This window comes from Endobacterium cereale (assembly GCF_009617585.1).
GTDB lineage: Bacteria > Pseudomonadota > Alphaproteobacteria > Rhizobiales > Rhizobiaceae > Neorhizobium > Neorhizobium cereale.
The window spans coordinates 345,828-403,498 of sequence record NZ_WIXI01000050.1; the positions used below are offsets into that span (position 1 = coordinate 345,828).

Consider the following 57,671-nt stretch of genomic DNA (forward strand, 5'->3'; position numbering starts at 1 on the left):
GCGGCCCGGTGCGGTCTGGTGAAGGGGTTTGCCGTCGGCCGCACGATTTTTGGAGATGCGGCGCGGCGGTGGTTCGCCGGTGAGATGACGGATGCCGATGCGGTTGAAGAGATGGCGAAACGTTACCAGCGCCTTTGCCACACCTGGGACGCAGCGCGCGAAAAAGCACAGGAGAAGGCGGCATGAACACGCTAAGACTGACGGCAGCGCAGGCCATGGTGAAATGGCTCGCCGCGCAGATGACAGAGGATGGCGAGCGTTTCGTCGATGGCGTCTGGGCGATCTTCGGCCACGGTAATGTCGCCGGTCTCGGCGAAGCCTTGCAGAAGGCCGGCAACAGCCTGCCGACATGGCGCGGCCAGAACGAACAGACCATGGCGCATGCCGCCATCGCCTATGCGAAGGCGAAAAAGCGTCGGCGCGTGCAGGCCGTCACTTCCTCCATCGGGCCGGGTGCCACCAACATGGTAACGGCCGCGGCATTGGCGCATGTCAATCGTCTGCCGGTTTTGCTGATCCCCGGCGATGTGTTTGCCAATCGTCGTCCTGACCCGGTGCTGCAACAGGTGGAGGATTTCGATGACGGCACCATTTCGGCGAATGACTGCTTTCGCCCGGTCAGTCGTTATTTCGACCGCATCACCCGCCCGGAACAGCTTCTCACCGCCCTGCCGCGTGCATTGCGGGTGATGACCGATCCCGCCAGTTGTGGGCCGGCGACGCTGTCCTTCTGCCAGGATGTGCAGGCAGAAGCCTATGACTGGCCGGAAGCGTTTTTCGAACCAAAAGTCTGGCGCATTCGCCGACTGGCGCCGGATGCCCGTGATCTCGAAGAGGTGGCGGCGCTGATCCGCACGGCGAAAAATCCGGTCATCGTCGCCGGCGGCGGTGTGATCTACAGCGAGGCGGAGCGGGATCTTGCCGATTTCGCCACCCGTCACGCCATTCCGGTCATCGAGACGCAGGCCGGCAAGTCGGCGCTCGCCCAGAACCACCCAATGAATTTTGGCGCCGCCGGCGTCGATGGTTCTGCCGCCGCCAATGCGCTTGCCCGCAAGGCCGATCTGGTGATCGGCATCGGCACGCGCTTTCAGGATTTCACCACCGGCTCGTGGTCACTGTTCGACGCAAAGGGGCGAAAACTCGTTTCGATCAATGTGCAGCCCTATGATGCCGACAAGCACGGTGCCATCGGCCTTGTCGCCGATGCGAAAGTCGCACTGGCAGCGCTGGGTGCCAAGCTCGGCAGCTATCGCGCACCAGAACCCGATGCTGCCGCGCGTACCGAATGGCTCGCGGCCATCGACCATCATTGCGCGGCACCGACTGAGGACGGTCTTCCGACCGATGCACAGGTGATCGGCGCGGTACAGCGTGCGACGGCTGAAAACGCCATCGCGATGTGTGCCGCCGGCACCATGCCGGGTGCGCTGAAACTTCTCTGGCAGCCGAGCCAGGGCGGTTATCACATGGAATACGGTTATTCCTGCATGGGGTATGAAATCGCCGGTGCGATGGGTCTGAAACTGGCGCGGCCGGAACGCGAGGTGATCTGCTTCGTCGGTGATGGATCCTACATGATGGCCAATTCGGAACTGGCGACCGCCGTCATGCGCAAGGTACCGTTCACCGTCGTTTTGACCGACAATCGTGGTTACGGCTGCATCAACCGGCTGCAGCGTGGCACCGGCGGCGAGGCGTTCAACAACCTCTACAAGGACTGCAATATCGAACAGCAGCCGGCGATCGATTTTGTCGCACATGCCAGCTCGCTGGGCGCTTTCGCGGTGAAAGCCGAAAATATCGCCGATCTCGAAACGCAGATCGCCAATGCCCGCAGTCGCGATATCCCGACGGTCATCGTCATCGATACCGACCCGACCGATGGTCCCGGCTTCGGGGATGCAGGCAACTGGTGGGATGTCGCCGTGCCGGAAGTCGGCACGACCGACAAGCTGAAACAGGCCTACGCGGCGTACCTGCAAAATGCCGCAAAGCAAAACACAGTCAATTGAGGACGGAACCATGATCCGCTTCGGCACCAACCCCATCGCCTGGGCCAATGACGACGACCAGAGCCTTGGCGCCAACATCCCGACCGAACAGATTTTGCGCGAAGCCGGCCAGATCGGTTTTGACGGTATCGAGAATGGTCATCGCTGGCCAAACGAACCGGAAGCCCTGAAACAGTTGCTCGGTTCCTACGGTCTCGCCTTCATCTCCGGCTGGTATTCGCTGAACCTGCTGACCCAATCGGTCGAGGAGGAAAAGAAGGCCATTCAGCCGCATCTCGACAAGCTCAAGCACAATGGCTGCACAGTCTGCATCGCCTGCGAAACCTCCACCAGCGTGCAAGGTTTGGCTGTGCCGCTTTCGCAAAGCCCGGTTCTGTCCGAGGCCGAGATGAAGGCGTTTGGTGCCAGGGTCGAGGAGTTGGCCGCCTTCACGGCCGCCCAAGGCATCGCACTCGTCTACCATCACCACATGGGAACCGTGGTCGAGACCCCGGAAGAGATTGATGCCTTCATAGCGGCGACAGGCCCCGCCACGCGTCTGCTGTTCGACGCTGGCCATTGCTTCTTTGGCGGCAACGGTCGCGATACGGCGCCGGTACTGACCCGTTATGTCGACCGCGTCAGCCATTTTCACGCCAAGAACGTGCGCCCCGCCATCATGCAGCAGGTGCGCGAACAGGGATTATCGTTCATGGATGGCGTGCGCGCCGGGGTGTTTACCGTGCCGGGTGACGAAGAGGGAGGCGTGGATTTCGAACCGTTGCTGCAGATCCTCAAAAATTCCGGTTACGACGGCTGGGTCGTCATCGAGGCCGAGCAGGACCCGGATGCGCGCAATCCCTTCCAGTATCAGTCGCTTGGTCTGAAGACCTTGAAGGCCGCCGCCGCGAAGACTGGTCTCGTCTGACTAAACAGCAGGAGTTCATCATGCCCAATCTTCTCCATCGCCCCTTCGGCAGTCACGGCAAGGTCCACGAGATCACCCCGGCCTCTGCCGGCTGGCGTTATGTCGGCTTTTCGCTCTATCTGCTGCGGGCCGGAGAAACCGCGGCGGAGGTGACAGGTGATCGCGAGGTCATTCTGGTTATGGTGGAAGGCAAGGCCAATGTGGAAGGCGCAGGTCAGGATTGGGGTGTTTTCGGCGAACGCATGAGCGTGTTCGAAAAATCGCCGCCGCATTGCCTCTACCTGCCGAACGATAGCGCCTGGAAAGCCGTGGCCGAGACGGATTGCGTCATCGCGGTTTGCACGGCGTCGGGCAAGGGCGGACACAAGGCTCGCCGCATCGGCCCGGATGGTATCACGCTGACCCAGCGCGGCGAGGGAACGAACACCCGCTATATCAACAACATTGCCATGGAAAACGAGGATTATTGCGACAGTCTTCTGGTGACGGAAGTGTTCACGCCGGCGGGCCACTGGTCGAGTTATCCGAGCCACCGCCACGACGAAGACGATTTTCCGCGCATCACCTATCTGGAAGAGACCTATTACCACCGGATCAACCCGGCCGACGGATTTGGCATCCAGCGGGTCTATACCGATGACCTGCAACTCAACGAAACCGTGGCCGTGCATGACGGCGATGTGGTCTGTGTTCCACGCGGGCATCACCCCTGCGGCGCGCCGCACGGTTTCGAAATGTATTATCTGAACGTCATGGCCGGTCCCTTGCGCAAATGGCGTTTTGTCGCCGCGCCGCCGGTCGAGCACCTGATGCGCTGACCTCTCAACCACGGACAATCACCATGGACCAACCGTTTACGCTGGCCGCCTGCGCGGAAATGCTCTGGCGCGACAAGCCGATCGAATGGCGCTGCGCGCAGCTCAAGGAACTGGGTTTCGAAGTCGGGCTGTGGAACTGGGCGGAGCACGATCTCGATGCATTGGTCCGTTCTGGCGCTACCTTCTCCATCATGAACGGCTATCTGACAGGTCGTCTCGCCGATGATGAAGGTGCCGACGAACTGTTGCGTTCGGCCCGGGAAACGGCACAGGTCGGCAAGCGGCTTGGCGTCGCGCGGCTTAATCTGCATGGCACGGGGCTGGGCGAAGGCGGTCTGCCTGTTCGCCCCAGCGAAGTCACGACCGGGCGCATGTGGCTGAAGGCACGCGACACGCTGGCGCGCATCGCCGATATGGCGGAAGAGGAGGGCCTCGTTTACACGCTTGAAAACCTCAATCTGCCGGTCGATCATCCCGGCACACCTTTCGGGCGCGCGGAAGACACGCTTGCATTGGTCAAAAGCGTCAATCATCCGTGCCTGCGTCTCAACCTTGATCTTTATCACGTGCAGATCGGCGAGGGGAACCTGATCGAAACCTGCCGTGCCTGCCTGCCGTTCATCGGCGAAGTCCAGGTGGCTGACGTGCCGGGACGTTGCGAGCCCGGTACCGGTGAGATCAATTACCGAGTTGTTGCCAAGGCACTTTACGACATGGGTTATCGTGGCGCTGTAGGCATGGAGGCTTTTGCATCCACTGACCCCGTCACGGCGCTGGCGGCATTTAGGGCGGCTTTCAGCGCGGGGTCCGTATCGACGGCGGCAAGCACATGAGGTTGATAAAAAAATACGGTTGTCGGGGCTCTCGAACATATCGAACAACCTGATTTCGGAGCGCTGCATTTTTTGGTAGGCTTGGCATTCAAGAGCTTTTCCGGCGTCGCTTCGCAATGGCGTCTTCAAATGCAGCAACGAGCAGGGAACTGCTTGATTGCCAATCAAATCGTTGGGCATTCTCAAGCGATGCCTGAGCAACTGATTGATAAGCTGCTTCATCAAAAATCATAGATCGCAGCCCTTCCCCAATAGCATTTACGTCCAGCGGATCTACCAGCAGCCCCGCCGAACCGGCAACCTCGATCATCGATGAGGTCGATGAGGTCAGGACAGGTTTCCCATAGCGGTTGGCTTCTACGATCGGAAATCCGAACCCTTCATAAAGCGAGGGAAAGACAACAAATTGGCAACCGGCATAGAGTTCTGTCAGTGTCTTTTCCGGGACGGGAGATGTGCTGCCCGAGCGGGGTCGCGCGCCTGACGCGCGTTACCAGGATAAGGGCGCAGATTGGAGAGCGCCTTTGGCAATCGTATGTATGGTTCGTTCGACACCGCCGAACGAATCTGGATAATAAGTCTTGAATACATGCAAAACGTGCATCGTAGACTTTCCAGTATATGAGTACGGGCCGCCAATGGTTCAGAATTCGGCGGCCCGTACTTGCGTGTATTATCCCCGCCCAAACTCGTCCGATACGCGAACGATATCATCTTCTCCCAGATAGGAGCCTGTCTGCACTTCGATCATTTCCAACATGATCTTCCCAGGATTGTAGAGCCTGTGAAGATCGCCCTGAGGAATATAAACGGATTGGTTTTCGCGCACGAAGGTCACCGTGTCGCCGATTGTCACCTCGGCCGTGCCCTTGACGCATATCCAGTGTTCCGAACGGTGAAAGTGTTTCTGCAGGGACAGCTTTTTGCCCGGCAGAACGAAAAGTCTCTTAACCTGGAAACGGTGACCGTTGAGGATGGATGTATAGCCTCCCCAAGGGCGATAGCAGGTTGGATGGGTTTCCGTCAGAGCTGCGGTTGCCTCGTTTGCGGCCAGATGTTTGACAAGCTTGCCAACGTCCTGCGCGTCATCCATGCGCCCGACATAGATCGCATCCTCGCTGGCAATAACGGCAACGTTCTTCAATCCGTGTACTGCCACATGCGATGCCCGGGACAGGACCAGCGAGTGTTCCGTGTTCATGACGGTCGCATGGCCAATAACCACATTTCCGTTTTCATCCTTGTTCCCAAGTTTCCAGACCGCGTCCCAGCTTCCAAGGTCTGACCAGGCAAATGATGATGCGACCACGGCGGCATTGTCGGTTTTTTCCATCACCGCATAATCGATGGAGATATCCGGGCTTGCGGCAAAACTGACTTCGTCAAGCCGCACGAAATCGAGATCCACGGACGCCTTCCTGACGGCTGCGGCGGCTGCCTCGTGGACGGCGGGCGCAAAGTTTTCAACCTCGCTCAAAAGCAGGTCGGCTCGACACATGAATATGCCGGAATTCCAGAAGAAACCACCAGCCGCAAGCATCTGCTCTGCCGCCGCCAGTTCCGGTTTTTCGACAAAACGCTTGACCTTGTGCGCGCCGGTGGGAAGGGGCGCGCCCTGTTCGATATACCCATAACCCGTCGCCGGTTCTGTCGGTGCGATGCCGAAGGTGACGATCATTCCGGTTGATGCTGTACGATGGGCCGTGGCGATCGCTTCCTGCCAATCCGTGCCGGAATCGATCTCGTGATCAGAAGCCAAAATCTGCAGCGTGACGTTTTCACCAAATATCTGACGGATATGGAAGGCGGCGGCGGCAATCGCCGCTGCCGTATTGCGCGCCACCGGCTCCAGGATAATTGCGGAGAGATCGATCCCTAATTCACGCGCTTGCTCGGCAACTGTAAATCGAAAATCCTGGTTGGTAATGACGACAGGCGCCTCGTATAGCTCCTTATCCGCCACGCGCTCCAACGTCGCTTGGAACAGCGTTTTTTCGTCCACCACCTGAATAAATTGTTTGGGTGCGCTCGAGCGTGACAAGGGCCACAGACGTGTTCCCTTGCCGCCAGCCATGATGACGGGAATAATCTTCTCTGTCATTTATATCTCCGATGGTCGGACGGTTTACTTGTAGAGATGCAACTTTAAATACACAATAGGCTTAACGATTTTTGGCCCAGTTGCGCACCAGCGACAGCCCGTGGTCGAGCAGCGAGTTCGCATCCATCTCGTTAATTGCTTCGACATAACAACGCATTTCCGGCGCATTGCCCGACGGCCGAAGGTGAATAATGGAACGATTATCGAGCGTTACGCGCAGGCCGTCGATATCGCTCACTGCCTCTACATTCCCGACCGGAGCAAAAAAGGCATCCAGGTTTTCTGCGGATGCGCGCAAATGCACCATCAAAGCTGCACTGTCTTCGATCGGGAAATTTTCGAGACGCCCTGCGGTGGCAAAGGGCAAACGATAGGCGGAAGCGAGAGCAGAAAGTCGCGTGTTCTGCTGCTTGGCCAAAAACAGGGTTGCGAGGATCGGAAGAAAACTGTCGCGTGTCGGCAGGGCTTTTAGCTGTCCGCCAGCAACGCCAAAGTCCGAATGGGTCAATACCCCGCCATTGGCCTCGAATCCCATGATTGCTTTGCCGCCACCAGCACTTGCACTGTTCATACCCTCGATCACGTAAGGTGAACCGACACGCGTTCGCAAGACATCATATACGCCGGCAGCATCGATACCGGAATTTGATGTTACGGGTGTAACCACGATTTCTGCCTCGAGAAAACGCGCCACAATCATGCCGAGTAGATCGCCACGAAGTGGAGCGCCTGTCTCGTCTGCCATAAGAGGACGGTCGCCGTCGCCATCGGCGGAGACGATACCGTCAAGTTGGTACTCGTTTGCCCAGAGCCGGAGAGATTCAATTGTCTGCGGCGACACCGCCTCGGTATCAACGGGAATGAACAAATCCGATCGCCCAAGTGTCACAACCTCGGCGCCATAACCGGCGATCACCTCAACGAGATAATCCCGGGCAACGGTGCTGTGCTGGTAAACACCGATCCTCATACCGGAAAGGGAAAGGCCAGGAAGCACGACAGAGTTACGCGCGAGAAAAAGTGCAATCGCTTCTTTTCCCTCGTTCTCCGCTACTGCCGGGCTGGCATCGATGGCGGTGTCGCCGATCTCTGCTGCTATGCGGCTGATTTCCTGTTCGTCAGTCTTGTCGATTTCTCCGTCCGGTCGATAGAACTTTATGCCATTGCGATCTGCCGGAATATGCGAACCGGTCACCATGAGAGAACCGGCCCCTTTCATCATGGCATAGAAGGCCAATGCCGGAGTGGGGATTGCACCGCAATCGACGGGTCGCAAGCCAGCGCGAGCCAAAGCGCCGATGCAGGTGGCGGCGATGTCGGGACTTGAGGGGCGATAGTCCCCGCCGACAAAAATTCGATCGCCCGGCTTGGAAAAACCTTTTTCCAGCAAATGCTTGGCAAAGGCGGTGGCGTAGAGGGCTGAAGAACGTCCTTGAAGATCAGTCACAAGGCCGCGAAGTCCACTGGTTCCGAATTTCATGCGATGTTCCGCTATTGGTCTGGCTGGTTTTCTACTTGTGTGAGTTGCTGCGCTCAAGAGCCAATGCCGGATGACGTCAGAAGCCGGCGGAAATGTCTCTGTCGAGAACGCTACTATAGGCACCATAATCCGGCAGTTTTCGAATGCGAAATATGCTGTGAAGGATCTTACATAGATCGTGGACAAAGCGTGACCAGATTTGGACGCCATTTCGTTGAATGGTTTCCGCTTTTACCATTCCCTGGCCATTGCGCCGTCAGGCAGAGCATGATGCGCCTGGGTCACCTTCGTCCAAAGGTCTATTTTGCGTGTGAGGATGTCGAGCCGATTTGGCCAGGCTGGCTGTGCTTCGGCTGGCCCGTGGATGTGTGATTTCTTCAGCTCGTCTCAAATCCTGGGAACCGGGGTCGAGCATCCCATGTCTGTGCTACTGCACCGGGGTCCGGATCGCATCGAATGTGAACACAAAATGCCAATCGAAAAACACCGGTCGTCTCGAGTGAACAACCGGCATTTGAGCTGGTCTGAATACGCGCTTGGGCAGTATTGATTTATCGAACAGCCTCTGCGGCGTTGTGAAGCCGTCTGGACAGGGCGGCGGTCTGACCGCTGTTCACGTTTATACGTAGTGCAGAATCAAGCTTTGCTGCCAGCATTTGAGCTTGCTCGCGCAATTCGGTCAGGGAACTCGATTCCCATGCAACGCCGCGTAATGGGTGACCTATGGCAAAAAGATCGCCATGCTCCGTCCCGGCTTGATCTCGCACGCCCCCGTCGGTGGTGGCGTCTATACCGAAACCGGTGTCGTGGCGCCGGACAAGACCATTCTCAAGCAGATGACGGACCAGCGGTGCCTTTATCCGGCTCCAGTCATGTTCCTGATGGCCACGGGCATCGATGATCCCATCGACTTTAATCGTGACTGTTTCCCTTTGGCCGCGCGGTCGCAGTGAGACCTCGATCTGCTCGCCAGATAGCTCGGCCGAGACTAGTCTTGCCGCTTGTGCCGTGAAACGGCCTGCGCGCATGGCGCGTTCGACCGCGGCATAGGATGGTGGTGCGGCACGATGCAGGGTGACATCCCAAAGGGAGCGTAGATGGCGGGTGAAGCGAAGCTGCTCGATGGTTGTCGAGCCTTGCCACAGGCGCAGGATGAAGGGTCTGAGACTGAGTGGGATAACCTGCCAGTCACGCCCTTCTGCGAGCAGTTTTCGGCGTGCACTGATCACCAGTGCCAGCAGTTCGCGGGCAGTACAAGGCAGCGCATTCTGATCAACGATGTCCAACGCCTCACCTGCGGTCCGCACGGGTTCGATGAGGTGGCCGCGGCGAGAGATGATTTGATAGCGGCCGGTAAAGCCGCGGGCCTCAAGGCTTGCTACGGTATCCACCATGCTAAGGCTCGCGCCGACGATCAGGACCTCATTTGCTTTGCTGAGACGATCCAGTTTCACCTCATTCCACGGCGTGGCAAGGCGCGGGTCGTTGGCAAGAGACGAAAGGCCAACATCGGTGGCGAGCGGAAACACACCGGTTGCCAAAACCACAAGGTCTGCATGCAGACTGCGGCCGTCCGCGAACCCGGCCACCATCCGGCCTCCGGCGGATGGTCGGTCGAGGCGAATAACCTGCGTTTGCCAGTGTTCGAGGGTAACGCCATCGTCCATTGCGCGGATTGCATGTTGCAATTCCTCCTGAACATAGTGACCGAACAGACTGCGTGGTATGAAAAGGCCGCTAGCACCATCAGGCGGCAGAACGATATCGTGTCGATCGGAGTTCCGCTCCACCCAGTCGGCGAGGTGTGTCAGGTTGTCCCGGTGGATGGAGAAGTTGCCGGCCGGTCCGTTCATCAATTGCGCTTTGTCGGCGGTGCTGTAGGCCTGCCCACCGCCGAGCACGCTCCTCGGCTCTGCGATAACAATCCGCATATTGTTTCGTCGCTGCTCGAGCAGACGGATCGCCAAGGCGGCGCCGGAATAACCGCCGCCGATGATGAGCACCACCGGGTGAGGGTGATTCTCTTTCCCATATGCTGGCGGCACGCCAGGATTATGGTCCGCGATGATCTTCTGAAGTCCCGCGACCGTCATGCCGCCTCGCGCAGCAATGGCAGCAACTGATCGCCCTGCCGAGAAATTTCGCGCAGATAGGGTGTGTCGGATAATACGAAATGCGCGATACCGAGATCGCGGTAGCACTTCAACGAACGCGCGACATCGGCAGCAGACCCGACCAGCCACGTGGTACCGGCGCCGCCGCCACCATACCTGCCGGGCGCAGTATAAAGGTTTTCGTCCAGCACATCGCCTTTGGTCTGCAGATCGTAAAGCCGTTGCTGGCCGACCGCCTGAGGGCGGCGTTCGTCGACCCAGTCGCTTTTACCGGCTTTTGCCATCTCGGCGACTTTGGCTTCCGCCTCCGCCCACGCCTGTTCGGTCGTGTCGCGTACGAAGGTCGTAATGCGCAAACCGAATTCGAGTGGCGGCAAGTTGCGGTCCTGGTTCTTGCTCAGCTGTTTGAGCCGATCGATGCGCGCAGCAATGCCTTCCAAAGGCTCGCCCCAGAAAAGCTGAACATCGGCTTCGCTGGCCGAAACGCGCTCAGCGGCTGCGGAAGCGCCCCCGAAATAGAGTTTGGGGGTAGGGCGGTCCGGCCTCGTGGCAATCCGCGGCGTCACTGTCGAATTATCGAGCCAGTAGTGCTGGCCTTTGAACGTGACGTTATCCTCGCTCCAAAGCCGGCGTATCAGCCGCATGAATTCCTGCGTCCTGCCATAACGCTCCGCCTGGTCGCCTTCCTGATCGCCATAGGCGGCAATGCTGTCCTGACCGGATACGATGTTGATGCGGACGCGGCCCCCGCTCAGATGATCGAGCGTTGCAATGGAGGAGGCAAGGTTTGCCGGTTTCCAGTAGCCCGGACGGATGGCGATCAACGGTTCAAATGTTGTGGTGCGGGCCGCCAGTGCCGTTGCTACCGTAAAAGTGTCTGGACGGCCCCAGCCGGCACCGAGCAATGCGCCCTTCCATCCGTGTTCTTCCAAAGCCTTGGCGTGGCTTGTCAGGGTGTGCAGGCTGTTATGGTCGTCGCGAACCGGTTCACCGCGATGACCTCCCACGATCTGATTGGGGATATACCAAAGAAATTCTGACTGTTGGGTCATAGTCCATCTAATCTTTTGAATGAAAAGGAGTTCGGACGGAGCGTCCGCTCAAATGACGTGGGCGGCCTGCAATGCCGTCAGCACATCGCTCTTTAGTTCAGCCAGTCGCGCGGCGCGGCGATCACGAGGACGCGGGACATCGACGGACAGATCATGCTGGATGCCGCCATCGCCTGCGCCCATCACGTAGATGCGATCGCCGAGATAAAGCGCTTCATCAATGTCATGCGTGACCAGCAGAAACGAAATGCCCCGCTGTTCGACAAGCTTGAGAACGAGATCCTGCAGCTTCATGCGGGTAAAGGCATCGACGGCGCTGAAGGGCTCGTCGAGCAGCAGGATACGCGGTTCGGTGTAGAGCGCGCGGGCAATCGCCACACGCTGCGCCATGCCGCCTGAAAGCGCTTTCGGCAGTGTGGCGGCGTGACCGGTCAGGCCCACATCGGCAATCAGCCCGTTCACCCGGCCGGTGTCATATTTGGCACCGTCTGCGAAACCGATATTCTGCGAGACCGTCAGCCATGGCATCAGCCGTGGTTCCTGGAACACGAAGGCCACGGGCGGCGACTTCGTGTTTCCATCCTGCCCGGTTTTGACCGACACGCTGCCCGAAAACTGCTTGTCCAGGCCGGCGGCAATACGCAGAAGCGTGCTCTTGCCGCAACCGCTCGGGCCCAGCAGAACGGCTGCCTGGCTATCGTCCAGACTGAGCTTGATGTCGTGCAGGACAATCGTTTTGCCGAAAGCTTTTTCGCGAACGTCTATATCCAGAAGGCTCATGCCGGGCGCCCTCCGATTGCGGTCGCATAGCTGTCGCGCCAAGACAAGCAACGGTCCTCGATCAGCTTGAACAGGCTGTCTGAAACTTTTCCCAGAACCGCCAGACAGATGATGGCGATCAGCACAAGATCGGGGCGGGACAATTCACGGCCATCCGACAGCATATAGCCGATGCCTTCCGAGGCTGCGAGAAGTTCGGCGGCCACGACGCTCAGCCAGGCAAGCGACAACCCGTAGCGCAGGCCGGTAAAGAGGTGCGGAAGGGAGGCCGGGATGAGGATACGCCAGACCAGGACGGGTAGGGGCTGCCGATACATCTCCCCGACTTCCACCAGTTTGCGATCGACATTGCGGATGCCGGAAAACAGGCTGAGATAGACGGGGAAAAACGCGCTTTTGGCGATCAGCACGATTTTCGACGTTTCGCCGATGCCGAACCAGATCATCAGCAGTGGTACCCAGGCAAGGCTCGGCACGGCGCGAAGTGCCTGAAAACTCGGCTCGAGATAACGCTCGGCCGAATACCAGAGGCCAACCACCGAGCCAACGATGACGGCGAGCAGCGAGCCGATGACAAAACCGGTGAGCACACGTAACGCACTTGCACCAATATTGGTCCAAAGTGGCCCCTCTGCCAGATAAAGAAAAGTCTCATAAAGATCCGATGGCGGCGGTAGTACGTATGGACTGATCCAGCCCATACGGACAAATAGCTCGAGAAGAGCCAGCGCGCCGACCGGCACGATTGCGCCGCGCAGGTCGACAGACACAATTTTCGCGATGATCCGGGAGGATGCTCTCGATGACCGAGTTTTTATCTGTTCGTCTTGTGCCTCGCCCCTGAATTCATGGGTGGAAATCGTCATGAGCCGAGTACTTTCCGGGCCGGCGCAGGCTCCAGAAGCTGGCCGAGAACATCATCGACATTCGTCCCCGGTCGCAGAACTTCCGGACCAAGGAGAGGTGTGGCCGTCTTGATGGAAGCCAGCAGTTCATCACCGGGAACCGGGTCCGTCCAATCGCGGCGTTCGACCGTCAGCTTTGTGACCTGCGGGTCGCCACCGGCCTGCTCGGTCACGAATGCGATGAACTCCTCCTTGTTTTCGCGGATCCACTTTTGCGTCTGCGCCCAGACACCTAGCACGCGCTCGACCGCTTTGGGGTGCTTGCCGAGAAACGCTTCCGATACACTGAAAACGCTACCTTCACGCCAGCTTCTATCGTTGAAAATTGCACGGTCGCCGGCGATTTCCGCCTGCGCCGTTTGCGGGTCGATCCCGACCCAGGCATCGACCTGACCCTGTCGAAGCGCGGCGAACCCTTCCGGGTGCTGCAGATTGACGACCTTAAGGTCGTTGATGGTCAGGTCGGACTTCGAGAGTGCACGCACCAGCGTGAAATAGGGCGCCGTACCCTTGGTGACGGCGATCGTTTTGCCCTTCAGGTCCGCCACGGATTGCAACGGAGAATCCTGCTTGACCTGAATGATCGAAGAGCCGCCCCAGCTTGCCACGTAAATGACTTTCAGAGGTGCGCCATTGGCACGCGACAGGAAGGCGGAGAGAGCCGCAGACCCGGCGAAATCCGTTGAGCCTACCTTTAGAAATTCGAGCGAATTATTGCTGCCGCGCGACTGCACCCAGGTGATTTTCGTGCCGACATCCTTGAACGCTTCCTCAAGCCAGCCCTTGTTTTTGATGAGCAGCGTGTGGGAGGAATAGAAGCCCCAGTCGAGCCGCAATTCCGTTGGAAAATCCGCACTGGATTGGGCGAGGGAGGCGCCTAGAGAAAGCGGAGATGCGAGAATTGCTCCTGCACCGATTTTGAGAGCATTTCGTCTCGAAAGCATCATCGTCATTATATTCCCTATATCTATCGATTTTATAGACAATAGGTATAGGCAAACCGGTTTCGAGCGTCGCGGTAAGGAATCCTATAATTCTGGCAGGGCCAGGAAAATTATATTGAAACGCCATCGGTCCCTCGCAAGGGTGTTCCGTCTGCATCTCCAGCCAGAGACGGAAAATCGCATCTCGAAAGATAGACGTTGATGCTGCCGACGCCTCAATTCGCAGGCTTTATTGAACCATCCGCAGCCTTCGTGTATCTGGGAAATCATTCCTGCGTGCTGTGCCAGGGCGAAGAACGGATAGATTTATCTCGATGCTCACCAAGAAGGGGAAATACGGCCTCAAGGCGCTGGTCCATCTTGCACAGCTAGAGCCCGGTAAAACTGCCTTCGTGAGCGAGATCGCCGAAAAGAACAATATCTCCAAGAAGTTTCTCGACGCCATTCTTCTGGAATTGCGCAAGGGCGGCATCCTGCGCTCCAAAAAAGGGCCGGGCGGCGGTTATGCGCTTTCCAAGCCGGCCTCCGAGATTTCCATCGGGCAAGCTGTGCGGATTCTGGACGGGCCACTTGCGCCCATCCGCTGCGCCAGCAAAACCGCGTTCGAAGCCTGCGACGACTGCGATCATCCGGACGACTGTCAGGTAAGGCATTCGATGACGGAAGTCAGGGATGCCATTTCCGCGGTTCTCGATACGATGACACTGGAACAGATGGTCGCCAAGCGTTCCTCTGATCTCGCCGACAGGCTCATCCAGTAATCAAAATTGGCCGTTGGGTTCCGGCAGTTTGCCATTGAGATGGAAATCGCCGATTGCGTGATGTTTCCATCGCACCGGATCGTGCACCGTATGTGTGCGAGCATTGCGCCAGTGGCGATCGAAATTGAAGCTCTCGTCGGTTGATGATGTTCCCGCAAGCTCGAACAAGGCATTCGTTGCCTCAAGGGCTGCTTCCGTCGTCAGGATTTTTGCGGATGCTACGGCAATCGACGCTTCAGCGGCGACCTCTGCGGACGGACTGACCTGTGCAATGTCAATCTTGCTTCCGGCACGCTCCAGAACGGCCGCCGCCGCCTCGATTTTAACGGCGATCGACCCGGCCCGTGCGACTGTCAGCGGATCATGGCTTGCGGTATCGATGCCGAGATTGCTGTTGCCGCGTGCCTTTGTGCGCACGAAATCGACCATATCGGCAAACGCTGCGCGGGCGATGCCAAGGTCCACGGCGGCGTGCAGCAATTGTGCCAGGGCGCCAAGCGGAGCTGGTTGCGAAAAGGCCTTATGACTTTCAATCACGGCGTCGGCGGACACATAGAGATTGTCGATCACGACGGTGCCGCTTGCGGTCGTGCGCTGTCCGAACCCCGACCAGTCGTCGATGACAGACAAACCGTCGCTCTCTCTCGCGACGATCGCCATCACCAGCCTGTCCTGCACATCCAGCGCGAAGATGGCGATCCAGTCTGCAAACAGGGCGCCGGTTGAATAATATTTCCGTCCAGAGATACGGTAACCCGGACCGTCCTGCACGAGACGTGTGCTGATGTCGCCAGATGCTTTCGCATCCCGTTCCGCCAGCGCATTGGCAAAATGGTCACCGGCCAGCGCGCGCGTAAAGAAGTAGCGCTTCTGTTCCTCGCTGCCTGCAAGGCGCAGTACATCGAGAATATAAAAATGGTTCTGCGGGATCTGGCCTATGGAACTGTCCGCCTCGGACAGGATGGCGAGCATTTCCGCCAGAAACGGGTTGGAGATATCCGCCCCACCATACTCCGCCGGCACGGTTACACCGAGAAGGCCGGATTGTGCCAAGAGCTGCATCTCATGATGCGGCAGGATACGTTGTCGATCGCGCAGGCTTGATCCTTCGCTTAACCGGCTTGCCATAGATTTGGCGATATCGATCGCCTGGTCTTCATGGGCGATGTAGGGCGCAACCGCCCTGAGCTTTGCTGCCAAGCCAACGACACTGCCCATCCGAGCCTCCTGAAAATTCAACTCAGCCTAAACGGATTGCCTCCCGGCAGCACGGCATCGAGCCACTGCACCGGGTTCTGAAAGGGGAATAAAGCTTCAATATCTCTCGTTGGCTTGGCGTATTTTGCCATGATCGATCGATGTGCCGGTTTCAGGACGAGACCGAACCGTAGCGGCCGCGACTGTATATCAACGGCGAACCGCCCTGCGCGGTGACGGCGACGACCCGGCCAATGATGATGGCATGGCTATGCCTTTCGATAATGTCTTCCACCTCGCAATCGATGGATGCGAGCGAGCCGACGAGAGCAGCAGCACCCGTAACCAGCGTGGTCCATTCCGCACCGCCGTAACGCTGCCGCCCCTTCAGCCCGTCTTTGCCTGAAAAACGCTCGGCCACGACCTGATCCTCGATATCCAGGATGTTGACGCAGAAATGGCCGTACTTGGCGATGACAGGCCATGTGGACGAGGATTTGTTGATGTTGACGATCATCGTGGGTGGATCGACCGAAAGGGCCGTCGCCGACGTCACGGTGGCGCCCGTCCTGTCTTCTCCGTCTCCTGCAGTCACGACAGATACCGTGCCTGCAACATGCCGCATGACGGCTTTTAGTTCTTCGGCCGACGGTGCCGGGAGATGAAATGCCGGTTCGATCGTCAATGACGTGGCAAGCGTGCTCATCATGTCTCCATTGGTTGGCAGCGAAGGATAAATCGGCTCCTGCAGCTGCGTGGATGGGTGAGACGCTATAAGCTATTTAATTTGTAGACAAAGAAGAACATCGCGAAGATCAGCATGAATGTAGAAAGGATTTTCTCCAGCGATATGATTTATCGATGTCGGCGCTGCGAAAATTCCACGCGATGGCGATAATCTGAAACGCCTCACTATGGGCTATGATGCCCTCCCGGATCCGTATCGGTTTCAAAATTCTCATGCACGGCAAAAGCCGGGACGTATTTTCTCCCTTTGCAGCGGCAATCGAAAATTACGCCCTTCATTATCTACTAAATCAGTAGACAAATAGTGCGGTATCGAAACTGCCAGCGAGGCGACCATGTATTCACTGAGCCTGCTCGACAAGAGCCCGATCTCGTCAGGAGAAAGCGCGGTATCGGCGCTTTCCGATACCGTCAAGCTGGCGAAGAGGGCGGAAGAGCTTGGTTATCGCCGCTTCTGGGTGGCAGAACATCATGGCAGCACCGAGCTGGCAAGTTCTGCGCCGGAGGTGCTGATCGCCTGGATCCTGTCGCACACGTCTCGCATTCGTGTCGGTTCCGGTGGCGTCATGCTGCAGCATTACAGCCCTTACAAGGTGGCCGAGGTGTTCAATCTGCTTTCGTCGCTGGCGCCGGGGCGGGTCGATCTTGGTGTCGGCAAGGCGCCGGGCGGGCTGCCGCAATCGACGGAGGCACTGCAGGCCTATCGCCGGGAAAAACCAGATTTCGATCAGCAGTTGGCTGAATTGCAGGCCTTTCTCGCTCACGCCGTGAATTCAGATCGGCCAAATGAGCGCGCCTTTCCCGGCCCGCAGCCGCTGGTGGCCGCGGAACGGTTTTTACTCGGGGCGAGCCCAGGCAGTGCCAGGTTGGCGGCCGCCCAGGGCTGGGATTTCGTTTTTGCCGGGCATCTCAACGGCGACCCGGAAAACCTGCGCCTCAGCCTTGAAACCTATCGTCAGCAGAGCGGTGGAAAGTCGCCGATCCTGGCACTCTCCGCCTATGCATCTGAAAACGCGGCGGATGCACGGGCATTCGTCTCGGAACTAAAGATCTTCAAGGTCTTCCTCGACAACGGCCAGTCGGTCAGCCTTGGTCGCCGCGATCAGGCGGAGGAGTTTGCGAGGCAGGCCGGCGCCACGGACTTTCGCATAGAGGAACGCAAACCGAGTGTGTTGCATGGCACGCCGGGCACCATCCATGCGGAACTCGCACGCCTGACTTCTCTCTACGGCATCGAGGAATTCATTCTCGAACCGCCCGCCGCCGGTATCGACCGGCGCCTGGCATCCATCGAGCTTCTGGCTCGCAATCCTCTCTCGGCAGCAGCCTGATTTCAAGGATATACCGAATGACCAGGAAGATCAGTTTCGGCATCATGTTGCAGGGCGCAGGGGGCCACATGAATGCGTGGCGCCACCCAAAGAGCCCGGTCGATGCCAGTGTCAATCTCGATTTCTTCAGGACCGCCGCGCTGAAAGCCGAAGCGGCGGGCATTGCATTTGCCTTCGTCGCCGACGGCCTCTACATCAATGAAAAATCGATCCCGCACTTCCTGAACCGTTTCGAACCGCTGACCATTCTGGCTGCACTGGCGACGGTGACGAGCAGGATCGGCCTCGCTGGCACGGTCTCCACCTCCTACAGCGACCCCTTCACCATCGCCCGCCAATTTGCCTCACTGGACCTGATCAGCGGCGGCCGCTGTGGCTGGAATGCCGTGACGACCCCGCTCGAGGGGACTGCAAAAAACTACAGCCGTAACCATCCCGAGCACGCATTGCGCTACGAGATTGCCGATGAATATCTAGAGGTTGTGAAGGGCCTTTGGGATAGCTGGGACGACGATGCCTTCACCCGCGACCGTGAGAGTGGACAATTTTTCGACCGTGAAAAGCTGCATACGCTGGGGCACAAGGGTCGGTTCTTTCAGGTCGAGGGCCCGCTCAACATCCAGCGCTCGCCGCAGGGCCAGCCGGTCATTTTCCAGGCCGGATCTTCGGATGCCGGTATCGGGCTTGCCGGAAAACATGCCGATGCGGTGTTCACCAATGGCGTTTCGCTGGAAGGCAACCAGACTTTTTCCCGCCGTGTGAAACAGTCCGCAGTGGCACAGGGACGCTCGGCGGATGACGTCAAGATTTTCCCGGGCGTAGGCCCGATTGTCGGCCGCACACAGGCCGAAGCGGAGGAGAAATATCAAGTCATCCGCAATCTCATCTCTATCGATGAAGCGCTTGCCTATCTCGGTCGCTTCTTCGATCAACACGATTTCAGCGCCTATGATCTCGACGCACCGTTTCCGGACCTTGGGGATATCGGCCGGAACAGCTTTCGCTCCACCACGGACCGCATCAAGCAGGTGGCGAAAGAGCAGGGGCAGACCTTGCGCGAAGCAGCACTGGCAGCGGCCACTCCGCGGGAGGGGTTTGTCGGCACGCCGGATGCGGTCGCCTCCAAGCTCATCGAATGGTTCGAAAACGGAGCAGCCGACGGCTTCATCCTCGGTTTCCCGGTGATTGCGGAAGGTCTGGATGATTTTACCCGCCTGGTCCTGCCGATCCTTGAAGAGCGGGGCTATTTCGACCCGCAGCTCAAGGCCGGCACATTGCGGGAAAATCTCGGCCTGCCGTACCGCCAGAGCGTTTACGCAGGTGTCGATGGAGAAACCGAAAAAGCCCGCGCCTGACACTTTGAAAAGGTGAAACCGCGCCGCCAACCCGGCGGCGCCAACCTTTGGAAAGCAACTCCATGAACATCCACATTGACAGCGCGCGTCATCGCGATGACGCCGAACGGACGATCCTTGCCTACGCACCGGAATTGGTGGCGATCCGCCGCGATCTTCATCAGTACCCGGAACTCTCCTTTCACGAGGGACGCACCGCCAAGGTCATCGCCAGATATCTGCTCTCCTACGGTTTTGAAGTAACGGAGGGTGTCGGCGGTTACGGGGTCGTCGCCACGCTGCGGCGTGGCAAGGGTGACAAGCGGCTCGGCATTCGCGCCGATATCGATGCCTTGCCGATAGAGGAGGCAACGGATCTCCCCTATGCCAGCCACAACCCGCGCGTCATGCATGCCTGTGGGCATGACGGCCATACTGCCATCCTGCTGGGCGCTGCGCGCTACCTTGCAGAGCAGGGCCGTTTTTCCGGCACACTGACTCTGATTTTTCAACCTGCGGAAGAGGTGGGGGCAGGTGCAAAAAAGATGATCGAGGACCGCCTGTTCGAGCGTTTCCCGGTCGATGCGGTCTTCGGCCTCCACAACTGGCCGGGCGTGGCGGCAGGACAGTTCGGGTTCGTCGAAGGGCCGGCCATGGCATCGGTTGACCAGGCGCTGATCCGTATCATCGGCAAAGGCGGCCATGGTGCCTCGCCGCATGAAACGGTCGACCCGGTTCTCGCTTCCGCCTCCTTCATCACCGCCCTGCAGAGTATCGTCGCTCGCAATGTTGATCCCCTGGAAATGGCGGTTCTGACGGTGGGTTCGATCCATGGCGGTTCTGCCTCCAACGTCATTCCGGACAGCGTTGAGTTGAAGCTGACTGCGCGCGCTTATTCACCAGCCGTGCGCGACCGCCTCGAAGAACGCGTTCCAGCACTCGCCCACGCACAGGCGCAAAGCTTTGGCGCGCAGGCAGATGTCAAATACCGCCGTGGTTTTCCACCCGTCATCAACCACATCGAGGAAACCCGTTTTGCCCGTCGCGTCGCGGAAGAGACTTTTCCGGCGGAGCAGGTGGCCGGCGACTTTCGCCCGCGCACGGCAAGCGAGGACTTTGCATACATGCTGCAGGAGCGCCCCGGCTCCTACCTCTTCATCGGCAATGGCGACAGCGCGCCACTGCACAGTCCGCTTTACGACTTCAACGACGACATCATCGTGCCCGCCGCGCGCTATTGGGCGCGGCTTGCCGAAGTTTTTCTCTCCTGACCGACTGACCAAACCGCCTCAAATCTGGGAGTGCGACCCGTGAGTGATCGCTTTTATTACACCACACCGCTCGATCCGCTGGCGCGACCGCTGATCGACGAACTGACGCTCGAATATGACAGCCGCTATGGCAGTTTTTACGATGCCGAAGGTGCAACCATGGAAATGAACCGTTATCAGCCGGACGTGTTTGCACCGCCCAACGGCAATTTCCTGCTGCTGTTGCGCGATGGTCAGGCGATAGCAGGTGGTGCCTTCATGCGCCATGCGGATGAAGGTACCACCGAGGTGAAACGTGTCTGGACCCACTCCGGTTATCGCCGTCAGGGGCTGGCAAAACGCGTGCTGCTGGAACTCGAGGAACAGGCGTTGCGGCAAGGGTATGCCCGCATCTACTTGACTACCGGTTTTCGCCAGCCGGAGGCGGTCGGCCTCTATCTCACCAACGGCTATACGGCCTTGTTCGACACATCCGTCGATCCCGAAACCATCCGAAAGCTTCCGTTCGAAAAGCACCTGACGGTGGGGCGTTTTGCTGTGCAGCCGACTGGCCGCGTAACCGCCCTGCATGGCATCTGAGGAGCTCGACAATGACGATCACGACGGATTTCAACGATATCCCGGCAGAGAAGAACAAAACGGCGGTCAGGCGCGGAGACTACTCGCATTATCGTATCGTGCCGGCCCGGTATCCGGCCCGCACCATCGGCACGGTGTTCGCACTTCTGGTGATCGCCGCCACGCTGCATTCGGTTCTCGGCAATCCTCGCTGGGGCTGGGATGTGTTTGCGGAATGGTTCTTCGCCGAACCGGTTCTGGTCGGTCTGGCACGCACGCTGCTGCTGACGGCGCTCGGTGCGCTGTTCGGGTTCATTCTCGGCACCGGTCTGGCGCTCGCGCGTGTGTCACGCTCGCCGCTGCTGGTCGGGGTGTCATGGACCTATATCTGGATCTTTCGTTCGATCCCGTTGATCGTGCTGTTGCTCATCCTCAACAATCTCGGTTATCTCTACGAGACGATCACCGTTGGCGTGCCCTATACCGGCATCAACTTCATCAGCTGGAACACGACGCAGCTGATCACGCCTTTTGCCGCAGCCGTTTTGGGCCTCACGCTCAATCAGGCGGCCTTTGCTTCGGAAATCATCCGCGGCGGCATTCTCTCCGTCGACCAGGGACAGCTGGAGGCGGCGTCCGCACTCGGTCTGCCGCGTCACCGTCAAGCCTCGCGCATCATCCTGCCACAGGCCATGCGCTCTATCCTGCCGACCGCTTTCAACGATATCATTGGTCTCGCCAAGGGAACATCGCAGGTCTACATCCTGGCGCTGCCAGAACTGTTCTACACGATCCAGATCATCTATCGCCGCAATCTGGAAGTCATTCCGCTGCTCATGGTGGCCACGGTCTGGTATCTCGTCATCCTGACGGTTCTGTCGATTATCCAGCACCATATCGAGCGGCATTATTCACGCGGGGCGCTGCGCAATCCACCACCTTCGATCTTTTCCGGTCTTTATCGCCGTTTTTCGCCGGCACGCGGAGACGCTACAATTGCCAAAGAGGAACCGGTCGTCCGCGCGGGCTCAAAGCCGGTCAGCCGCAATCCGCTGCATGCGCGCGGCGGGGAGGTGACGATCCATGCCGTCTCGAAAAGTTTCGGTCCCCTGAAAGTGCTTGATGACGTATCGCTGCGCATCGCGGCCGGCAGTGTCACCACCATTCTCGGCCAGTCCGGATCCGGCAAATCGACGCTGTTGCGCTCCATCAACCACCTGGAACGTGTCGATGACGGATTTATCGCCATCGACGGAGAGCTGATCGGTTACCGTCAGGATGGCGAGACCCTCTACGAACTGAAGGAGAAGGACATTCTCAAACGCCGTGTCGAAGTCGGCATGGTGTTCCAGAATTTCAATCTCTTCCCGCATCTGACTGCGCTGGAAAACATCGTCGAGGCGCCGGTGACGGTGCGCGGCCTGCCACGCCGGCAAGCCGAGGTCGAAGCGCTTGATCTTCTCGCACGCGTCGGACTGACCGACAAGGCGTATGCCTTTCCACGCCAGCTGTCCGGCGGCCAGCAGCAGCGTGTGGCGATTGCCCGTGCGCTCGCGCTCAAACCAAAGGTCCTGTTGTTCGATGAGCCGACCTCGGCGCTCGACCCGGAACTTGTCGGCGAAGTGCTCGATGTCATCAAGGAGCTTGCCCGTTCCGGTGCCACGCTCGTTATCGTCACCCACGAAATCGGCTTTGCCCGTGAAGTCTCCGATCAGGTCGTCTTCATGGAACAGGGCCGCATCCTTGAAACCGGCTTGCCGGACAAGGTTTTCAAACGGCCGGATCATCCGCGTACTGCGGCATTCCTCGCCAAAGTTCTCTAACTCAAAACAAGGAAACACTCAGGATGTCATACAGAACACGACTTCTCAGCATAGCCGCCGGCGGCCTCCTGTCGCTTTCGGCGGCGCTCGCTTCGAATGCGCAGGCTCAAGGCCCCGATCTTTCACCCACACAGAAGGATCGCGTGCGCGTCGAAAAGGTGGAGGCCGCTGCCAAGCTCATCCCCGCCGATTTCAAGTTCGTGACGCCGGGCAAACTGACGGTCGCCTCCATTCCCGGACGGCTGCCGTTTGCGGTCTATGCCAATGATAACAAGACCCCGGTCGGAAGCGAGCCGGATATCGCACAGCTGGTCGCCGACAGTCTCGGCTTGGAGCTTGAGCTGGTGCCCATCGCCTGGGCCGACTGGCCGCTCGGCGTCACTTCCGGCCGTTTCGATGCGGCGATACACAACATCACGGTGACCGAAGAACGCAAGCAGAAATTCGACTTCTCGACCTATCGCAACGATCTCATCGGCTTTTATGTGCCACTCAACAGCGCGGTGCAGAGCATCTCCAAGCCGGAAGACGTCGCCGGCCTCAAGGTGATCGTGTCTTCCGGCACCAATCAGGAGGAGATCCTGTTGCGCTGGAGCGAGGCCAACAAGGCCAAGGGTTTAGCGCCGAGCGAAGTGCAGTATTACGACGACGAGGCCGTGCTTGATGTCGCGCTGCAATCCGGTCGCGCCGATGCCTATCTCGGCCCGAACGCCACCTCCGCCTTCAAGGCGGCGCAGGAGAATAAGACGAGGCAGGTCGGCACATTCTCCGGCGGCTGGCCGGAAACTGCCGAAATCGCGGTCGCGACCAAAAAGGGTGGGGGCCTTGCCGACGCGTTCACCACGGCCCTCAACGCCCAGATCGAGAACGGCAACTATGCCAAGGTTCTTGCGCGCTGGAACCTTTCGGCCGAAGCCATCAAGCAGTCGCGTACGAACCCGCAGGGTCTGCCCAAGAGCTGACCCTGTCCATCTCTGAGTGTCGAGGGAAACAGCAACTCGGCGACGCGGGCAATCCTTTGGCCCGCGTCCTTTGCCCATCAACCGGATGAACGCCATGACCATGATCCAAAACCTCAGCCGCCTGATCGGCGTTGGCCTCCTCAGCCTGCCTCTGCATGTCTATGATGTAATGGCCGCCGACGATATCTTCGATCTTTCTCCGGAACAGTCCGGCCGCATCCGTGTCGAAACGGACACGGCAGCGATTGCCGCGCTCCCGAAGGATTTCAAGTTTGCCAATTCCGGCAAGTTCACGGTCGCCGTCTCCACCGGTGGGCCGCCACTGGCGACCTATGCCACTGACGCCAAAACCGTCGTGGGCGCCGATCCTGATTACGCTCTGGCGATCGCCGATAGCATCGGACTCGAACTGGAGCTTGTGCCTGTCGCCTGGGCTGACTGGCCGCTTGGACTGGTCTCCGGAAAATACGATGCGGTCATTTCCAATGTCGGCGTTACCGAGTTACGCAAGAAGAAATTCGACTTCTCCACCTATCGTCAGGGCCTGCACGGTTTCTTTGTCAAGGCCGACAGTGCTATCCAGGATATCAGGGAACCGAAGGATGCGGCAGGGCTGCGCATCACGGTGGGCGCCAGCACCAATCAGGAACGCATCCTGCTCAAGTGGAGCGAAGAAAACATTGCCGCAGGACTGAAGCCAATCGAGCTGCAATATCACGACGACGATGCGGCCAGGATCATTGCGCTCCAATCCGGGCGTGTCGATGTCATCGTCCAGCCGCATGCACAACTCGTCTATATCGCTGCCCGAGACAGGAACATCAGGCGCGCAGGCACGCTCTCGGCCGGCTGGCCCGAGCGCTCGGATGTGGCTATCACCACGCGCAAGGGGTCTGGTCTTGCCGATCCGCTGACGCTTGCAACCAACGATCTCATCAAATCCGGCGCCTACGCCAAAATCCTTGAACGCTGGCATCTATCGGAGGAAGCACTGCCGGAGTCGGAGACAAACCCGCCGGGTTTGCCGGAAAATTGATGCGGTGCCGCTTCGAAAAGGACGGCGGACCATTCAGGATGCCGGTGCAAACCGCTCGATACTTTTATAGCCTGATGCAATCAATGTGGCATTGAGTTCGGCGTTTCCGTCAATTTGCAAAGAGGAAATGTCCGCTGAGATATTCTGTGCGTCGCGGGAAAGGCACTGTTTCGGCACTTTCGCCGCCACCAGATGATGCGAACATCGACGGTCGGCGAAGGTCATCTACTTATAGCATCCCGACATGCCAAAATCCCAAAGTGAAGCCATGGAGATTAATGGCATGTCGCATATGGGAAATAAAATGTACCCCTGGAGGACACTGATATTTGATAATATGCATTATGGAACTTATTAATTGCTGTTTATGCTCAGATACTTGCGTTGGAGAACTTATTTATCGTCTCAGACCTTATCCGACGATGCCCAGCTCGATCTCGAAACTCAGCCCATCATGCGAATGCGTGTTCATATGCGACTTGCTAGTAATTTCAATGATTTCACTTTCGAGATTTGGATATGTCAAAATGCTATACTCAGGTCGCCCTTACCGATCGCCTGCGTCTTCATTATCTGGTGACGGCAGAGGTTTTGGTCAATGATATGGCGCGTCATCGATCCAGGATCTATCGCTCATTTACGGTGAGGAAGATGATGGCTTAGGCTTTTTGGTTACGTGCCCGAGGCGGGCCGCCAATGTCTTCCATGCGACTCTCGAAGCACAGTGTCTTTTTTGCGACATCTGGCTGCTGGGAAAGCGACCTTATGATCTTCGAGCGCAAGCTCAGTCATGGAACGGATCATCGCAACTTTCTCGTCCGTATCATGGCGTCAGCCCACCGTCCACAAGGCTCTCCTACCATTTCCCGTAACCAACCATTTTACTCCTAAAGCCTTGCCATAAATCTCTCCGAAATCATCGGTTGACAGCTAACATGTTAGACGACTACCACTAGGCAATCAGAGGAGGAGACACTCATGACACGCTTCGGTCTATCCGTCGCATTGACCACCCCGTTCGACGAGAATGGCGATATCGTGCTCGATATGATGCTCGCGCAGGTGAGACGCGGCCTTGCCGGTGGCTGCAACAGCTGCACCCTCTTCGGCACGACCGGTGAAGGGTCTTCGATCGGCCATCAGGAACGGGAGCGCGTCCTGTCGGCAGTGCTCGATGCCGGTGTGGCACCTGAGCAGATCGTTGTCGGCGTGCTGGTGGATTCGGCGGAAGATGCGGCCGAACAGGCCAGGCTCGCGCTCGATCGCGGCGTACGCAACATTCTTCTCGCACCACCCTCCTATTTCAAGAACGTCAGCGACGAGGGCCTGTTTCGCTGGTTTTCGCGGGTGTTTTCGCTGCTTGGGTCCAAGGCGCGAGATATCCTCGTCTACAACATCCCGTCCGTCACCATGGTGAAGCTCAGCGTGCCGCTCGTCGCCCGTCTGCGCGAAGCGTTCCCCGGCATCGTCACCGGCGTCAAGGATTCGGGTGGTGACTGGGATCACACGCAAGCTCTGCTGAAAGACCATTCCGACCTAATCATCCTGATCGGCGACGAACGGCATCTGGCGCAGGGTGTGCGCATGGGTGGTCAGGGCGCCATTTCCGGTGTTGCCAATTTTGCGCCGCAGGAAGTCGGTGCCATGGCCAATGAGGGGCGTGACGATCCGCGCGTGGTCGAACTTGTGGTCGCGCTCCTGAAGCACCCGGTCACGCCTGCCGTCAAGGCGATGGTCGCCCGTGAACTCGGCGATCAGAAATGGCTTGCGGTTCGCGCGCCGCTGCTTTCTACATCGACCGACGTACAAAACGAACTCGGCCACCTCTTTGACGGACTTTTCCGCACGAAGGCGGCCTGAGCACCAAAAAACGACCGCAACAGGGACAGTGATGCAACAACACGACGACCAGCAGGTGGAAGAACCCACGCTTCGGGAAAAGGCCTATGAGAGCTTTACCCGACATCTGCTGGCGCGTGACGTGCGGCCCGGCCAGTTCGTGTCGCAGCGTCGCCTTGTCGAACTGACCGGCCTGCCGCTCGGTGCCATTCGTGAACTGATCCCACGGTTGGAGGCCGAGGGGCTGATCAAGACGGTGCCGCAGCGCGGATTGCAGATCGCCCATATCGACCTGCATCTGATCCGCGAAGCATTTCAGCTGCGCCTGTTTCTGGAAAAGGAAGCGGTCGCACTATTTGTTCATTCGGCATCCGACGAACTGATCGGCAGGATGATCGGCAAACATCGCGAACTTGCGGCGGCGGCCGCCGCCGGCAACGAAACGCCGGAACTGGAAGCGGAAGCGCAGGCGGTCGACTGGGGCATGCATGACGCCTTTATCGATGCGCTCGGCAACCGCATCATTTCGAATGTCTACCGCGTCAACTCGATCAAGATGCGGCTGATCAACCAGGAACGTTTTCGCATCAATGGCCGTGTCGCGTCGGTCATGGGCGAGCATATGGGCGTGCTTGACGCCATCGAGCGCCGCTCCGCCGAGGATGCGGTCCTGGAACTCGTTAAGCATATCGGACATGCGAGGGACCGCGCCCTCAGGATTTAAACAGGCAGAATTTCAACGTTCATGAGCCGGGATGAGGAGATCCCGGTAAACCTTGGAGGAGGACATCATGACATCACCATTCTGGACCCCCACCCGCCGCAACTTTCTGGCAGGCTCCGCAGCACTGGGTGCGGCAGGCCTTGTCGGCGCGCGCACGGCATCGGCTGCCGTCGACTGGAAACGCTTTGCCGGCACCACGCTGGAAGTGAACCTCGTCAAAAGCCCGCGCGGCGAAATCCTGTTGAAATACATGAAGGATTTCGAGGCGCTGACCGGCATCAAGGTCAATGCCGAAGCGACCCCTGAACAGCAGCAGCGCCAGAAGACGACGATCGAACTGTCGTCCGGCCGGCCCAGCTTCGACGTCGTGCATCTCAGCTACCACGTGCAGAAACGCCAGTATGAAAAGGGTAAGTGGCTGGCCGATCTTTCCGGCTTCTTCAAGGACCCGAGCCTTACCGACCCATCCATGGTGGAAGGCGATTTCGCCGAGGCCGGCCTGAAATTCGCCAAGGATGCCGATGGCACCCTGCGCTCCCTGCCCTTCTCCGTCGATTACTGGATCGTCTACTGGAACAAGGAACTGTTCGACGCCAAGGGCCTCAAATATCCTGCAAGTTTCGAGGAAATGGTCTCTACGGCCGAAGCCCTCACCGACAAGTCCACCAACACGTTCGGTTTTGTCGCGCGTGGCCTGAAGAATGCCAATACCCCGGTCTGGACCTCGCTGATGCTGGGTTACGGCGCAACCCCGATCGTTGATGGCAAGATTGCCAGCGATAGCAAGGAAGCCGTTGAAGCGGCAAAAATGTATCAGACGCTGATGACCAAGGCCGCCCCGGTCGGCGTCTCCGGCTTCAACTGGGCCGAAGCGCAATCCGCCTTCCTGCAGGGCAAGGTCGGCATGTGGTTCGATGGCGTCGGTTTTGCGCCGCCGATCGAAAACCCGGAAAAATCCCGCGTCGTCGGCAAGACCGGTTACAGCGTCATCCCCAAAGGTCCTGCCGCACAGGCCGCCGGCACATTCGGCGATGGTCTGGGCGTTACCGCTGCCAGCACCAAGAAGGAAGCCGCCTACCTGTTCTGCCAATGGGCGATCTCCCATGAAATGGGTGCGCATCTGCTGCAGGCCGGTGCCGGCGTGCCGTATCGGCAGTCGATCCTCGACGATGCCGCAGTTCGCAAGGGCGTCACCATGCCGGGCGAATGGGTGGATGCGGTGGTTGCCTCCGGCAAGGTTTCGCAGCTGGCGCTGCCGGTGATCATCCCGGTCACCGAGTTCCGCGACATTTATGGCGTGGCGCTTACCAACATGATCGGCGGTGCCGATCCGGCGACTGAGCTCAAGAAAGCGGGCGAACAGTTCGCACCGGTTCTGGCACGCAGCGAGGGATAATGGCTTCCGTGACCGTTGATACGAGCGCGGCAGACGCCGTGACAGCAAAAGGGGTAAAGCCGCCCAGGCTTGCCCCCAATTACTGGCCCTTCGTCGTCCCGGCCCTCGTGGTCATCGGCGCAGTCATCGTTTTTCCCTGGGTGTTCACCCTGTGGATGAGCGTCAATTCCTGGACACTTGGACAGGAGCAGGAGTTCATCGGGCTGGATAATTACATCCGGCTCGCCGGTGACATGCGCTTTTGGGAAAGCATGTGGCACACGGCGATCTACACCGTTCTTTCGGTCGTGGCGCCGCTGTTCCTGGGAACGCTCGCTGCCCTCGTCTTCGACGGCCAGTTCCCGCTCCGCGGTTTTTTGCGCGGCGTGTTCGTGATGCCGATGATGGCGACCCCGGTCGCCATCGCGCTGGTCTGGACCATGATGTTTCACCCGCAGCTCGGCGTGCTCAATTACCTCTTGTCGCTGGTCGGCATAGGCGCGCAAGAATGGATTTATAACCAGTCGACGGTCATCCCGTCGCTGGTTCTGGTCGAAACTTGGCAATGGACACCGCTGATCATGCTGATCGTGCTCGGCGGTCTCGCCGCCGTCCCGCGCGAACCTTATGAGAGTGCGGAAATCGACGGTGCCAATGCCTGGCAGAAATTTCGTTACCTGACGCTTCCGATGATCGCGCCCTTCCTGATGATCGCCGTCATCATCCGCTCCATCGATGCCGTCAAAAGCTTCGACATCATCTACGCGATGACGCAGGGCGGCCCGGGCACGGCCTCAGAAACCATCAATATCTACCTCTACAACACCGCCTTTGCCTATTACGACATCGGTTACGGATCGGCCATGGCCGTCGTCTTTTTCGTCGTCATCGTGGCGCTGTCCTTCGTGCTGATGATGGTCCGCGCCCGCACCAACTGGGCCGACATGGAGGACCGCTGATGACACATCGTATGCTCAACCGTATCGGCCTTCTGTTCGCCGCTCTGGTGATGATTTCGCCGGTCATCTTGTTCTTCATCTGGATGATCTCGCTGTCCCTCAAATTCGAGATCGACAACGGTGCTTATCCGCCGATCCTGATCCCCGAACGGGTTGCATGGTCGAACTATGCAAAGGTATTCGAGGAGAACAACTTTCTTCTCTATTTCTGGAATTCGGTCCTCGTCACCGGCGCCGCCACTCTGCTGGCGCTCGTCATCGGCGTTCCCGCAGGTTACGGCATCGCGCGGCTGAAGGCGGAGCGTGCTGCCATGGTGATCATGATCGCCCGCATGACGCCCGGCCTCTCCTTCCTCATCCCACTTTTCCTGCTGTTCCAATGGATGAACCTGCTCGGCACGCTTCTGCCGCAGATCATCATCCATCTCGTCGTCACCGTGCCGATCGTCGTGTGGATCATGATCGGTTATTTCGAGACGACGCCGAAGGAACTGGAGGAAGCCGCCAGCATAGACGGCGCCACCTCATGGCAGGTGTTTCGCCTCGTGGCGCTGCCGATCGCCAAGCCCGGCATCGTCGTCGCTTTCATCCTTGCGGTGATCTTCTCGTGGAACAATTTTGTGTTCGGCATCGTGCTCGCCAGCCGCGAGACCCGCACCCTGCCGGTCGCCGTCTATAACATGCTGTCCTTCGAACAGGTCAGCTGGGGGCCTCTGGCCGCCGCCGCATTGATCGTCACCCTGCCGGTTCTGGTGCTGACCATGTTCGCGCAGAAACAGATCGTCGCGGGCCTGACCGCCGGCGCGGTCAAGGGCGGCTAAAAACACTTTTGGAAATCGGGAGGATTTTCACCCATGGCTACAGTCAACATCCAGAACATCGCCAAGCGTTTCGGCGCCGTCGAAGTCATCCGTGATCTCAGCGTCGATATCGCCAACGGCGAATTCGTTGTCCTTGTCGGCCCGTCCGGCTGCGGAAAATCGACGCTGCTGCGCATGGTCGCCGGTCTGGAGGAAGTCTCCGGCGGCGCCATCCGCATCGGCCCGCGCGAGGTCTCGCACCTGCCGGCCCGCGACCGCGACATCGCCATGGTGTTTCAGAACTACGCGCTCTACCCGCACATGACGGTAGCCGACAATATGGCCTTCGCGCTGAAGCTCAAGAAGGCCGATGCCAACGAGACACGGCGCAAGGTGGAAAGTGCTGCCGCCATCCTGGGCCTGGAAAAACTGCTCGACCGCTATCCACGCCAGCTTTCCGGCGGCCAGCGCCAGCGTGTCGCCATGGGCCGTGCGCTGGTGCGCGATCCGCAGGTGTTTTTGTTCGACGAACCGCTCTCCAACCTCGACGCCAAGCTGCGCGTACAGATGCGCGCCGAGATCAAGGCGCTGCACCAGCGCATCGGCACCACGATCATCTACGTCACCCACGACCAGATCGAGGCGATGACCATGGCCGACAAGATCGTCGTCCTGCACGATGGCCATATCGAACAGGTCGGCGCACCGCTCGACCTCTACGATCGTCCGGCAAACCTGTTCGTCGCGGGTTTCATCGGCTCGCCGGCAATGAATTTCATCGATGGCCAGATCGAGGAAGGCGTTTTCCGCAGCGACAAGGGCCTCGTCCTGCCGCTGCCGCCGCATGCCGACACGGCAAAGCTCGGCGGCCGCAAACTGGTCTACGGCATTCGCCCTGAACATATCCGCGCCGAAACCACTGGCGGAATTTCGGGACGTGTCGAGATCGTTGAAGGCACCGGCTCGGAAATCTTTGCCCGCATCAAAAGCCAGGAGGAGGAAATCTCCTGCCTGTTCCGCGAACGTCTCGACATTCGTTTCGGCGACGATATTGGTATCGCGGTGGATGCGACGCGGGCACATCTGTTCGACAAGGCTAGTGGGCAGAGGATGTAAGGCTTTTAGACGATTGGGACGCCGCTGCCTCGACTTCCAATCCGCTGTTTCACGATCGGCTCCGGTCCGCGACCTTTCGAGGCCATTTTTTTGTAGCGATGGCTCAAAATGTCATCGCTACACCCGCCCACGGCCATGCTGTTCGGAAAGCAGCGCATCAACTTTCGACCGATCTCCATCAGCAAGGACGAATGGTTTACCGCCGACCACGAGGCAGCAGGAAGGACTACCTCCGCTTCGTGACCGAGGCGCCTCGCCGCATGATACCATTGCCCATATAAGTGCCTCCGGTGTCGAAGTGCTGGCTGGTCCGGCCAGCCGGGATGGTGCGCTCGTCAGGCTCGTTTCGGTCCATTGCCGTGATCCGGACGGCAGCCTCATCGAAATCGGCCCCTACACGGGGGATGTCGCAGGGAACGTAGATCGATTTTAGGGGTTCTCAAACCTTAACCTATGAGGAACTCCCAATGACCACGATGACGATGGAAGAGCTTTCCAAAAAACTGGCGAAGATCGACTTCTGCATGTTCAACACGACCGGCGGATCCGGAAGGATCAATAGCCGCCCGATGAGCAATAACGGCGATGTCGAGTATGACGGCGATTCCTGGTTTTTCTCATACGAGGACACGCGCAAGGTCAGCGAGATTGGCCGCAATAGCGGGCTCGCCCTCACCTTTACCGCGCCACCAAGCATCCTCGGCAAGCCCGGTATCTTCATTGCGATCGATGGCCAAGCAACTCTGATCCGCGACAAGGCACAGTTCGAACAACATTGGGTGAGGGATTTAGATCGCTGGTTCCCGGAAGGCATCGACACACCCGGCATTCTGCTCATCAAGGTTTCGGCGCAAGCGATCGACTATTGGGACGGCGAGGACAACGGGCGTATCGAACTTCCGTCGGTAGATGCCGTCTCCGGAGGTGCCGTATGAGCGCGCAGGAGATCGCCAGCGACAGGGTCTGTGCCGAATCCCGTGAGGCCGTAAACATGGCACCTGCAGCGCTCAGGCACTGGCTCGATACTGATGACAGCAATGTCGGAGTATGGCGGTGGTGAGACTGTCGGGCATCATTTCGGCCGTCGTATCGTCGAGATCAAGCACAAGACGAAAGCGACCCTGACTGATGTCGAGCATTCGACGTGAGGCCATTCGCTGATGAGCTGGGGGCACGCCCCTCTCAGGGACTGGGATAACATCTGCGAAGCTTTCTCCGCTGCAAGACTTCGCGAGGCTGCTGCCGTCGGTCGAGCAAAATATGAGGCTTGTTCGTAACAAATCCCGTCCCCGTGCGTTGTCGGCGGCACGGGAGAAATATGTATGCCAGACGCCACTGGATCTACCACTATGGCCGAATCTTTGCGAGCAGCCGGATCAAGGCCACAATCTGTCGAACTCCGCGATATGCTGTTTGAGGATGAGCGCGCTCTCTGGAGCATCGAGCGAGGCTCATCACCCATTATAGCGACGGCGATTCACGAAGGGCATTCGGTCCGAACAGATCTGGCCGACCAATATGCGTTGATGTCCGACGAGAGATTGCGCGAAGAAGATCCCTATACTGCCTATACGATCTGCGACGTGCAAAACCGCGTTACATTTCACCGGTCCCGGTTTGAAGTCGATCTCAACCGCAATCGCGATGGCGCGATATATCTGTCTCCCGAACAGGCATGGGGATTGAGGGTCTGGTCCGGCGTGCTGCCACCCGAATTCATCGAAGCATCGTTACAGATACATGATGCATATTACGAGACACTGAAAACCACCCTTCGAGGCATCGAGCGACAGTTCGGTCGGTTCGTCCTGTTGGATGTTCACAGCTACAATCATCGTCGCGATGGCCGTGAGGCCGCGCCGACCGAACAAGCATCTGCACCCGACATCAACATCGGCACATTCTCCATGGATCGGCAGCGTTGGACGCCTGTCGTCGATGCATTGATCGCACATCTGACCTCATTTGAGATCGATGGCCGACCGATTGATGTCAGGGAAAATGTCGCGTTTCAGGGTAAGGGCGAGCAGACCCGGTTCGTCCACGAGCACTTCCCGAACTCCGGCTGCGCGATTGCAATCGAGTTCAAGAAATTCTTCATGGACGAATGGACCGGCGAACCGGACGTCGAAATTCTGGATCAGCTTCGCAACATGATCTCTACCGCTGTGCCTGTGCTTGAAAAAGCATTGGACGGTCAACCATGAGGAGCGCACCCGCCGCAGACGCATATGCCGACGACGAATGGTTGAACGACATCATTTCCTGCCTCGCTGAGGGTAAATCGGTCCGGCGCGACCTGCCGGGCGGCGGGCGGCTTCATATCGACAGACCCTTGCCGTTTCTGTGCGTTCATATTGCCGAAGACGATGCGGAGCCGGTGGCGCGTGACATCGCGCAGGCAAATGCGGCCTACCTGATTGCACCCCATGCTCCGGTGGCGATCAAGGTGATTGATGCCGTTGCCAAGGCCATGAGAGGCCGCTTTGGCTCCTTTGCCGTTTTCGATCTTGGCGAGCTCACACAGGATCGCTTTCTGACCGAGGACTCGCCTTTTCTTCCGCCTTTTGAGATAGCCATATGGTCGAGCGATGACATGGTAGAGGCAGCAGAATGCTTCTCCTCGGCGATCAGCGATAGCGAGGCCCGGTTTCGTACGCCCAAGGTGGAACGCGTAACAACACCGCCATACCGTGAAGACATAGAGCTGGCGCGCGTTATGCGGCTTTCGACGCTCGCCATCAGGTTCGCACCTGTTTACCGTCAGGCAGGCACGGATAACGCTTATCCGGAATTGCGTGAGCAGCTTGTTGCCATGATCTTCGATGCCGGCTTAAAGGCTATGGCATCCTTCATTGAATCCGGGGGAATCCTCACGCTCAAGACCCATCGGGCACTCGGGCGCAGAGCTTTCGTCGACGCCGTCACGCGTGTCGACCGGAGCATCGACGAGGTTGCCTCGTCCTTTGATTTCCTGCTTGCGGTGACGCCGATCAACGCTGAAGCGGCTTTCGAGGCCTTCCGGGCGAATGGCGACCATCCCGCCTTTCTCTATCGCCCCCTCACCGTCCAGATCGAGTCCGCCAAACGCAAGCTGTATTCGATTTCATTCGATCATCTGGAAGACCCGGTTCTTTACCAACTCTACCGCGAAAAGCAGCATGAGCTCGACTTGCAGCTTTCCCTGCTCTCGTTCCGCCAGAAGCCACAGTTCGTCGAATTCGGTCGCGCCCTTTACGGGCCTGTGGAGCCGTCGCTTCTCGACGAAGCCAGAATGATTCTGGCGCATCTTGCCAACATCGATGCCGATGATGACGGAAATGCTGATAACGCCATCGCCGACAGTGGCTATGTCCAGGCTCGCGCGCTTAACATGATTGCGGCCTACCAAACGCAACTCGACGAATTCGAGGTGTCTGTCGAGCTTCGCGATGACCTGCCATCAGGATTGATGGTTTCGGGACACCGCCTTCTGATCTCGAGCGCGACCCTGATGGACAAGAAGAGGGTCGATCCTCTGCTCTCCCATGAGATCGGCGTTCACCTGCTCACCTATTTCAACGGCTCCGCGCAGGGCCTTCGGCTCTTCCGCACCGGGCTTGCGGGTTACGAGGGCATGCAGGAGGGCCTGGCGGTGTTTGCGGAGTATCTTTCCGGCGGGATGACCACTGCCCGGTTGAGACTGATCGCCGCGCGGGTCGTGGGCTGCGCTTCCATGCTGAATGGCGCATCGTTCTCGCAAACCTATTCGATCCTGGTAGACGAGTACAATTTCTCTTCGCCTGCCGCCTTCAACCTGGTGCTTCGGCTCTATCGAGGCGGTGGCCTCGCCAAGGATGCCATTTACCTTCGCGGACTGCTTGCCTTGCTCGCCCATCTGAGAACCGGCGGCGCTCTTGAACCGTTCTGGATGGGCAAGATCGCCGCGTCACACTTCACCGTGATGCAGGAACTGGCCGAGCGGGGGTTGTTGCGATTGCCGGCGGTTCGACCACTTTTTCTCGAAACAGAAGAGGGACGCGCCCGTCTGGCTGTGGCCAGAAGCGGAATGCGCCCAATCGACATGATACAAAAATAGGAGACACGATGCGTATCGCTTTTTTCGTCAATTCAATCGCCGACGAGGCAGGTTTTTTCACCACGACATCGCTCGCGCTGGCCGCCCTTGGGCGTGGTCACGACGTTTGTTACCTCACGCCCGGCGATTTTGTTTTGCGCCCGGATGACAGCCTGTTGGTTCGCGCCACGTCGGTAAAAGGAGCAAAGGCGAAAAAGGCGGACACATTCGTTGCCGCCCTCCAGAGCGATCAGGCAAAAGTCGAAACGATCCCGGTCGAAGATATCGACGTATTGTTCCTGCGCAACGATCCCTCGCAGGATGCCGACGAGCGCCCTTGGGCGGCCCATGCAGGCATCCTCTTCGGCCGTCTTGCCGCGGATCGCGGGGTCCTGACCGTCAATGATCCCGACGGCCTCGCGCGTGCTCAAAACAAGTTGTATTTTCAGGAATTCCCGGAGAAGGTCCGGCCGAAAACACTGATCTCCAAAAGCATTGAGGAAATCAGGGACTTCATTGACGAGCAGAAACAGGGAGCGATCCTGAAACCTCTGCAGGGCTCGGGAGGAAAGAACGTCTTCAAGATCGCCTCGAGCAAGGAAGCCAACCTCAACCAGATTTTCGAAGCCGTCAGTGGCGAAGGCTATCTGATTGCACAGGGCTATCTTCCCGATGCAACGGCGGGCGACATCAGGCTGTTTCTGATGAATGGTCGACCGCTGCAAAGAGATGGCGCCTATGCCGCGCTGCGTCGCGTACCAGCCAAGGGCGAGGTTCGATCGAACATGCACGTGGCAGGCACGGCTGCTCCCGCTGAAATAACCCCGAAAATTCTCGAGGTCGCGGAAATGGTTCGTCCCAAATTGGTCGGCGACGGCATGTTCCTGGTCGGACTAGATATTGTTGGAGACAAGATCCTGGAGATCAACGTGTTCACACCCGGCGGCCTGCCGGATATCGCCGAACTGCATGGCGTCGATCTCTCCGTCGATGTTGTCATCGCCCTCGAGCAGAAGGTCGAGATGCGCAAGAACTACGCCGGCAAAATCAGCAACGCGGTCCTGGCGACGTTGTAAAATATCGTCTGCCGTGGATCTACCAACCGTGACTGTGTTGATCATACGGCCGATCCGCCTCATAAATGCGCAGTTTCACAGTGTGCATTTATGAGGCAAAAGCGCCGGTCGGGATGACTGCCTGGCCGAGAATTTTATCCATCCTTACCGTGTCGATCCTTTGCCATCTCGGGCGGTGCAACAGGTGTGGTAAGCGCATTCGTTGCACCTTCGGTTTCTTCGTCAGCGGGTACTTTGTCCGCAGCGCTTTTGTCGCCATGGGCCTTCTCTGCTGCTTCGGCATCGACATCGTATTCGGGTGCTCGTTCCATTTCAGGATTGGACATCTGGTTCTCGCTGTTTTGTTGAACTTGATACGGAACGAAGTTGCCCGCGCGACTGTTCCACAGGCTTGCGTATGACCAAGGACAAGCCCGAATGCCATCACAACAGAAACCTGAAATTGACATTGAATGCGACGTGGCCGTGATTGGAGCCGGCACGGCTGGACTGGCGGCCGAACGCAGCGCTCGCCGAGCAGGCGCACGCACCCTGCTCATCGATGACCGGTTTGCCGGAACGACATGTGCGTCAATTGGCTGCATGCCTTCGAAGCTTCTGATCGCCGCCGCGAAAACTGCTCACAGCATGGGCGTCTCGTCGCAATTCGGAATACATGCGGGCAACGTGACCATAGACGGCAAGGCGGTCATGGAGCGTGTTCGAACTCTGCGTGACGCGTTTGTGGCATCGGCCCTCGAATCGATAGAGGATCTGCCGGACAGTGCGAAACTGAAAGGCTTGGCAAAGTTTATCAGCGCTGACAGACTGGCGGTCGACGGCAGGATCATCCACGCCAGGTGCGTGGTGATCGCCACCGGTTCCCGACCGAGCATTCCTAAGATGTTCGATGGGATGAAAAACATTCTGACAAACGAAACCGTGTTCGAAATTGACAAACTCCCCTTCTCACTCGCGGTGGTCGGCGCGGGACCGCTTGGACTTGAATTGGCGCAGGCATTCTCCCGCCTCGGGGTTGACGTTACAGTCTTCGACGAGGGGGACACGGTTTCGGCTTTGAAGGACCATGACGTGGCGAAGTCGCTGCATACGTTACTTGAACGGGAATTCACGATTCATCTAGGGGTAAAAATCAACGCCTCACAGTCGGACGAAACAACTGATATCTCCTGGTCCGGGGCATCTGAGGGAAAAAAACGCTTCACGCATGTCCTCCTTGCTGCGGGCCGCCCGCCGAACTTCGGTGGACTGGACCTTGCCAATACAGGTCTCGAACTGGACGAGCACGGAACCCCTGTATTTGACAGTCAGACCATGCAATGCGGAAAATCCTCCATCTTTATCGCAGGCGACTGCGACGCTGCGTTACCGGTCCTCCATGAGGCATCAGCGGAAGGCGCTATCGCTGGCAACAACGCTGCGTGCTTTCCGGACGTCCGGCCTTCAAAGCGGTCAACACCCTTGGCAATAACGTTTACCGATCCTCCGAGCGCCTCGATCGGCGTGCCTGCGGGCAAGAATGCAAACGTTGGCGTCTCCGAGTTTTCCGACCAGGGCCGCGCGAAGGTGGAAGGGCACAACGCCGGCTTGATCAGGATTTACGCGGACAATGAAGGCCGTCTGACGGGGGCGACGATCGCCGCACCGGAGGGCGAACATTTCGCTCATATGATCGCTTGGGCAATCGAAGATCGACAGACCGCAATGCAGCTTCTCGACAAGCCGTTCTACCATCCGACCTACGAGGAAGGTTTGCGGTCTGCTCTGAAGCACATCTGCGATCAAACCCGGCTATCATTCGGACAGGACCGCGATGCAGGTTCTTCCCCAGGCGTGTAAGGAGCGACAAATGCCCGGTGCTTACAAATCATTGTTCTTCCTTGCCTTCGACCTCGACCAGTCGGGGCAGGCAATCCCTGTGTCCGAGCCAAAGCTGGCCACTGATGAACCTGCGGCGATCGCCGAGGCACGTCGCCTGGCGGACGTCCATGCGGGTGCAGTCGTGTGGAAACGTGAGGCGCAACCCGTCATCGGTGAGGAAGGCGAGCCTGAAATCTTATGGCGGGCCGGAGTTCTCGGTGATTTCAACTGAAGCATGCCACAAGAACGCAGACTGGCGGGAATCATGAAGAGTACGTCGTTCAACTGCAGCTAACATTTTCGACGCCCGACTTCCTGAACCGGTTATGCTATCCTGCTATGAACGCAAGAATGCAGCGCTGCGCCGAAGGTCGGGTTCGGTGTTCTCGCCTGTGAGAAGGAAGATCGCAGCGGACAGGTAAAGGTGCTCGCCTGGCTTTTCGTTGCCCGCAGCGAGAAATCGGGAAAACCGCTGCGTTCACCGTCTCCGTCATGCCCGATTGGCACGCCGCGACCTCTCTAGAGAAACCACCATCAACACCTTTGGTTCCTTCGCGGATACCGAAATGACTGGTACTTGTCGGCTTTACAGAACGGGCGGAACTGCCACCAGTGACGAGAGCACTTCCCGTTCAGAATAAGGTTTTCCGACGAAACCGATCGGCTTCCACTGCATAGCGCGATCCCTGGTTAGTTCGTCCAGGTTACCACTGACGAAAAGGGACGGGACGTTCCAACGCTCCCGCAAGGCCGCGGCCGTATCGATGCCGTTTGTCCCCCGAGCGAGATTGACATCCATGATGGCAACATCGAATTGGCCATCCAGCTTGTCGGCGATCGCCAGAGCCTGCCCCATGTCGGATGCCTGGCCCACCACGTCATGGCCGGCATCGAGAAGCATGTCCTCCAGATCGAGGGCAAGTAGCATCTCGTCCTCGACGATCAATACGCGCAGGGGCACTAGACTGCCCCCTTGAAAACAACCGCCGCGCGGTAACCGTCGCCGTACGAAACATCGGTGAACTCGCCGTCCATCTGTGCCGCCATGCTGCGCACCAGTTTGGTTCCGAGTTCCGGGAGACAGGATGTACCGACGTTTCCGGTGACAGCCAACTCGAGATAGCCGGCACGGATCCGCTTCAAAGACACCGTCAATCGACGACCATTCTCGAGCGTGTCCTGTAAAACAGCCATCAAAAGCTCGTTGACAATAACCGAAATCGGGATCGCTTTTTCGGTTGGCAGTTCGAGGTTGTCCACATCCACACTGACGTGACTGGCTGCCTTGTCCCCCGTCAGATCGAGGCAGAGCTTCCCAAGCTGTTCCTTCATGTCAACTTTGAGCGCATTGTCGGCCCGGTAAAGGCGCTCATGAACGGAAATGATCGCTCTGACGCGAGAGATCGCAACATCAAACACAGCTTTCGTGGCAGCAACATCGATCCGCCTCGACTGAAGCCTCAAGGTGCTGACAACGAGTTGAAGGCTGTTCTTCACACGATGGTTCACCTCGGCCAGAAGCGCGTCTTTCTGATCCAGGAGTTCACTCTGCGCCGTAACTGCTGCAGAGAGTGCGGCCTCGCGTGCTCTGTCGGCTGTTACATCCATGATGACACCGATCATCCGGACTTTTCCTATTGTTGTCCTGAGGACCTCGCCACGAGAACTCAAATGCCGGATTTTTCCGTTCGGAAGCACGACACGGTACTCAAAATTCACGACTGTTTCGTCCGGGCAGCCGAGAATACTTCGAACGCCGTCTTGAACGACAGGTAGGTCGTCGGGGTGCATGCGGGCAAAAAAGTTTGCCGCTACCGCCCCCCCCTCGCCTGGGCCAAAACCAAAAAGCTCGTCCACAGCGTGGCTCCGCCGCCAGATGTCGGTTTCCGGTTCGTATTCCCATGAGGCCAGGTCAGCGGCATGCATCGCGACCCTCAGTCTCGCATCGTCCTCGCGGGCCTTGAGTACGCTTTCCGTCACGTCCATCGGGTTCTGGATAATGTACTGAACATGTCCTTCTGCGTCTGTGACGGGCGAGTGTATAGGGGTCCAGAATTTTTGGGCAAAACCTCCACTGGGGAGCGGAATGTCATACTGGATTACCGCCATCTCGTGAGGCTTGCCCGTCGCCAGAGCATGACGAAGCGAGACTTCCAAGGGCCCCTGCTCTACCGTACCCTTCTCATCCGGGTTTTCGGGGAAGGCGACAAGGATACTCTTGCCGACGATGTCGTCGCGGAGGCGATCCGTCAGCGCAAGATATGCATCACTCGCACCAACGATAGTAAGTTCGGCATCAAGTATGAGATAAGGTTGAGGCATGCCTTCGAGAATCAGCGCGAAATCCGTGGCGGCATTCGGTCGTTGCATAGATGCTCTGTTTCTCGCGGAATTCTCCGCAGGTGTTCCAGGATGCTCTGATCCCGGTCAGGAACTACACACATAGTTCTCAGAATGCCAAAGACAACGGGGAAACCTGTATTGCTAATATTCCCTTGGAGGCCGAATGCGGTCTGCGAACGCGAAACTTAGGCATGCTGACGCGTTGCCAGTAACGTCATCGGGCCGATGACTTGGCGGTGGTTCTAAGGTTTTATAGAAGAGACCATATCGGCACGGATGGAGTTGCGACCACGTCGGGCTTTGTCCGACGTGGTCGCGATCACAAGCGCGGATGCCACTGCTGCGACGGCGTAAGGCAAAAAAGTGCACTTGGCGCGCGACGTTTCCTGAATGCTCAATCAGTTTTGCTCAAAATTTGCAACACGCTCCTGGAACCGTCCGGCTCACCCATAGATAGCAAAACAGCCAGAAGTTTCATAAAACTGTGACTATCCGAGCGAGATTTCCTACTATGATTTAATGGTTAAGTCGCCACTCGCAACGCTTTCGGGCAATGCCTGCTACATCGGCACCGGCAAATATCGGTGGGTGAGTACGGCAACCCATGCGCCCGAATTCCAGGAGCGCAGCGCTCCGTCCACAGGGGGAAGTCATTGTGAATGTACAAGTTACCCGAACGAAGACCGAAGCAGTCGAACACCGTGAGCCCGGAACTGGCGAAGCTGCGTTCGAACGCGCGATCGCTGTCGCAAGGGCTGCCAATAGCCCGCCTCACGGTGACGAACGCAACCCCGATTATCGGATGGCGACCAACAGCGAGGTGTGGCCGGCGGTCGAGAAGATTTCCATCGTAGATATGCCCGAAAAAGCCAGAACCGATGAAGATGCGACTGATGCGATCGCTTACCAGGCTGACGGCGACGAAAAGATCACTGTCATCCGCCGTGATGACAACCCAAAGTTCTATGAATATATTTCCGGCATTTCCAAAATCCCCGAAAAGGATCTGAAGCTCGCGAAGGAAGCGATCGGTGACGGCGGCAAGGACGACAACCGCAAGGAGTTCCTACGCGACGACGGTCGCGACAAGATCAAGCTCGGCGACGTCTGGACGGTTTCGAAGATCAGCGATTCCACCATCTACGTGAACATGAATGTTGGTGTCGATGGAGCGCATCTGCGTTTTGTTTCCAAGGAACTGACGCCGGAACTATTTGCCAAGCTCGACGCGATGAATTCTGCCGACAAGGATGGCTACAAGCTTATCAAGGACGAGAACGGCATCAAAGACCAGGATCTTGCCGACGGCGCCTCCATCTATCGGCCGGACGAGGACAACGGCCTAATCCGCGTCGACATGAAAAATGGCGACAAGAAATATGTCTCCGCCGATACGACACCGAAGCTCTACGAATTCTTGTCTGGGAAGAGCGACGAATTCTCTGGTCCCGGCCGTGACAAGGCCGTCGACGAAGCTCGCGAAAAGGCGGGCCTGCCTTCCCCAGAAGAACTCGACATCGCCGCCTTGAAGACCACCGAGAAGGACAAGGACGGAAAGGAATTAACCGTTACCGAGCTTGCCTGGCAAAATGCCATGAAGACTTGGAAAGAGGGCGTCGAGAAGGGTGACATCAAGGCCGACGACGATCGTGCTAAGCTTCTGAACGCACTGCAGGCGCAAAGCATCCGTGAGAGCGGGCTCGACATGGCTACTCTCAGCATAAGCATGGGCAACGACATCACAAAGGCCAACGGCAAGGATTTCGAACAGATCATCGATGGCGACAAGGTGGCGAAGAGCGTCAGCGACCTGCTCGGTTCGGAAGCAGTAGGTAAAGACATTGCAGCAGCGCGCTCAGAAGCATTGAAGAAGGTCGATGGCGGCGACGCGGTCATCAAGGAACTGACCGACATGGCCTTCGGCGTCGACTATGCCAAATATATCCAAGACCTGACCAGGAACGGTCAGAACGAGACCGCCAAGGACGATATCTCGTCCGTCTATAGCGCATTGCTCGTCGCCGATCCCGAGAAGGCCAAGGAATTCGCCCAAAACATGCAGCTCGACTCCATGACGATGGAACTCGACGACCTGATGGGCGATCCCGGCAAGATTAGCGAGGAAAATCTCACCCAGGCCGGCGCCGACATCGTCAAGATGCTGCTCACCGCCGCAAAGAAAGGCGGCCTCGATATCGGCCGTCGATTGGCGGAATCGGAGAAATTCCTCAACGAGGTGCTCGGCAACAAGCAGAGCGCCAAGGATTTCGCCAAGGCAATGCAGGAGATCGGTGCGATCTATTCGAAAAACGGCGAGATCAAGTCGTCCGACATCGAAAACCTGTTCAAAAACGGAAAGTACAAGACGATTGCAGAAGGTGCCGGTGGTGAAGGTCTGAAATTCTTTAATGACATGACGAAGGCCGGGGTAATCGGCTCCATCGGCGGCGGCATTTCACTCGTTTCAGGCGTCTACCAGCTGGCCAGCAAGGGCGGCAAGATCGGGGACACACCGGAGGAACGGCTGTCGGTCGCCAAGGACTTCGTAAGCTTCGTGGGAGCCGGCAAGCATTTCGGCGATCTCGCCAATCATATCATCGGCGAACACAATCAGGATGTTAAGGAGTATAATGAAAAGCTCGAGAAGGCTAATCCTCCTCTCGAGAACATCGACGATCTCAAAAGGACTCCGGCCAAGCCGCTGCTCGGCCTCGACAAGACGTTTGACGATCTCTTCAAGGCTCCGTCCGGCAAGGAGGGCGGCGGCCTGACCATGACGAACGAACTTACCGAAGCATTCCAGACAGAACTGTCCAAGGCCGTCGAGGGGACCGATAAGCCCGAATTCTACGAGAACCTCCTAGAAAAGGCCGACATCAAAAATTCCGAGGCACTCGCCAAGGGCCTGATCGATGGCTATGAGATGCGCCCCGACATCAAGGGGATCAACAACTGGCACCGCGGCGCATCCGCCGCGCTCTTGGTGATGAGCGCCGGCGCCGACACATTTGCAGGCGCGGCCGATGTCGCCATCGGTGCTTTAACAATCAAAAAGGGTCTCGCGAGCGGCGACGATACGACAGTTGCCAAGGGGGCTCTGCAGGTCGCGGCTGGTGGCTTCGGTACTATCGGCGGCGTCTCATCGCTTCTCGGCCTGTCAAAGGGGCTAAGCTTAGCCAAGGCGTTTGCCGCGCCGTCTTTCGTCATCTCGGCGGTGCTTTCATTGGCAACTCTCATTCCCGACATCATCAATGACATCAAGCGTAGTGAAGAGATCACCGGCTATCGCGACAAGCTGCGCGACATGTTCACCCAAATGGACAAGGATGGATTGCTGACGGAGGACGGTCTCGACAAATATCGCTTCCTTGATGCGTATATTCGGAATTACGGCCAGCGCGATGCGCCCGACAACGAAAGTATCCTGACCTATCGCCAGGAAGAGCTGGAGAATTTCCTGAGCTATATCTCTGAACACCGTGACATCATCGACAGGCAGTTCACTACCGATCTCGGCTTGTTTGTCGATGAGACCGATAAGCATCCAGACTATGACGGCGATGGCGACAATCTGGATAGCCAGATGCCTTGGACGAGCTGAGCTATCGCTGTAGATCGTGGTAGGCAACATGAATATCGAAGACCGGCATGTATGCCCGTCTCGTCATTTTGGCGTCTTTTTGTTGGATTCCAGCAGAATTCGATCCACCTTTCGGTTCGAATTTGACGGCTAAATCCAACGAAGTGAATTGTCTGCCATCAGATAATCGCATTCTTGGTGGGTCACGGGGGGTTGGAAAAGTGGCCAATTTTTCCAACAATCAAAAACCCACTCCTCATCGCTAAGGTCTTGATGGCACGCGATATCTCCTTTCACGGAGATTGAATCTCGACGACACACCCTGCGGATATGCGAGACACCCGCTACAAATGACATGCGGCTATCCGCATCAGCAATGCTTGCGAAATGTAGCATTTTTAGATTGTCCCCACCGAAAGCAGGTGAGCTCCCGTTTTTCTGACCGGTTGCTGAGCATGCAACCATCAAATGTGAATAGAAAGGTGATAGGATGAGCTATGCAACGCAGAAAGCTTCTGACGCATCAATAGCGGCGCGGACTTTTGACTGGATTCCTTCCCTTCCGACAGAGCATGCCCACATCATAGGCTGCGACGAGGAAGCAATTGCAATTGCCGAAGATTTACGCCTGAGCTTCCTTGCCGACGCGAGTCTGCGAGACAAATTTAGAAAATTGCCGTTCGAGGAGGTAGAAGCGTTTTCGCAAAGTGGCCTCTGGGGTATAACGATCCCCAAGAACTATGGCGGCGCAGGGGTTTCGCAAACCACAGTAGCTAAGGTTTTCACACTTCTTGCTTCAGCTGACCCCTCTCTTGCGCAAATGCCGCAAAGTCATTTTGAAATCCTCGACGTCATTCGACTGACCGGCAGCGAAGAGCAGAAATTAGACCTATTTGGTAAAGTGCTATCTGGCCAGAGAATGGGTAACGCGTTTTCAGAATTCGGTGGCAAAACCGTCGAAGACATGCAGACGCGAGCAGTCCTTGATGGAGATGATTATCTCGTCTCGGGACAGAAATTTTACTCCACATGCGCTCTTTTTGCTCATCTTATCCCGATCGTGGCGCTGAATGAAGATGGTCGCGTCGTGGTTGCTGTGGCCGATCGGACATCGAACGGCCTGACAGTTGTCGATGACTGGTCGGGCTTCGGTCAGCGCACGACCGCAAGTGGAACTGTAATTCTAGACAGAGTGCGCGTTGGATCTAACAGGGTACTGCCTGCACACATCGTTTACGAAAATCCGAGTGCAGTGGGCCCGCAAAGCCAAATCATCCACGCTGCGATTGATCTGGGTATCGCCAAGAATGCCATCGATGTCACAATCGGTTTGATCAAGACATATGCCCGTCCTTGGATCGACAGCGGACAGGAACATGCCAGTGACGATCCATATACAATTGCAGCCATTGGCGACCTCAAGATCAAATACAACGCTGCCGAAGCGATGATTGAACGGAGTGGACGTCAACTCGACGCCACGATCGCCGACGCTAATGAGGTCGCAATCGGTTTGGCAAAAATCGCAATTGCCGAGGCCAAGGTTTTATCTACGGAGCTAGCTCTTTTGGCATCGAACAAGCTGTTCGAACTTGTAGGCGCCCGATCAACTTTAGAAGAGTTGAATTTAGATCGCCTTTGGCGCGATGCACGCACACACACGCTCCATGATCCAGTTCGTTGGAAATTTCACACGATTGGACAATATTATTTGAACAGAATAGAGCCTCCAATGCACTCTTGGATTTAATGGGCAACTAACCCGACTTCGCCAAATAGAGTCCGCTAACTCTCTGACTTGATATAGGCGCAACGGGGCAAATTTTGGTTTTGATGTAGCCCATAAACTATGTATGGCCCATCCGAACTCTGCGCCCGAAGTGGCATTGACCGGTGCCTGTCAGGGAATTCCACGTCGAATTACCCTTGAAAACCGGACAGGATCAGGTTTCTGTTTGACGGTTTAAGAGCTCACGAGGCGAGCGATACCCAAATGCCTTATGCGGGGTGACGGGTATTTTAGTGTTCGAACCATGAGGGCAGTTGCGCAATGACGGATGCCAAACTTGCCACCAGCAGCGTTCCGGTGCCCGTCCGACCGCGAGGAAACCGCCACATGTACCGGCGCTCCAGCATCGGCTGACTGCCTTAGTGTCCGCTCCCACGAAAATCCTGCAGTTCATGCTCCAGCACCCTATTGCGGATCAGGTTAGATGCCGCATCGGCGATCGTCATCATCGCCTCACGTTCTACTTCCCTAAGATGACGAGGGACCACGTCGATGACGCATATCGAACCTAGGATGAAGCCAAGCGGGTCTCTAACCGGTGCGCCGGCGTAAAAGCGAAAGCCGTACGGAGCTGAGAGCGTCGGATTTTCTGCCAGATTGTCTAGTCTTGTAAGATCTTCAAGCACGGTCAACTCGTTGGCAACGAGCGTCTCATTGCAAAATGCCCATTCCCGCGGCGTTGCATCGCCCGCAAATCCGACACGAGACTTGAACCACTGCTCGTTCTCGGTGATCAATGTGAACATAGCGATAGGTGCACAAGTAGAATGCGCCGCCAAGCGGACGAGGCGATCAAATCCGAGATCAGGAGCTGATCCAATCAGGCCAGACTGCGCCACGGCCTCCAACCGTGCATGTTCATTCCACGGTGTGCGAAAAGCGGCAGGCTCTTTTTTCCCGCCCCTTTTCGACAACAAGTAGTCGACGATCATCTCAGCGGTCGACAAGACATCGGGCAGCATTTTGGTGCGGATCAGGTTGGTACCCGCTGCCACCGGATCAGCGGCGCTTCTGACAGCCGAAGTTATGATCGTCGTTTTGCTAAGCCGAGCATCCCTTTCGAGGGATGATACCAATTTCCTGCGATCGTCTTGATCTGCATTTTCGACAATGATGAGCATGGGCGGAATGGCCGTGAGCCAAGCTCGGGCAGTGTCGGTAGTATCTGCGACATCAACCAGCAAGCCAAGAGCGGGAAGCCCGACAAGACGCCATTGCTCTCCTCGCCCTTCGCCAGCGAGAATGATTGCGTGCGCTCGCACCAGCGGATCCGAGTGGTCCGGGGTCTCCACGAGATCAAGCACAGCCTGACGAGGAATGCGTCTATGTCCACCGGGCGTCTTCCATGATGGAAGCTGGCCACTTTCCACCCATAGCTGCGCAGTTCGGGTGGAAACGCCCAATAGCTCCGCAGCCTTCGCCGTTGTTAAAACATCTTTCACTACATCGTCCACTTCTTGCAGGCACAATATAGGAAAAAATGCTAGATTTGCAAGAAAAGGCAATTGCAGAACAAACCAATTCGTTCGTCTCAAGTGAATTAGATTGGCTCCTGGAGCAGTCGGTAGGCACGATTATAGAGAGATGTCCCTGCAAAGCGAAGCAGGGCATTTCTCACCGGTTGTGGCAAACGGCGCATCTTGTCACGAACGATACCTTGGCGATGCACCCAGTCGACACGCTGCTCGCGTCGGGCCTCGTAGCGCCCCAGCGCCGTGACGACATCCTTCGTCCGTGCCAATTCATCTGCAAGCACGATGGCGTCTTCTAAAGCCATGCCTGCTCCTTGCGCCATGCTGGGTGGAGAGGCATGTGCCGCATCCCCAATGAGCACGACGCGATTTCGATGCGATGTCGTCATGCGTAGGCGTACCAACTCACCAAAATGCACATCGGCATCAATGGAATGTCTCAGGGCGGACGACAACGGCCCAGCCATATCCGCGAAAAGCGGCTCCAACTTCGTCGATGAGGAGTAATATTCGACATTCTTCTTAGGCACGGACAAATCGGCATAGACGTAAAGTTCGGACGATGAGACTGGCTTGCCCAACAAGCTCCTGTTGGCCGCCAACATGACTGTCCAATCTTCAATCCCACACACATTCGGCAAGAGAAAGCGCCAACATACGTTGCCGACGTAGACAGGCGAAGGCGCCTGAGGAAAGGCGATGTCTCGGATTGTCGAGTTAACGCCGTCCGCACCGATTACGAGATCATACTCAGCAACCTCACCATCCTCAAAGAAGACCTGGCAGCCCCCGTAATCGTTTTCGGCATTCACGATTTGCCGATATTGCACAACATCATTGGCCATCGAGCCTTTCAGCAGACCCCAGAGTGTGGAGCGTTTGGTTGATCGGCATGGCGCGACATCGCGCCAGAGGTCATCTGTATCAACAGTGTTAAGCAAACGGCCGTTCTCGTCGCAAAATCGCTGGCAGGTGACGGGATGCGAATCCGCCAATAAAGCATCAAGCAGCCCAAGCTGTCCTATGGCTCTTACCGCATTGCCCGGGAGAAACAGTCCTGCCCCGCCCGCGCCAGCAAACGCATTCCGCTCGATCAGCGAAGGATTGAAGCCGCGCAGCGATAATGCGCGGTGCGCTGCCAGACCTGCGATGCCGGCACCCACGATAAGTATCCGCATCCTGTTTTGCTTTCTGTTGGATATTGTTGATGAAGCGGGTAAATCCGGGGCCCTTACAATGACGCTGAAACAGCGCCGACCTCGCGCCGGCGTAGTGGATCAAGCAGGAGACGCGCGTTCTGTATGCTCCGATCTTTCCACTTGGCCTGACGGAAGCTGCTTGTCGTCATCAGAACAGCTGCTGCTGTCCTGATGACGAAAATGCATTGGTCACTGCTTATCCGCTGAGACCGCTTTTGCGGCCTGATCGATAGTGTCCGCGATGACGTTTGGCTGGGTCATGAACAGAGCGTGGCTTGCCGAGACCTTGGTGATCTTTGCCTTTATGCGTTCAGCCATGTGGATGAGCATGGCCTGATCGAATGCCTTGTCTTCGGTGGCGATGACGGCAAAGCTCGGCTTGGTGCGCCAGGCCGCATGCTCGAGCTTCGTGCCGAAAGCAGACATGTTGATCGGCACCTGCGCATCTCTCATGAAGGCGGCGTCTGCGTCGCTGACATCATGGGCGAAACCCGCCTTGAACTTTTGCGGGCTGACATAGCCAAAACCATCCTTGGTGGTTTCGATGACGAATTCCGCTGCAGGCGCAAATCCTTCATATTGCTGAGCCGTCGTTTCGCCGGCATCAGGCGAGAGAGCGGAGACATAAACGAGGCCCGCAACCTTTGCATCGATGCCGGCTTCCGTGATGACCGTGCCACCCCATGAATGCCCGACCAGAATGGCCGGACCATCCTGACGCTCAAGCGCCCGTTTGGTGGCGGCGACGTCATCCTCGAGAGATGTCAGCGGGTTCTGGACGATGGTAACGCGATAGCCGCGCTGGGTGAGGTTGTCGTAGACGCCCTTCCAGCCGGAGCCGTCAGCGAATGCGCCATGGACGAGCACGACGTTCTTGACTGACTGATCAGCGGCGATGGTATCGGCGGCATTCGGCGACGTGGCTGCGGACAATGCAGCGGCGATTGCGGCAATGGTGGCGGTTGTTTTGGTCATGGCTTTCTCCCTTTAAAATACGATAACTGTTATCGCGATATACATACAACTGACACAACCCCTAAAGCGCGTCAAGATAATTCTTATCGTGATATTGTTTTGTGGGACAGACCGGTTATATGAGGCAGGACAGGAGTTACGAAATGACAAAACGCCATAACGATCCGCCACCCCTAGAAGACCAGCTGTGTTACGCGATCTACACCGCAGGCATAGCCATCCAGCGCGCCTACAAGCCGTTGCTTGACGAATTAGGCCTGACCTATCCCCAGTATCTTGTACTCAACGTATTGTGGAGCAAGGACGAGCAAACCGTAGGCGCCATCGCCAATGCGCTTGCCCTGGAATCCAGCACCTTGACGCCGCTTCTGAAGCGACTCGAGAATGCCGGCTTGCTGGCCAGAAATAGAAACCTGAACAACGAGCGACAGGTGTTGATCGCATTGACCGAGGAAGGTCGGGCTTTGCAACACAAGGCAGGATGCCTTGGCGACACACTGCTCAAGTCGTCCACGCAGACACCACAGGAACTGGCGGCTCTCAACCAGGACGTCCGACACCTTCGCAACGCGATCTATTCCCAGATCGGCGGATGGGACGCACCCGCCTGATCAAAGATATGGCCAGATATCAAACGGTCGGGACGGTGCCGCCGTCGATGACAAATTCGGCTCCGTGGATCGCAGCGGCGCGATCCGAGGCCAGGTAGGCAATGAGATCGGCGACCTCATGCGGGTCGGCCGGGCGCCCGATCGGAATTCCGCCGAGACTGTCAAGGACAACCTGCCGTGCGTCCTCGATTGTCCCGCCATTGGCGGCTTGCAATCGCTCAAGCAAATGGACTGACGCCTCGGTCATGATCCAGCCGGGAGAGACCACGTTGACCCGGACGCCCTTTGGCCCAAGCTCCTTGGAGATCGACTTGCTGTAGGTCTTCAATGCGGCCTTGGCGGCAGCGTAGGCGGTTGTGGCCTCGGGGAGAGGAAGCACCGACTGAATGGAGGTGACATGCACGACTGCACCTTCGCCCCGTTCGATCATCTGCGGGATCAGCAGGCGATCAAGACGAACCGTGGCCAAAAGGTTAAGGTTCAGTTCTGCCAGCCAGTGGTCGTCCGTCAGAGCGACAAAGCCGCCGCCCGGTGCCGACGATCCACCCATGACATGAGCCAGGATATCAATCCCACCCAATCGCTCGAGCGCCGCCTTGGCCACCAGCTCTCCACCCTCGGCCGTGGTCAAGTCCGCCTGGACGAACTCGACGCCGTCGATCGGCTCAGGAGTTCCACGGGCGGCGGTGACAACTTGCGCGCCGCCGGCCAGGAAACGCTCGACGGTGGCGCGGCCCGCACCCTTGGTACCGCCGCTGACAAGCACGCGTTTTCCTGCGAACTCGGTCGGATCGATTTTTACGGTCATGCCGTGATCTCCAAGGCCTTGATGAGGTTGTTTTCGAGTGTGAAGCGATAAGTGAAGCGGATCGGGCTGCCCGGAAAATCCCCATGGGCTGGGCCTTCGACCACCACCTTGTCTTCCTCGTTGCGAACGGTATCGGGCGTGAAGATTGCTCTTACGGGGATGACCGCGTCTTCAAAAAGACCCCGTAGCTCGGCATGGCCTTCGTGACGCCCACCGTTGTCGAGAACGATGGTATCGCCCGTGAAAGGTCTCAACATCCCGTCCACATCAAGCTTTGCATTGGCCTCGATAAAGTCCGCGATTGGTTTCGGTAGAGCTTGCGTCATGAGCGTTCTCCTTTGCATGTCCCAATAGCTAGCACTGGACAATTGCGTGGATAAGTGGGACAAAATCGCATGAGGTGATGAGCAGATCGGGACAATTGAGCAGTAAGTCTGAATTATCCGAAAACGGCAATCGTGCGATGCTGGACATTCCGCGCATCACCCATTGATCTCGGCATTTCGACGGCCGCACTCAGCCACACGATCGACAGGCTTGAGGCTACGCCCGGCGTATGACTATTCAACCGCACCACTTGCATCGTTTCACTGAAATATGGTGTTGCGCTCATATTGGATGTGAGCGGCCTCCAGTCCTAGAGGTTTGCCCTTAATGAAACGGATGCTTGTTATCTTACGCTTTGCCAGAGCATCTCGAAACCGGTCGCCTGCCCTTCGGTCGGAAACAGGGTCAGCGGCCGACCACGACCAACGCAAACGGCATGGAACCTAAATCCAGCCCGCCTTTTTTTGGCATACGCGATATAGGTTTCGCTAAAGACGATCATGATCGGTCTTCGGTCGAGCGCAGCTACAACGCCGATAGCCACCAGAAATACGGCTGTGGAAGCACTTGATCAATCGCAAGCATAAGACTGCAATAGAGAACAACCACCACACAGAAGAGAAATGCCGCAGCGACAAATTCCAATAGAGCGCTCTCTGCGTCATTTCGCTGTGGGTCTACCGCCAGTCCTTTCTGCTGATTGCCTTGCGGCTGAGCTGTCGAGACGACAGGATGCTGTCTCGAAGCTGGGGGTAGTTGCCCGGCGTCAGTTTCGCTTGAGCCTGAAGGAAGGCGCAGTTCGTGAAAGAGCCTCTCCTCATGATCAGTCGATGAAAACTGTCTGCACTTTGTCTCGCGAGATGCGGAAAACCGTCGTTTCATATGGCCAGTCCTCTATGGATGGGACGCGGCACACACATAAGCGACCGCTTTCCTCATCAGTCGGAGAGGAGCGTTGCGCGATAATTGCCATATGCATTCAGGTGGTTTTATTTGTAACTGCGCAATGTCGATTCACGACTATGGGCTGGTCAGGCACGGCAGCATATCCGCATTGTCGAAGCAGCGCTCACGTAGCGCGACGGAATAGGCATGGCGCGCAGCCCGGTCGCAGGTGCCCTCGCCCAAGACGTCGCTCCCAATTTGCAAGTGTCTGACGGCCAATGGTGCATCCTCGGCGAGGCGTGCAAAATGTGCAGCCCGAAATGCCCATTGCCCCTTACTGTTACATCTCAAGTTTTTTGTCAGCTCTTGGACACCGACGAGTAATGCAACAGGCGCAATCCAAATCACCTCGTCAGATACGGCGTGGGTGAAAGCGAATTGCAGCAAAGCACCATACGGTTTGAAACTATGAAAATCGGTGTTTTCCAGTCGGCTTTCTGGTGATGTGAGAGCGGCGGTGCAAAAGTCTGCCACGGTAGCGGCGTGATAATCACGTCGTAGGGGCGGAGTAAAATCCGGCCACTTCCTTCATCAGTACAATCCGATCCGCTTTTGAAACTGGTTATCCCCAGCTCTTCAACAGGCTGCCCACATTGTATCGCGATCTGCTTTGATCGCGCCAAACCGCTGTTTTTCTTAAACAATCTCTGTGCGCTGCCCTATTCTTCCACAACCTTTGCAGGACAATGACATTTTTGCGAACAAATTCGTGCGAATGATCATTTTACCGCTTGCGGCATTCAAAGACCCTGACTATAAGGCAGCCACCGCAGCAAATGCGGAACGGCATGCGCCCTTCGTCTATCGGTTAGGACGTCAGATTTTCATTCTGAAAAGAGGGGTTCGACTCCCCTAGGGCGTGCCACTCCCATCTCCAAAAGCAATTGTCAGAATATCAAAAAGGCTTCGCGGCCAACGTCTGTCCTGTTGAAACAGATCGCCCCTCTCAGAGCGATCTTGCGGCATCCAGAATGCGCAACTGAACACGGCGGCTCGATTGCCAGTGATCGGCACTCAGGTTGCCAGCCACATGCACCTGCGTGCCACGACCATTCAATAACAACTGCCCGAGCGGCGTGTCGGCCGAACGAAAACTGATTCCGTCGATCCGGCTGCCATCGACGGCTTCCAGCGTTACCTTCACATGCGATGCTCCGACGGTGCGCGAATCGACGATCCGGTGTGACGGCAACGCAAACACCGGCTGCGAGTGGCCCGAACCGTAAGGCCCCGCCTGCTCCATCCGATCGATAAGTTCCAGCGTCGCACCGGAGGCCGACAGCGCGCCATCGATCTTCAGCATATGATTGGCGACCAGGCCCGGCACATCTTTTTCAGCACGCGCCTCAAAGAAGGCGCGCAGCTTGCCGAGATTGGCACGATCGACAGTCAAGCCGGCAGCCATGGCATGCCCACCGCCCTTGGCCAGCAGGCCCTCATCCACGGCCGCACGCACCATCCTGCCCATATCGAAGCCCGGAATGGAGCGCCCGGACCCGGTTCCGCGCCCTGACGGATCGAAAGCGATGGCAAAGGCCGGCCGCTTGAACTTTTCCTTGATACGAGCGGCGATCAGCCCGACGATGCCGGCATGCCAGTTCTGATTGGCGGTAATGATGACGGATGCGTTGTCGCCATTGCCATATTCGGCCAACACCTCGCCCTCGGCTTCGGCCAGCATGGCGGCCTCCATGGCCTGGCGCTCCCGGTTGAGGTCGTCCAACCGCTCGGCAATCACATCTGCCGCCGGACCGTCATCCAGCGTCAGCAGACGGCTTCCAAGCGCCGCATCCCCGATACGGCCACCGGCATTGATGCGCGGCCCGATCAGGAAACCGAGATGATAGGGTGTCACCGGCCCGGCCAGCCCCGCCTTTCGGAAAAGCGCGGCAAGGCCGGCATTGCCCATGTGCCGCGCCGCCAGCAAGCCCTTGACCACATAGGCACGATTCAACCCTTTGAGCGGCACGACATCGCAGACCGTCGCCAGCGCCACGATATCCAGCCAGGCAAGCAGATCGAGCCCGCCCGCCTGCGGATGTTTTCGCTCCCGCAGTATCCGTGCGGTCGCCACCAGAACGAGGAACACGACACCGGCGGCGCACAGATGCCCCTGCCCCGAAAGATCGTCCTCGCGATTCGGATTGACCAGCGCCAGGCATGGAGGCAGATCTTCACCCAGTTGGTGATGATCGATCACCACAACATCACAGTTTTCGTCACGCGCCACGGCAAGCGACTCATGGCTGGTCGAGCCACAGTCGACGGTGACGATCAGTTGGGCACCATTGGCGATCAGTTGCCGGATGGCGGCCGGATTGGGTCCGTAACCTTCAAAGATACGGTCGGGAATGTAGATTTCGCTCGACAGTCCAAAATGATGCAGGAAACGCGACATCAGCGCCGAGGACGAAGCGCCGTCGACATCATAGTCACCGAAGATAGCGATCTTTTCCCCGCGCATGACCGCATCGGCCAGACGTGCTGCGGCTTTTTCGCAATCAGTCAGTGTGTAGGGGTCCGGCATCAGTGACCGGATGGTGGGATCCAGAAAGGCCGGCGCCTCGTCCACACCAACGCCACGCCCCGCCAGAACGCGGCAGACCAGCTCAGGAATTCCATGCACCTGCGACATCGCCAGAGCGCGGTTCAACCCGGCCTGATCAAGGCGCGCCATCCAGCGCTGGTCACTGACAGATTTTTCGACGCCAAGAAAGGCGCGGGCAATCGGATCGGCAGGTTCGGTGGCAGTCGACATGATCGGGCTTGGGCTCATGAAAGCCATCTAGCCTATTCAGCCCACACCCCACAATGGGCTGGCGAATCATGACGGCGCACAGCCACAAGAGGCCACGGAAAAAAGTGACCGCAGAGAAAGGCAGGCCGGGCCGGAAAAGGCCTAGATCAGCCAGACGATGAGCGAGATCACCATCACAAAAAACGCCGGAACCGACAGAAGAACCAGAAGCGCCGCCCAATTGCGCGTGCCCTGAAAATCATCGTCGCTTTCGCTCCCCTTCCAGCCTTCGAGCAGTCGAATATCGGCAATCCTGTCCGTTGCCGCTTCAACGATCAAACGTGACAGGTCTTCCGCCACACCCAATGACATTTCAGAGAGCCTCCCGTATTTTCTGGTTGTAGGTTTTTATATCTCAAACCCAAATACAAAACCAGCCCGAGGGATTTACGGGTAAGATCTTACCAAAAATAATCTTAATGCAGTTCGGGAGCTTTGCCGCAACGCGGCACATGTCTGCATCTCATACTTTAGATGCAGACATGCTGTAGAAGTAAAATATCTGTGAGCGGCTCAGCTGTTCTTAAAACGCCTTGGGGCGTTCGATGCGTATCACCTGCGGTTCGCCCGCCAGATACGTTCCCGACTTGATGGCATCAACCGCCTGACGGACAGATTGCTCGGTCGTTGCATGGGTCACGAGGATGATCGTCTTGGAGTCCGTTTCCGATCCCTTGGCGCGTTGCACGATCGATTCCAGCGATATGCCGTTGTCGGCCATGCGGGTCGCCACATCGGCAAACACGCCGGCCCGATCGAGAACCGTCAGGCGGATAAAATAGCCACCTTCATGGCTCTGCATCTGGGCCTGTGTGTAAGGCGCAAGCGTCGAGGCCGGATTGCCGAGCACCGGCACGCGCTGGGCGCCCGGACGGCTCTTGGCGATGTCGGCGATGTCACCCAGCACGGCCGAGGCGGTCGCATTACCACCGGCGCCGGGGCCGACCATCAGCAATTCGCCGAGAATGTCGGATTCGATCGCCACCGCATTGGTGACGCCATCGACCTGCGCGATAACACTGTCATGCGGCACCATGGTCGGATGCACGCGCTGCTCGATACCGGTATCGGTGCGCAGCGCGACGCCAAGCAGCTTGATGCGATAACCGAGGTCGGCTGCCGCCTGAATATCCTCGATGGAAATGTTGGAAATGCCTTCGAGATAGATCTCGTCGGCCGCGATCTGCGTGCCGAAGGCGAGTGTCGTCAGGATGGCGAGCTTGTGGGCCGTATCATTGCCCTCGATGTCGAAGGTCGGATCGGCTTCGGCATAACCGAGATGCTGCGCTTCCTTCAGGCACGCCTCGAAGGACAGGCCTTCCTTCTCCATCCGGGTCAGGATGTAATTGCAGGTGCCGTTCATGATGCCGTAGACGCGCGACACGGTGTTGCCGGTCAGCGATTCACGCAGCGCCTTGATAACCGGGATACCGCCGGCAACGGCCGCCTCGTAGTTCAGCAGCGCGCCCTTTTCTTCCGCCATGACAGCGAGTTCGACGCCGCAGCGTGCCAGAAGCGCCTTGTTGGCGGTAACGACATGCAGGCCGCGCGAAAGGGCCGCGCGCACCGACTGGTCGGCAGCACCTTCGGCACCACCCATCAACTCTACGAAAACGTCGATATCGGCGGTATTCGCCATCTCGACTGCCGAATCGAACCACTGGATGGCAGACAGATCGACGCCGCGATCACGGCTCTTGTCGCGTGCGCTGACCGCCGTAATCGTAATCGGGCGTCCACATGTCCGGGCGAGTTCGTTTGCACGTTCGCCAAGAATGCGCACCAGGGACGAGCCCACGGTGCCAAGACCCGCGATGCCGATTTTGAGGGCGTCTGCCATCTGTCTTTATCCTGATTTTTTGTTTTCAAAGGCGGGGGTGGCCGGAAGCTCATCCGGCCACGGATAGAAGTTCGATCAACGATGCGCGTTGAGTGAGATCACATTGTGCATGGTCTCGTCGGCAGTCGACATGAACTTCTTGATATTGCGCGCAGCCTGGCGGATGCGGTGCTCATTTTCGACCAGTGCGAGACGCACGTAATCATCGCC

The 57,671-nt window shown here is 57.7% G+C and carries 51 protein-coding genes, 1 tRNA gene and 2 pseudogenes (2 of these 54 cut by a window edge); 31 read left to right on the plus strand and 23 right to left on the minus strand.

Features of this window, described 5'->3' with window-relative positions:
- The 5 genes in view from GAO09_RS25080 to GAO09_RS25100 are tightly spaced (at most 23 nt apart) and all read left to right on the plus strand, a layout consistent with a single transcriptional unit that may run on beyond the window.
- Nucleotides 1-186, plus strand: partial view of a bifunctional 5-dehydro-2-deoxygluconokinase/5-dehydro-2-deoxyphosphogluconate aldolase gene (locus GAO09_RS25080; protein ID WP_153358912.1) — the end only. 1,740 nt of this gene lie to the left of the window's left edge; the window shows 186 of its 1,926 coding nt (coding positions 1,741-1,926); the start codon falls outside the window, past its left edge; it ends in the stop codon at nt 184-186.
- The gene (iolD, locus tag GAO09_RS25085) at nt 183-2,015 is read left to right on the plus strand and encodes a 3D-(3,5/4)-trihydroxycyclohexane-1,2-dione acylhydrolase (decyclizing) (protein WP_153358914.1); all 1,833 of its coding nucleotides are present in this window, start codon (nt 183-185) and stop codon (nt 2,013-2,015) included. Before GAO09_RS25080 ends, iolD begins: the two co-directional genes overlap by 4 nt.
- 10 nt (nt 2,016-2,025) lie before the next feature.
- Nucleotides 2,026-2,922: a myo-inosose-2 dehydratase gene (gene iolE / locus GAO09_RS25090; RefSeq protein ID WP_153358916.1), complete on the plus strand. Its 897-nt coding sequence runs from the start codon at nt 2,026-2,028 to the stop codon at nt 2,920-2,922.
- Between the two features lie 20 nt (nt 2,923-2,942).
- Nucleotides 2,943-3,740, plus strand: coding sequence for a 5-deoxy-glucuronate isomerase (gene iolB, locus GAO09_RS25095; protein WP_153358918.1), 798 nt, complete (start codon nt 2,943-2,945; stop codon nt 3,738-3,740).
- 23 nt (nt 3,741-3,763) lie between these two features.
- Nucleotides 3,764-4,573: a TIM barrel protein gene (locus GAO09_RS25100; protein ID WP_153358919.1), complete on the plus strand. Its 810-nt coding sequence runs from the start codon at nt 3,764-3,766 to the stop codon at nt 4,571-4,573.
- A gap of 88 nt (nt 4,574-4,661) precedes the next feature.
- On the opposite strand, the pseudogene GAO09_RS25105 reads toward GAO09_RS25100, so the two are convergent.
- From GAO09_RS25105 to GAO09_RS25140, 8 genes and pseudogenes are all read right to left on the minus strand, one after another.
- Nucleotides 4,662-5,012, minus strand: a pseudogene (locus tag GAO09_RS25105) (glycosyltransferase); the annotation flags it as partial.
- Nucleotides 5,013-5,246: 234 nt separating this feature from the next.
- Nucleotides 5,247-6,674, minus strand: a complete 1,428-nt coding sequence (locus GAO09_RS25110) for a mannose-1-phosphate guanylyltransferase/mannose-6-phosphate isomerase (RefSeq protein WP_153358923.1) — start codon at nt 6,672-6,674, stop codon at nt 5,247-5,249.
- A 61-nt stretch (nt 6,675-6,735) separates the two neighbouring features.
- Nucleotides 6,736-8,154, minus strand: a complete 1,419-nt coding sequence (locus GAO09_RS25115) for a phosphomannomutase (protein ID WP_153359388.1) — start codon at nt 8,152-8,154, stop codon at nt 6,736-6,738.
- A gap of 551 nt (nt 8,155-8,705) precedes the next feature.
- The gene (locus GAO09_RS25120) at nt 8,706-10,247 is read right to left on the minus strand and encodes an FAD/NAD(P)-binding protein (RefSeq protein WP_153358925.1); all 1,542 of its coding nucleotides are present in this window, start codon (nt 10,245-10,247) and stop codon (nt 8,706-8,708) included.
- Nucleotides 10,244-11,320 (minus strand): LLM class flavin-dependent oxidoreductase, encoded by a 1,077-nt coding sequence (locus tag GAO09_RS25125; RefSeq protein ID WP_153358927.1) that lies wholly within the window; start codon nt 11,318-11,320, stop codon nt 10,244-10,246. Before GAO09_RS25125 ends, GAO09_RS25120 begins: the two co-directional genes overlap by 4 nt.
- A 48-nt stretch (nt 11,321-11,368) precedes the next feature.
- Nucleotides 11,369-12,100, minus strand: a complete 732-nt coding sequence (locus GAO09_RS25130; RefSeq protein ID WP_153358929.1) for an ABC transporter ATP-binding protein — start codon at nt 12,098-12,100, stop codon at nt 11,369-11,371.
- Complete coding sequence (locus tag GAO09_RS25135) at nt 12,097-12,966, minus strand: ABC transporter permease (RefSeq protein WP_153358932.1); 870 nt, start codon at nt 12,964-12,966, stop codon at nt 12,097-12,099. The genes GAO09_RS25130 and GAO09_RS25135 overlap by 4 nt, the downstream gene beginning before the upstream one ends.
- Nucleotides 12,963-13,958, minus strand: coding sequence for an aliphatic sulfonate ABC transporter substrate-binding protein (locus GAO09_RS25140; protein WP_153358935.1), 996 nt, complete (start codon nt 13,956-13,958; stop codon nt 12,963-12,965). Before GAO09_RS25140 ends, GAO09_RS25135 begins: the two co-directional genes overlap by 4 nt.
- 305 nt (nt 13,959-14,263) lie before the next feature.
- Here GAO09_RS25140 and GAO09_RS25145 point away from each other — a divergent pair, with 305 nt between their 5' ends.
- Complete coding sequence (locus GAO09_RS25145; RefSeq protein ID WP_153358937.1) at nt 14,264-14,710, plus strand: RrF2 family transcriptional regulator; 447 nt, start codon at nt 14,264-14,266, stop codon at nt 14,708-14,710.
- On the opposite strand, the gene GAO09_RS25150 is transcribed toward GAO09_RS25145, so the two are convergent.
- Both GAO09_RS25150 and GAO09_RS25155 read right to left on the minus strand, forming a co-directional pair.
- Nucleotides 14,711-15,928: an SfnB family sulfur acquisition oxidoreductase gene (locus GAO09_RS25150; RefSeq protein WP_153358939.1), complete on the minus strand. Its 1,218-nt coding sequence runs from the start codon at nt 15,926-15,928 to the stop codon at nt 14,711-14,713.
- A 151-nt stretch (nt 15,929-16,079) separates the two neighbouring features.
- A complete protein-coding gene (locus GAO09_RS25155; RefSeq protein ID WP_153358941.1) occupies nt 16,080-16,613 on the minus strand; it encodes a flavin reductase family protein in 534 nt (177 codons plus the stop codon).
- A 376-nt stretch (nt 16,614-16,989) separates the two neighbouring features.
- On the opposite strand from GAO09_RS25155, the gene GAO09_RS25160 reads away from it, so the two are divergent.
- The 7 genes from GAO09_RS25160 (at nt 16,990) to GAO09_RS25190 (ending at nt 24,969) form a co-directional block, all read left to right on the plus strand.
- The gene (locus GAO09_RS25160; RefSeq protein ID WP_153358943.1) at nt 16,990-17,985 is read left to right on the plus strand and encodes an MsnO8 family LLM class oxidoreductase; all 996 of its coding nucleotides are present in this window, start codon (nt 16,990-16,992) and stop codon (nt 17,983-17,985) included.
- Between the two features lie 17 nt (nt 17,986-18,002).
- Nucleotides 18,003-19,340, plus strand: a complete 1,338-nt coding sequence (locus GAO09_RS25165) for an LLM class flavin-dependent oxidoreductase (protein ID WP_153358945.1) — start codon at nt 18,003-18,005, stop codon at nt 19,338-19,340.
- Between the two features lie 62 nt (nt 19,341-19,402).
- Nucleotides 19,403-20,590 (plus strand): M20 aminoacylase family protein, encoded by a 1,188-nt coding sequence (locus GAO09_RS25170; protein WP_153358947.1) that lies wholly within the window; start codon nt 19,403-19,405, stop codon nt 20,588-20,590.
- Between the two features lie 39 nt (nt 20,591-20,629).
- Nucleotides 20,630-21,169, plus strand: coding sequence for a GNAT family N-acetyltransferase (locus GAO09_RS25175; protein WP_324185485.1), 540 nt, complete (start codon nt 20,630-20,632; stop codon nt 21,167-21,169).
- 11 nt (nt 21,170-21,180) lie between these two features.
- The gene (locus tag GAO09_RS30285; RefSeq protein WP_153358951.1) at nt 21,181-22,971 is read left to right on the plus strand and encodes an amino acid ABC transporter permease/ATP-binding protein; all 1,791 of its coding nucleotides are present in this window, start codon (nt 21,181-21,183) and stop codon (nt 22,969-22,971) included.
- Between the two features lie 23 nt (nt 22,972-22,994).
- A complete protein-coding gene (locus GAO09_RS25185; RefSeq protein WP_153358953.1) occupies nt 22,995-23,933 on the plus strand; it encodes an ABC transporter substrate-binding protein in 939 nt (312 codons plus the stop codon).
- Nucleotides 23,934-24,027: 94 nt separating this feature from the next.
- Nucleotides 24,028-24,969 (plus strand): ABC transporter substrate-binding protein, encoded by a 942-nt coding sequence (locus GAO09_RS25190; RefSeq protein WP_235938459.1) that lies wholly within the window; start codon nt 24,028-24,030, stop codon nt 24,967-24,969.
- A 33-nt stretch (nt 24,970-25,002) separates the two neighbouring features.
- On the opposite strand, the gene GAO09_RS25195 is transcribed toward GAO09_RS25190, so the two are convergent.
- On the minus strand, nt 25,003-25,194 hold the full coding sequence (locus GAO09_RS25195; RefSeq protein WP_153358955.1) for a hypothetical protein: 192 nt from the start codon (nt 25,192-25,194) through the stop codon (nt 25,003-25,005).
- A 753-nt stretch (nt 25,195-25,947) separates the two neighbouring features.
- Here GAO09_RS25195 and GAO09_RS25200 point away from each other — a divergent pair.
- The 11 genes from GAO09_RS25200 to GAO09_RS25250 all read left to right on the plus strand — a co-directional run bounded on the left by GAO09_RS25200 (nt 25,948) and on the right by GAO09_RS25250 (nt 36,915).
- Nucleotides 25,948-26,829 carry a dihydrodipicolinate synthase family protein gene (locus GAO09_RS25200; RefSeq protein ID WP_153358957.1) on the plus strand — a complete coding sequence of 294 codons (882 nt, stop codon included), beginning with the start codon at nt 25,948-25,950 and terminating at the stop codon, nt 26,827-26,829.
- A 31-nt stretch (nt 26,830-26,860) separates the two neighbouring features.
- Nucleotides 26,861-27,532, plus strand: coding sequence for a GntR family transcriptional regulator (locus tag GAO09_RS25205; RefSeq protein ID WP_153358959.1), 672 nt, complete (start codon nt 26,861-26,863; stop codon nt 27,530-27,532).
- A 67-nt stretch (nt 27,533-27,599) separates the two neighbouring features.
- Nucleotides 27,600-28,928: an ABC transporter substrate-binding protein gene (locus GAO09_RS25210; protein ID WP_153358961.1), complete on the plus strand. Its 1,329-nt coding sequence runs from the start codon at nt 27,600-27,602 to the stop codon at nt 28,926-28,928.
- Entirely contained in the window at nt 28,928-29,866 is a 939-nt protein-coding gene (locus tag GAO09_RS25215; protein ID WP_153358963.1) for a carbohydrate ABC transporter permease, read from the plus strand. Before GAO09_RS25210 ends, GAO09_RS25215 begins: the two co-directional genes overlap by 1 nt.
- The gene (locus GAO09_RS25220) at nt 29,866-30,687 is read left to right on the plus strand and encodes a carbohydrate ABC transporter permease (RefSeq protein ID WP_153358965.1); all 822 of its coding nucleotides are present in this window, start codon (nt 29,866-29,868) and stop codon (nt 30,685-30,687) included. Before GAO09_RS25215 ends, GAO09_RS25220 begins: the two co-directional genes overlap by 1 nt.
- A 33-nt stretch (nt 30,688-30,720) precedes the next feature.
- Nucleotides 30,721-31,782 (plus strand): ABC transporter ATP-binding protein, encoded by a 1,062-nt coding sequence (locus tag GAO09_RS25225; protein ID WP_153358967.1) that lies wholly within the window; start codon nt 30,721-30,723, stop codon nt 31,780-31,782.
- Nucleotides 31,783-32,249: 467 nt separating this feature from the next.
- Entirely contained in the window at nt 32,250-32,717 is a 468-nt protein-coding gene (locus tag GAO09_RS25230; RefSeq protein ID WP_153358969.1) for a pyridoxamine 5'-phosphate oxidase family protein, read from the plus strand.
- A gap of 93 nt (nt 32,718-32,810) precedes the next feature.
- Nucleotides 32,811-32,930: a DUF3140 domain-containing protein gene (locus tag GAO09_RS29745; protein ID WP_209018839.1), complete on the plus strand. Its 120-nt coding sequence runs from the start codon at nt 32,811-32,813 to the stop codon at nt 32,928-32,930.
- A 258-nt stretch (nt 32,931-33,188) separates the two neighbouring features.
- Nucleotides 33,189-33,989 (plus strand): N-formylglutamate amidohydrolase, encoded by an 801-nt coding sequence (locus GAO09_RS25240; RefSeq protein ID WP_153359392.1) that lies wholly within the window; start codon nt 33,189-33,191, stop codon nt 33,987-33,989.
- A complete protein-coding gene (locus tag GAO09_RS25245) occupies nt 33,986-35,860 on the plus strand; it encodes a flavohemoglobin expression-modulating QEGLA motif protein (protein ID WP_153358971.1) in 1,875 nt (624 codons plus the stop codon). The genes GAO09_RS25240 and GAO09_RS25245 overlap by 4 nt, the downstream gene beginning before the upstream one ends.
- An 8-nt stretch (nt 35,861-35,868) precedes the next feature.
- On the plus strand, nt 35,869-36,915 hold the full coding sequence (locus GAO09_RS25250; protein ID WP_153358973.1) for a glutathione synthase: 1,047 nt from the start codon (nt 35,869-35,871) through the stop codon (nt 36,913-36,915).
- A gap of 134 nt (nt 36,916-37,049) precedes the next feature.
- Here the strand turns inward: GAO09_RS25250 and GAO09_RS25255 are convergent, their stop codons facing one another.
- Nucleotides 37,050-37,241, minus strand: coding sequence for a hypothetical protein (locus GAO09_RS25255; protein WP_153358975.1), 192 nt, complete (start codon nt 37,239-37,241; stop codon nt 37,050-37,052).
- Nucleotides 37,242-37,332: 91 nt separating this feature from the next.
- Between GAO09_RS25255 and GAO09_RS25260 the strand changes: the two genes are divergently transcribed.
- Nucleotides 37,333-38,754 carry a dihydrolipoyl dehydrogenase gene (locus GAO09_RS25260; RefSeq protein ID WP_153358977.1) on the plus strand — a complete coding sequence of 474 codons (1,422 nt, stop codon included), beginning with the start codon at nt 37,333-37,335 and terminating at the stop codon, nt 38,752-38,754.
- A gap of 10 nt (nt 38,755-38,764) precedes the next feature.
- Nucleotides 38,765-39,007, plus strand: coding sequence for a hypothetical protein (locus GAO09_RS25265; RefSeq protein ID WP_153358994.1), 243 nt, complete (start codon nt 38,765-38,767; stop codon nt 39,005-39,007).
- A 354-nt stretch (nt 39,008-39,361) separates the two neighbouring features.
- On the opposite strand, the gene GAO09_RS25270 is transcribed toward GAO09_RS25265, so the two are convergent.
- Together GAO09_RS25270 and GAO09_RS25275 are read right to left on the minus strand one after the other, a co-directional pair.
- The gene (locus GAO09_RS25270) at nt 39,362-39,736 is read right to left on the minus strand and encodes a response regulator (protein ID WP_153358996.1); all 375 of its coding nucleotides are present in this window, start codon (nt 39,734-39,736) and stop codon (nt 39,362-39,364) included.
- Nucleotides 39,736-41,145: a sensor histidine kinase gene (locus GAO09_RS25275; protein ID WP_153358998.1), complete on the minus strand. Its 1,410-nt coding sequence runs from the start codon at nt 41,143-41,145 to the stop codon at nt 39,736-39,738. Before GAO09_RS25275 ends, GAO09_RS25270 begins: the two co-directional genes overlap by 1 nt.
- Nucleotides 41,146-41,773: 628 nt before the next feature.
- On the opposite strand from GAO09_RS25275, the gene GAO09_RS25280 reads away from it, so the two are divergent.
- Nucleotides 41,774-44,719: a hypothetical protein gene (locus GAO09_RS25280; protein WP_153359000.1), complete on the plus strand. Its 2,946-nt coding sequence runs from the start codon at nt 41,774-41,776 to the stop codon at nt 44,717-44,719.
- 469 nt (nt 44,720-45,188) lie between these two features.
- On the plus strand, nt 45,189-46,448 hold the full coding sequence (locus GAO09_RS25285) for an SfnB family sulfur acquisition oxidoreductase (protein WP_153359002.1): 1,260 nt from the start codon (nt 45,189-45,191) through the stop codon (nt 46,446-46,448).
- A gap of 398 nt (nt 46,449-46,846) precedes the next feature.
- Here the strand turns inward: GAO09_RS25285 and GAO09_RS25290 are convergent, their stop codons facing one another.
- The 3 genes from GAO09_RS25290 to GAO09_RS25300 all read right to left on the minus strand — a co-directional run bounded on the left by GAO09_RS25290 (nt 46,847) and on the right by GAO09_RS25300 (nt 50,133).
- Entirely contained in the window at nt 46,847-48,022 is a 1,176-nt protein-coding gene (locus tag GAO09_RS25290; RefSeq protein ID WP_153359004.1) for a helix-turn-helix domain-containing protein, read from the minus strand.
- Between the two features lie 5 nt (nt 48,023-48,027).
- Nucleotides 48,028-49,137, minus strand: a complete 1,110-nt coding sequence (locus GAO09_RS25295) for an FAD-dependent monooxygenase (RefSeq protein ID WP_153359006.1) — start codon at nt 49,135-49,137, stop codon at nt 48,028-48,030.
- 210 nt (nt 49,138-49,347) lie between these two features.
- A complete protein-coding gene (locus GAO09_RS25300; protein WP_153359008.1) occupies nt 49,348-50,133 on the minus strand; it encodes an alpha/beta fold hydrolase in 786 nt (261 codons plus the stop codon).
- A 143-nt stretch (nt 50,134-50,276) separates the two neighbouring features.
- Here GAO09_RS25300 and GAO09_RS25305 point away from each other — a divergent pair, with 143 nt between their 5' ends.
- A complete protein-coding gene (locus tag GAO09_RS25305; protein WP_153359010.1) occupies nt 50,277-50,744 on the plus strand; it encodes a MarR family winged helix-turn-helix transcriptional regulator in 468 nt (155 codons plus the stop codon).
- 19 nt (nt 50,745-50,763) lie between these two features.
- Here the strand turns inward: GAO09_RS25305 and GAO09_RS25310 are convergent, their stop codons facing one another.
- Both GAO09_RS25310 and GAO09_RS25315 read right to left on the minus strand, forming a co-directional pair.
- The gene (locus GAO09_RS25310; RefSeq protein WP_153359012.1) at nt 50,764-51,552 is read right to left on the minus strand and encodes an SDR family oxidoreductase; all 789 of its coding nucleotides are present in this window, start codon (nt 51,550-51,552) and stop codon (nt 50,764-50,766) included.
- Nucleotides 51,549-51,878, minus strand: a complete 330-nt coding sequence (locus GAO09_RS25315; RefSeq protein WP_153359014.1) for a nuclear transport factor 2 family protein — start codon at nt 51,876-51,878, stop codon at nt 51,549-51,551. Before GAO09_RS25315 ends, GAO09_RS25310 begins: the two co-directional genes overlap by 4 nt.
- Nucleotides 51,879-51,986: 108 nt before the next feature.
- Between GAO09_RS25315 and GAO09_RS30615 the strand changes: the two are divergent.
- A pseudogene (locus GAO09_RS30615) lies at nt 51,987-52,109 on the plus strand (helix-turn-helix domain-containing protein); the annotation flags it as partial.
- A gap of 1,505 nt (nt 52,110-53,614) precedes the next feature.
- Nucleotides 53,615-53,689, plus strand: a tRNA-Glu gene (locus tag GAO09_RS25320).
- 81 nt (nt 53,690-53,770) lie between these two features.
- Here GAO09_RS25320 and recJ read toward each other — a convergent pair.
- The 4 genes from recJ to GAO09_RS25340 form a co-directional block, all read right to left on the minus strand.
- Nucleotides 53,771-55,600: a single-stranded-DNA-specific exonuclease RecJ gene (recJ, locus tag GAO09_RS25325; RefSeq protein WP_235938501.1), complete on the minus strand. Its 1,830-nt coding sequence runs from the start codon at nt 55,598-55,600 to the stop codon at nt 53,771-53,773.
- Between the two features lie 123 nt (nt 55,601-55,723).
- Entirely contained in the window at nt 55,724-55,933 is a 210-nt protein-coding gene (locus tag GAO09_RS25330; protein WP_153359015.1) for a hypothetical protein, read from the minus strand.
- Nucleotides 55,934-56,144: 211 nt separating this feature from the next.
- Nucleotides 56,145-57,461 (minus strand): homoserine dehydrogenase, encoded by a 1,317-nt coding sequence (locus tag GAO09_RS25335; RefSeq protein ID WP_153359017.1) that lies wholly within the window; start codon nt 57,459-57,461, stop codon nt 56,145-56,147.
- 75 nt (nt 57,462-57,536) lie between these two features.
- A protein-coding gene (locus tag GAO09_RS25340; RefSeq protein ID WP_153359019.1) for an LL-diaminopimelate aminotransferase crosses the window boundary here: on the minus strand, nt 57,537-57,671 show its final stretch. Its footprint extends 1,086 nt past the window's final position; 135 of the gene's 1,221 nt are visible here — the last part of the coding sequence; its start codon lies off the right edge, out of view; the stop codon is at nt 57,537-57,539.

Bases quoted from the DNA above. Each gene is read 5' to 3' on its own strand.
- iolD (WP_153358914.1), top strand. From the start codon at position 183: ATGAACACGCTAAGACTGACGGCAGCGCAGGCCATGGTGAAATGGCTC.
- GAO09_RS25265 (WP_153358994.1), top strand. From the start codon at position 38,765: ATGCCCGGTGCTTACAAATCATTGTTCTTCCTTGCCTTCGACCTCGAC.
- GAO09_RS25330 (WP_153359015.1), bottom strand. From the start codon at position 55,933: ATGTCATTGGGTGTGGCGGAAGACCTGTCACGTTTGATCGTTGAAGCG.
- GAO09_RS25315 (WP_153359014.1), bottom strand. From the start codon at position 51,878: ATGACGCAAGCTCTACCGAAACCAATCGCGGACTTTATCGAGGCCAAT.
- GAO09_RS25140 (WP_153358935.1), bottom strand. From the start codon at position 13,958: ATGACGATGATGCTTTCGAGACGAAATGCTCTCAAAATCGGTGCAGGA.
- GAO09_RS29745 (WP_209018839.1), top strand. From the start codon at position 32,811: ATGACAGCAATGTCGGAGTATGGCGGTGGTGAGACTGTCGGGCATCAT.
- GAO09_RS30285 (WP_153358951.1), top strand. From the start codon at position 21,181: ATGACGATCACGACGGATTTCAACGATATCCCGGCAGAGAAGAACAAA.
- GAO09_RS25205 (WP_153358959.1), top strand. From the start codon at position 26,861: ATGCAACAACACGACGACCAGCAGGTGGAAGAACCCACGCTTCGGGAA.
- GAO09_RS25245 (WP_153358971.1), top strand. From the start codon at position 33,986: ATGAGGAGCGCACCCGCCGCAGACGCATATGCCGACGACGAATGGTTG.
- GAO09_RS25185 (WP_153358953.1), top strand. From the start codon at position 22,995: ATGTCATACAGAACACGACTTCTCAGCATAGCCGCCGGCGGCCTCCTG.
- GAO09_RS25100 (WP_153358919.1), top strand. From the start codon at position 3,764: ATGGACCAACCGTTTACGCTGGCCGCCTGCGCGGAAATGCTCTGGCGC.
- GAO09_RS25215 (WP_153358963.1), top strand. From the start codon at position 28,928: ATGGCTTCCGTGACCGTTGATACGAGCGCGGCAGACGCCGTGACAGCA.
- GAO09_RS25115 (WP_153359388.1), bottom strand. From the start codon at position 8,154: ATGAAATTCGGAACCAGTGGACTTCGCGGCCTTGTGACTGATCTTCAA.
- GAO09_RS25305 (WP_153359010.1), top strand. From the start codon at position 50,277: ATGACAAAACGCCATAACGATCCGCCACCCCTAGAAGACCAGCTGTGT.
- GAO09_RS25225 (WP_153358967.1), top strand. From the start codon at position 30,721: ATGGCTACAGTCAACATCCAGAACATCGCCAAGCGTTTCGGCGCCGTC.
- GAO09_RS25335 (WP_153359017.1), bottom strand. From the start codon at position 57,461: ATGGCAGACGCCCTCAAAATCGGCATCGCGGGTCTTGGCACCGTGGGC.
- GAO09_RS25170 (WP_153358947.1), top strand. From the start codon at position 19,403: ATGAACATCCACATTGACAGCGCGCGTCATCGCGATGACGCCGAACGG.
- GAO09_RS25300 (WP_153359008.1), bottom strand. From the start codon at position 50,133: ATGACCAAAACAACCGCCACCATTGCCGCAATCGCCGCTGCATTGTCC.
- GAO09_RS25295 (WP_153359006.1), bottom strand. From the start codon at position 49,137: ATGCGGATACTTATCGTGGGTGCCGGCATCGCAGGTCTGGCAGCGCAC.
- GAO09_RS25310 (WP_153359012.1), bottom strand. From the start codon at position 51,552: ATGACCGTAAAAATCGATCCGACCGAGTTCGCAGGAAAACGCGTGCTT.
- GAO09_RS25200 (WP_153358957.1), top strand. From the start codon at position 25,948: ATGACACGCTTCGGTCTATCCGTCGCATTGACCACCCCGTTCGACGAG.
- GAO09_RS25190 (WP_235938459.1), top strand. From the start codon at position 24,028: ATGACCATGATCCAAAACCTCAGCCGCCTGATCGGCGTTGGCCTCCTC.
- GAO09_RS25130 (WP_153358929.1), bottom strand. From the start codon at position 12,100: ATGAGCCTTCTGGATATAGACGTTCGCGAAAAAGCTTTCGGCAAAACG.
- GAO09_RS25255 (WP_153358975.1), bottom strand. From the start codon at position 37,241: ATGTCCAATCCTGAAATGGAACGAGCACCCGAATACGATGTCGATGCC.
- iolB (WP_153358918.1), top strand. From the start codon at position 2,943: ATGCCCAATCTTCTCCATCGCCCCTTCGGCAGTCACGGCAAGGTCCAC.
- GAO09_RS25125 (WP_153358927.1), bottom strand. From the start codon at position 11,320: ATGACCCAACAGTCAGAATTTCTTTGGTATATCCCCAATCAGATCGTG.
- GAO09_RS25110 (WP_153358923.1), bottom strand. From the start codon at position 6,674: ATGACAGAGAAGATTATTCCCGTCATCATGGCTGGCGGCAAGGGAACA.
- GAO09_RS25160 (WP_153358943.1), top strand. From the start codon at position 16,990: ATGTATTCACTGAGCCTGCTCGACAAGAGCCCGATCTCGTCAGGAGAA.
- GAO09_RS25150 (WP_153358939.1), bottom strand. From the start codon at position 15,928: ATGGGCAGTGTCGTTGGCTTGGCAGCAAAGCTCAGGGCGGTTGCGCCC.
- recJ (WP_235938501.1), bottom strand. From the start codon at position 55,600: ATGAGCCCAAGCCCGATCATGTCGACTGCCACCGAACCTGCCGATCCG.
- GAO09_RS25165 (WP_153358945.1), top strand. From the start codon at position 18,003: ATGACCAGGAAGATCAGTTTCGGCATCATGTTGCAGGGCGCAGGGGGC.
- GAO09_RS25210 (WP_153358961.1), top strand. From the start codon at position 27,600: ATGACATCACCATTCTGGACCCCCACCCGCCGCAACTTTCTGGCAGGC.
- GAO09_RS25240 (WP_153359392.1), top strand. From the start codon at position 33,189: ATGCTGTTTGAGGATGAGCGCGCTCTCTGGAGCATCGAGCGAGGCTCA.
- GAO09_RS25220 (WP_153358965.1), top strand. From the start codon at position 29,866: ATGACACATCGTATGCTCAACCGTATCGGCCTTCTGTTCGCCGCTCTG.
- GAO09_RS25260 (WP_153358977.1), top strand. From the start codon at position 37,333: ATGCCATCACAACAGAAACCTGAAATTGACATTGAATGCGACGTGGCC.
- GAO09_RS25250 (WP_153358973.1), top strand. From the start codon at position 35,869: ATGCGTATCGCTTTTTTCGTCAATTCAATCGCCGACGAGGCAGGTTTT.
- iolE (WP_153358916.1), top strand. From the start codon at position 2,026: ATGATCCGCTTCGGCACCAACCCCATCGCCTGGGCCAATGACGACGAC.
- GAO09_RS25230 (WP_153358969.1), top strand. From the start codon at position 32,250: ATGACCACGATGACGATGGAAGAGCTTTCCAAAAAACTGGCGAAGATC.
- GAO09_RS25285 (WP_153359002.1), top strand. From the start codon at position 45,189: ATGAGCTATGCAACGCAGAAAGCTTCTGACGCATCAATAGCGGCGCGG.
- GAO09_RS25155 (WP_153358941.1), bottom strand. From the start codon at position 16,613: ATGAGCACGCTTGCCACGTCATTGACGATCGAACCGGCATTTCATCTC.
- GAO09_RS25135 (WP_153358932.1), bottom strand. From the start codon at position 12,966: ATGACGATTTCCACCCATGAATTCAGGGGCGAGGCACAAGACGAACAG.
- GAO09_RS25120 (WP_153358925.1), bottom strand. From the start codon at position 10,247: ATGACGGTCGCGGGACTTCAGAAGATCATCGCGGACCATAATCCTGGC.
- GAO09_RS25195 (WP_153358955.1), bottom strand. From the start codon at position 25,194: ATGACCTTCGCCGACCGTCGATGTTCGCATCATCTGGTGGCGGCGAAA.
- GAO09_RS25275 (WP_153358998.1), bottom strand. From the start codon at position 41,145: ATGCAACGACCGAATGCCGCCACGGATTTCGCGCTGATTCTCGAAGGC.
- GAO09_RS25145 (WP_153358937.1), top strand. From the start codon at position 14,264: ATGCTCACCAAGAAGGGGAAATACGGCCTCAAGGCGCTGGTCCATCTT.